General features: G+C 60.5%; 48 protein-coding genes (1 of these 48 running past the window's edge). 25 read left to right on the forward strand and 23 right to left on the reverse strand.

Annotated features, from left to right (window positions below; genetic code table 11):
- Positions 1-501 precede the first annotated feature (501 nt).
- Entirely contained in the window at positions 502-1,602 is a 1,101-nt protein-coding gene (gbcB, locus tag GIW48_RS11055; RefSeq protein ID WP_236460538.1) for a glycine-betaine demethylase subunit GbcB, read from the reverse strand.
- Positions 1,603-1,885: 283 nt separating this feature from the next.
- Here gbcB and gbcA point away from each other — a divergent pair, with 283 nt between their 5' ends.
- Positions 1,886-3,181 carry a glycine-betaine demethylase subunit GbcA gene (gene gbcA / locus GIW48_RS11060; protein WP_017139360.1) on the forward strand — a complete coding sequence of 432 codons (1,296 nt, stop codon included), beginning with the start codon at positions 1,886-1,888 and terminating at the stop codon, positions 3,179-3,181.
- 830 nt (positions 3,182-4,011) lie between these two features.
- On the opposite strand, the gene etfB is transcribed toward gbcA, so the two are convergent.
- From etfB to GIW48_RS11090, 6 genes are all read right to left on the reverse strand, one after another.
- The gene (gene etfB / locus GIW48_RS11065; RefSeq protein ID WP_017139361.1) at positions 4,012-4,782 is read right to left on the reverse strand and encodes an electron transfer flavoprotein subunit beta; all 771 of its coding nucleotides are present in this window, start codon (positions 4,780-4,782) and stop codon (positions 4,012-4,014) included.
- A gap of 10 nt (positions 4,783-4,792) precedes the next feature.
- Positions 4,793-6,013 (reverse strand): electron transfer flavoprotein subunit alpha, encoded by a 1,221-nt coding sequence (gene etfA / locus GIW48_RS11070; protein WP_236460537.1) that lies wholly within the window; start codon positions 6,011-6,013, stop codon positions 4,793-4,795.
- Entirely contained in the window at positions 6,013-7,956 is a 1,944-nt protein-coding gene (gene dgcB / locus GIW48_RS11075) for a dimethylglycine demethylation protein DgcB (protein WP_236460536.1), read from the reverse strand. Before dgcB ends, etfA begins: the two co-directional genes overlap by 1 nt.
- A gap of 167 nt (positions 7,957-8,123) precedes the next feature.
- Positions 8,124-10,184, reverse strand: a complete 2,061-nt coding sequence (gene dgcA / locus GIW48_RS11080; RefSeq protein ID WP_099550382.1) for a dimethylglycine demethylation protein DgcA — start codon at positions 10,182-10,184, stop codon at positions 8,124-8,126.
- A gap of 16 nt (positions 10,185-10,200) precedes the next feature.
- On the reverse strand, positions 10,201-10,731 hold the full coding sequence (locus GIW48_RS11085; protein WP_008033249.1) for a DUF5943 domain-containing protein: 531 nt from the start codon (positions 10,729-10,731) through the stop codon (positions 10,201-10,203).
- A gap of 69 nt (positions 10,732-10,800) precedes the next feature.
- Positions 10,801-11,778 carry a dipeptidase gene (locus GIW48_RS11090; protein WP_014720245.1) on the reverse strand — a complete coding sequence of 326 codons (978 nt, stop codon included), beginning with the start codon at positions 11,776-11,778 and terminating at the stop codon, positions 10,801-10,803.
- 219 nt (positions 11,779-11,997) lie between these two features.
- Between GIW48_RS11090 and GIW48_RS11095 the strand changes: the two genes are divergently transcribed.
- Positions 11,998-12,399: a lysozyme inhibitor LprI family protein gene (locus tag GIW48_RS11095; RefSeq protein ID WP_017139363.1), complete on the forward strand. Its 402-nt coding sequence runs from the start codon at positions 11,998-12,000 to the stop codon at positions 12,397-12,399.
- A 40-nt stretch (positions 12,400-12,439) separates the two neighbouring features.
- Positions 12,440-12,856 carry a DUF3010 family protein gene (locus GIW48_RS11100; protein WP_017139364.1) on the forward strand — a complete coding sequence of 139 codons (417 nt, stop codon included), beginning with the start codon at positions 12,440-12,442 and terminating at the stop codon, positions 12,854-12,856.
- Positions 12,857-12,968: 112 nt separating this feature from the next.
- Here the strand turns inward: GIW48_RS11100 and GIW48_RS11105 are convergent, their stop codons facing one another.
- The gene (locus GIW48_RS11105; protein WP_017139365.1) at positions 12,969-14,159 is read right to left on the reverse strand and encodes an AAA family ATPase; all 1,191 of its coding nucleotides are present in this window, start codon (positions 14,157-14,159) and stop codon (positions 12,969-12,971) included.
- A 68-nt stretch (positions 14,160-14,227) separates the two neighbouring features.
- On the reverse strand, positions 14,228-15,172 hold the full coding sequence (locus GIW48_RS11110; RefSeq protein WP_099550379.1) for a GlxA family transcriptional regulator: 945 nt from the start codon (positions 15,170-15,172) through the stop codon (positions 14,228-14,230).
- Positions 15,173-15,366: 194 nt separating this feature from the next.
- On the opposite strand from GIW48_RS11110, the gene GIW48_RS11115 reads away from it, so the two are divergent.
- The 6 genes from GIW48_RS11115 to GIW48_RS11140 all read left to right on the forward strand — a co-directional run bounded on the left by GIW48_RS11115 (position 15,367) and on the right by GIW48_RS11140 (position 20,725).
- Entirely contained in the window at positions 15,367-16,311 is a 945-nt protein-coding gene (locus tag GIW48_RS11115; RefSeq protein WP_017139367.1) for a choline ABC transporter substrate-binding protein, read from the forward strand.
- Between the two features lie 77 nt (positions 16,312-16,388).
- Positions 16,389-17,276 carry a 3-keto-5-aminohexanoate cleavage protein gene (locus GIW48_RS11120; RefSeq protein WP_236447459.1) on the forward strand — a complete coding sequence of 296 codons (888 nt, stop codon included), beginning with the start codon at positions 16,389-16,391 and terminating at the stop codon, positions 17,274-17,276.
- A gap of 155 nt (positions 17,277-17,431) precedes the next feature.
- On the forward strand, positions 17,432-18,397 hold the full coding sequence (locus GIW48_RS11125; protein WP_170036872.1) for an L-carnitine dehydrogenase: 966 nt from the start codon (positions 17,432-17,434) through the stop codon (positions 18,395-18,397).
- Between the two features lie 117 nt (positions 18,398-18,514).
- Positions 18,515-18,994, forward strand: coding sequence for a thioesterase family protein (locus GIW48_RS11130; protein ID WP_170036870.1), 480 nt, complete (start codon positions 18,515-18,517; stop codon positions 18,992-18,994).
- 9 nt (positions 18,995-19,003) lie between these two features.
- Positions 19,004-20,164, forward strand: a complete 1,161-nt coding sequence (locus GIW48_RS11135; RefSeq protein WP_236460535.1) for a gamma-butyrobetaine dioxygenase — start codon at positions 19,004-19,006, stop codon at positions 20,162-20,164.
- Between the two features lie 297 nt (positions 20,165-20,461).
- The gene (locus GIW48_RS11140) at positions 20,462-20,725 is read left to right on the forward strand and encodes a hypothetical protein (RefSeq protein ID WP_017139371.1); all 264 of its coding nucleotides are present in this window, start codon (positions 20,462-20,464) and stop codon (positions 20,723-20,725) included.
- A gap of 109 nt (positions 20,726-20,834) precedes the next feature.
- Here GIW48_RS11140 and GIW48_RS11145 read toward each other — a convergent pair whose 3' ends face one another.
- Together GIW48_RS11145 and GIW48_RS11150 are read right to left on the reverse strand one after the other, a co-directional pair.
- A complete protein-coding gene (locus GIW48_RS11145; RefSeq protein ID WP_005792167.1) occupies positions 20,835-21,938 on the reverse strand; it encodes a GlxA family transcriptional regulator in 1,104 nt (367 codons plus the stop codon).
- A 501-nt stretch (positions 21,939-22,439) separates the two neighbouring features.
- Positions 22,440-23,816, reverse strand: a complete 1,377-nt coding sequence (locus GIW48_RS11150) for an L-serine ammonia-lyase (protein WP_236460534.1) — start codon at positions 23,814-23,816, stop codon at positions 22,440-22,442.
- Positions 23,817-24,230: 414 nt separating this feature from the next.
- On the opposite strand from GIW48_RS11150, the gene GIW48_RS11155 reads away from it, so the two are divergent.
- From GIW48_RS11155 to choV, 3 genes are all read left to right on the forward strand, one after another.
- Complete coding sequence (locus tag GIW48_RS11155; RefSeq protein WP_099550374.1) at positions 24,231-25,178, forward strand: choline ABC transporter substrate-binding protein; 948 nt, start codon at positions 24,231-24,233, stop codon at positions 25,176-25,178.
- A gap of 66 nt (positions 25,179-25,244) precedes the next feature.
- The gene (gene choW / locus GIW48_RS11160; RefSeq protein ID WP_017139374.1) at positions 25,245-26,090 is read left to right on the forward strand and encodes a choline ABC transporter permease subunit; all 846 of its coding nucleotides are present in this window, start codon (positions 25,245-25,247) and stop codon (positions 26,088-26,090) included.
- Complete coding sequence (choV, locus tag GIW48_RS11165) at positions 26,087-27,265, forward strand: choline ABC transporter ATP-binding protein (RefSeq protein ID WP_017139375.1); 1,179 nt, start codon at positions 26,087-26,089, stop codon at positions 27,263-27,265. Before choW ends, choV begins: the two co-directional genes overlap by 4 nt.
- Positions 27,266-27,433: 168 nt before the next feature.
- Here choV and GIW48_RS11170 read toward each other — a convergent pair whose 3' ends face one another.
- Positions 27,434-29,368: a BCCT family transporter gene (locus tag GIW48_RS11170; RefSeq protein ID WP_236460539.1), complete on the reverse strand. Its 1,935-nt coding sequence runs from the start codon at positions 29,366-29,368 to the stop codon at positions 27,434-27,436.
- Between the two features lie 391 nt (positions 29,369-29,759).
- Between GIW48_RS11170 and betI the strand changes: the two genes are divergently transcribed.
- From betI to yccS, 10 genes are all read left to right on the forward strand, one after another.
- A complete protein-coding gene (gene betI, locus GIW48_RS11175; RefSeq protein ID WP_010207128.1) occupies positions 29,760-30,353 on the forward strand; it encodes a transcriptional regulator BetI in 594 nt (197 codons plus the stop codon).
- A gap of 109 nt (positions 30,354-30,462) precedes the next feature.
- Positions 30,463-31,935 carry a betaine-aldehyde dehydrogenase gene (gene betB, locus GIW48_RS11180; RefSeq protein ID WP_017139377.1) on the forward strand — a complete coding sequence of 491 codons (1,473 nt, stop codon included), beginning with the start codon at positions 30,463-30,465 and terminating at the stop codon, positions 31,933-31,935.
- A gap of 143 nt (positions 31,936-32,078) precedes the next feature.
- On the forward strand, positions 32,079-33,782 hold the full coding sequence (betA, locus tag GIW48_RS11185; RefSeq protein WP_017139378.1) for a choline dehydrogenase: 1,704 nt from the start codon (positions 32,079-32,081) through the stop codon (positions 33,780-33,782).
- A gap of 165 nt (positions 33,783-33,947) precedes the next feature.
- Positions 33,948-35,390 (forward strand): TldD/PmbA family protein, encoded by a 1,443-nt coding sequence (locus GIW48_RS11190; RefSeq protein WP_017139379.1) that lies wholly within the window; start codon positions 33,948-33,950, stop codon positions 35,388-35,390.
- On the forward strand, positions 35,390-36,706 hold the full coding sequence (locus GIW48_RS11195) for a TldD/PmbA family protein (protein WP_236460533.1): 1,317 nt from the start codon (positions 35,390-35,392) through the stop codon (positions 36,704-36,706). The genes GIW48_RS11190 and GIW48_RS11195 overlap by 1 nt, the downstream gene beginning before the upstream one ends.
- 330 nt (positions 36,707-37,036) lie before the next feature.
- The gene (locus GIW48_RS11200) at positions 37,037-37,927 is read left to right on the forward strand and encodes an alpha/beta fold hydrolase (RefSeq protein WP_236460532.1); all 891 of its coding nucleotides are present in this window, start codon (positions 37,037-37,039) and stop codon (positions 37,925-37,927) included.
- 35 nt (positions 37,928-37,962) lie between these two features.
- A complete protein-coding gene (gene mdtD, locus GIW48_RS11205; protein ID WP_017139382.1) occupies positions 37,963-39,390 on the forward strand; it encodes a multidrug transporter subunit MdtD in 1,428 nt (475 codons plus the stop codon).
- Between the two features lie 130 nt (positions 39,391-39,520).
- On the forward strand, positions 39,521-40,858 hold the full coding sequence (dbpA, locus tag GIW48_RS11210; RefSeq protein ID WP_232626477.1) for an ATP-dependent RNA helicase DbpA: 1,338 nt from the start codon (positions 39,521-39,523) through the stop codon (positions 40,856-40,858).
- Positions 40,859-40,994: 136 nt separating this feature from the next.
- Positions 40,995-42,173 (forward strand): NAD(P)/FAD-dependent oxidoreductase, encoded by a 1,179-nt coding sequence (locus tag GIW48_RS11215; RefSeq protein WP_236460531.1) that lies wholly within the window; start codon positions 40,995-40,997, stop codon positions 42,171-42,173.
- A gap of 232 nt (positions 42,174-42,405) precedes the next feature.
- On the forward strand, positions 42,406-44,589 hold the full coding sequence (gene yccS / locus GIW48_RS11220) for a YccS family putative transporter (protein ID WP_138451593.1): 2,184 nt from the start codon (positions 42,406-42,408) through the stop codon (positions 44,587-44,589).
- A 94-nt stretch (positions 44,590-44,683) separates the two neighbouring features.
- Here yccS and GIW48_RS11225 read toward each other — a convergent pair whose 3' ends face one another.
- Positions 44,684-45,421 carry a substrate-binding periplasmic protein gene (locus GIW48_RS11225; protein ID WP_017139386.1) on the reverse strand — a complete coding sequence of 246 codons (738 nt, stop codon included), beginning with the start codon at positions 45,419-45,421 and terminating at the stop codon, positions 44,684-44,686.
- Positions 45,422-45,619: 198 nt separating this feature from the next.
- Here GIW48_RS11225 and GIW48_RS11230 point away from each other — a divergent pair, with 198 nt between their 5' ends.
- Positions 45,620-46,072, forward strand: a complete 453-nt coding sequence (locus GIW48_RS11230) for a GNAT family N-acetyltransferase (protein WP_017139387.1) — start codon at positions 45,620-45,622, stop codon at positions 46,070-46,072.
- A gap of 103 nt (positions 46,073-46,175) precedes the next feature.
- Here the strand turns inward: GIW48_RS11230 and GIW48_RS11235 are convergent, their stop codons facing one another.
- From GIW48_RS11235 to GIW48_RS11245, 3 genes are read right to left on the reverse strand one after another with little or no spacing between them, the layout of a single operon-like run.
- On the reverse strand, positions 46,176-46,472 hold the full coding sequence (locus tag GIW48_RS11235; RefSeq protein WP_017139388.1) for a winged helix-turn-helix domain-containing protein: 297 nt from the start codon (positions 46,470-46,472) through the stop codon (positions 46,176-46,178).
- 18 nt (positions 46,473-46,490) lie between these two features.
- Positions 46,491-46,991: a M48 metallopeptidase family protein gene (locus GIW48_RS11240; protein ID WP_017139389.1), complete on the reverse strand. Its 501-nt coding sequence runs from the start codon at positions 46,989-46,991 to the stop codon at positions 46,491-46,493.
- 42 nt (positions 46,992-47,033) lie between these two features.
- Complete coding sequence (locus GIW48_RS11245; protein ID WP_017139390.1) at positions 47,034-49,139, reverse strand: putative bifunctional diguanylate cyclase/phosphodiesterase; 2,106 nt, start codon at positions 49,137-49,139, stop codon at positions 47,034-47,036.
- A gap of 310 nt (positions 49,140-49,449) precedes the next feature.
- Between GIW48_RS11245 and GIW48_RS11250 the strand changes: the two genes are divergently transcribed.
- Positions 49,450-50,115: a polysaccharide lyase family 7 protein gene (locus GIW48_RS11250; RefSeq protein ID WP_017139391.1), complete on the forward strand. Its 666-nt coding sequence runs from the start codon at positions 49,450-49,452 to the stop codon at positions 50,113-50,115.
- Positions 50,116-50,158: 43 nt separating this feature from the next.
- On the opposite strand, the gene GIW48_RS11255 is transcribed toward GIW48_RS11250, so the two are convergent.
- On the reverse strand, positions 50,159-50,560 hold the full coding sequence (locus GIW48_RS11255) for a hypothetical protein (RefSeq protein ID WP_017139392.1): 402 nt from the start codon (positions 50,558-50,560) through the stop codon (positions 50,159-50,161).
- Between the two features lie 597 nt (positions 50,561-51,157).
- Here GIW48_RS11255 and GIW48_RS11260 point away from each other — a divergent pair.
- The gene (locus tag GIW48_RS11260) at positions 51,158-51,445 is read left to right on the forward strand and encodes a fructose-bisphosphate aldolase (RefSeq protein ID WP_236460530.1); all 288 of its coding nucleotides are present in this window, start codon (positions 51,158-51,160) and stop codon (positions 51,443-51,445) included.
- Positions 51,446-51,505: 60 nt separating this feature from the next.
- On the opposite strand, the gene fba is transcribed toward GIW48_RS11260, so the two are convergent.
- The 6 genes from fba to tkt form a co-directional block, all read right to left on the reverse strand.
- Complete coding sequence (gene fba / locus GIW48_RS11265; protein ID WP_003177554.1) at positions 51,506-52,570, reverse strand: class II fructose-bisphosphate aldolase; 1,065 nt, start codon at positions 52,568-52,570, stop codon at positions 51,506-51,508.
- Between the two features lie 292 nt (positions 52,571-52,862).
- Positions 52,863-53,198 carry an MliC family protein gene (locus GIW48_RS11270; RefSeq protein WP_099550365.1) on the reverse strand — a complete coding sequence of 112 codons (336 nt, stop codon included), beginning with the start codon at positions 53,196-53,198 and terminating at the stop codon, positions 52,863-52,865.
- Between the two features lie 62 nt (positions 53,199-53,260).
- Positions 53,261-53,488, reverse strand: a complete 228-nt coding sequence (locus tag GIW48_RS11275; RefSeq protein ID WP_186617020.1) for a hypothetical protein — start codon at positions 53,486-53,488, stop codon at positions 53,261-53,263.
- Between the two features lie 29 nt (positions 53,489-53,517).
- Positions 53,518-54,681: a phosphoglycerate kinase gene (locus GIW48_RS11280; RefSeq protein WP_099550363.1), complete on the reverse strand. Its 1,164-nt coding sequence runs from the start codon at positions 54,679-54,681 to the stop codon at positions 53,518-53,520.
- A gap of 17 nt (positions 54,682-54,698) precedes the next feature.
- On the reverse strand, positions 54,699-55,754 hold the full coding sequence (gene epd / locus GIW48_RS11285) for an erythrose-4-phosphate dehydrogenase (protein WP_017139397.1): 1,056 nt from the start codon (positions 55,752-55,754) through the stop codon (positions 54,699-54,701).
- 138 nt (positions 55,755-55,892) lie between these two features.
- On the reverse strand, positions 55,893-57,671 hold the 3' portion of the coding sequence (gene tkt, locus GIW48_RS11290) for a transketolase (RefSeq protein ID WP_138453924.1). 219 nt of this gene lie beyond the right edge of the window; the window shows 1,779 of its 1,998 coding nt (coding positions 220-1,998); its start codon lies beyond the right edge, outside the window — the gene reads right to left on this strand; its stop codon occupies positions 55,893-55,895.

The following is a 57,671-nucleotide window of genomic DNA, read 5'->3' on the forward strand; positions in this document are numbered from 1 at the left end:
CACGCTCTGCGTGGGAATGCCTCCTGGGGCGCTCCGCGTCCCGCTCTATGCGCATGGCTTGAATACTGGGCACTTTGTGACGCGGAGCTTCACGGGCTGCATTCCCACGCGGAGCGTGGGAACGATCGGGGACACTCAAACAGCTCGTTCCCACGCTCTGCGTGGGAATGCCTCCTGGGGCGCTCCGCGTCCCGCTCTATGCGCATGGCTTGAATACTGGGCACTTTGTGACGCGGAGCTTCACGGGCTGCATTCCCACGCGGAGCGTGGGAACGATCCGGGACACTCAAACAGCTCGTTCCCACGCTCTGCGTGGGAATGCCTCCTGGGGCGCTCCGCGTCCCGCCCTATGTGCATGGCTTGAATACTGGGCACTTTGTGACGCGGAGCGTCACGGGCTGCATTCCCACGCGGAGCGTGGGAATGATCGGGGACACTCAACCAGCTCGTTCCCACGTTCTGCGTGGGAATGCCTCCAGGGACGCTCCGCGTCCCGCCCTATTAGAACTCGATGCGCACGTCGCCCTTCGGCACGCTGCAGCACGACAGGATGTAGCCTTCGGCTTCGTCTTCCTCGGTGATCCCGCCGTTGTGGTCCATCTCGACCTCCCCGCCCAGTTTCATCACCTTGCATGTTCCACAAATGCCCATGCCGCACGCTTTAGGGATCAGCAGGCCAAGCTTGGCCGCGGCTGCGTGCACGGTTTCGCCCGGTGCCACGCGGATGCTTTTGCCGGAGGCGATGAATTCCACTTGATGCAGGTCTGCCAGGTCGATCTCTGGCGCGTCCGCTGCTTGCTCGGCTTGCTCCACCGCATCGGCGCGGGCTTCCGGCGGCGTGGCGCCGAAGGACTCCTCGTGATAGCGCGTCATGTCGAAGCTGGCGGCCTCCAGCAGGCGTTTAACTGCGCTCATGTACGGCGTAGGGCCGCAGCAGAACACTTCGCGCTCAAGGAAGTCCGGCACCATCAATTCCAGCATCTTGTGGTTCAAGTAACCGCGATAACCCGCCCAAGGCTCGCCCAATCCGTGTTTTTCGCAGATCAGGTGCAGGCTGAAGTTGTCGATCCGCGACGCCATGTGCTCCAGCTCGCGGTGGTAAATGATGTCTTTGGGCGAGCGGGCGCTGTGGATAAATGTCATGTCGACATTCGCGTTGGTGTCGTAGAACCAGCGCGCCATGGACATCACCGGCGTGATGCCGACGCCGCCACTGAGGTACAGCACTTTGGGGCTTGGGAAGTCGATGGCATTAAACAGCCCGACCGGCCCGTGCACCGCCAGCTCTTGCCCTTCATGCAGGGTGTCGTGCAGCCAGTTGGAAACCCGCCCACCCGGCACGCGCTTGATGGTCACCGAGAAGCTGTACGGCACCGACGGCGAACTGGAAATGGTGTACGAGCGCATGATCGGCTGGCCTTCGATCTCAAGCTCCAGGGTCACAAACTGCCCCGGCTTGAAAAAGAACAGGATCGGCTGGTCGGCCATGAAGCAAAAGGTGCGCACGTCCCAGGTTTCCTGGATGACTTTGACGCAACGGACGATGTGCCGACCATTGGCCCAGGTCTGGGTGGTTACCGGGTTCAGGAAATTGTTGGACATGCTTGCTCTCCACTGCCGATGCTCGGCTTTATGGTGGCGATTCTGCGTAACGCCGGAACCGCCCATTTACCTATCTGCGACATTCACATACTTATCGCGACCAGCCCCCATACCACGGGGCTTGCGCGTCGGGATCAGAGTGGGCCATGTCGTTAATGGACAAGGTTCGGCGCATCGGCGGCCCCACACTCGCTGCCAACAACTACGCTTTCTTTACGCCTTGCTGCAAAACCTGATCAGCCACTTTCGCCGGCCACACAGAATGGCCATGAGGACACACACGATGGACGTCACCGCAACCTTAAGCTTGGGCGATCCGCTGGAACCCGCACGCAAGGCCACCGCGCAAATGCTGCAAGAGCGCGAGCGCACTTTTTCGCTGCCGCAGCCGTTCTACTCTGATGAGCGGTTGTTTGATATCGACATGCAGGAGATCTTCCAGAAAGAGTGGTTGATCGCCGGCATGACCTGCGAGATCCCCACCAAGGGCAACTACATCACCCTGCAAATCGGCAAGAACCCGATCATAGTGATCCGTGGTGCCGACGGCGTGGTGCATGCCTTCCATAACGTGTGCCGCCACCGGGGCTCGCGCCTGTGCACCAGCGACAAGGGCAAGGTCGCCAAGCTCGTTTGCCACTACCACCAGTGGACCTACGAACTGGACGGCCGCCTGTTGTTCGCCGGCACCGAGATGGGCGCCGACTTCGACATGAAGCAGTACGGCCTGAAGCCTGTGAACGTGAAAACGGCTGGCGGCTACATCTTCATCAGCCTGGCCGAAAACCCGCCGGCCATCGATGACTTCCTGTCGACGCTGAACCACTACATGGAACCCTACGACATGGAGAACACCAAGGTGGCGATTCAAACCACCTTGTTCGAAAAGGCCAACTGGAAGCTGGTGCTGGAAAACAACCGCGAGTGCTACCACTGCAACGCGTCGCACCCGGAACTGCTGAAAACCCTGCTGGAATGGGACGACGTCACCGACCCGCGTGCCGACCAGGCCTTCAAGGACCACGTTGCCGCCTCCGCCGCTGCGTGGGACGCCGAAAAGATCCCTTACGCCCACGCCAGCTTCGGCCTGCGCAACCGCATCGTACGCATGCCGTTGCTCAAAGGCACCGTGTCGATGACCCTGGACGGCAAGCAAGGCTGCGCCAAGCTCATGGGCCGCATCAAGAACCCGGACCTGGGCTCGATGCGCATCCTGCACCTGCCGCATTCGTGGAACCACTGCATGGGCGACCACATCATTGTGTTCACCGTGTGGCCGATCAGCGCCCAGGAAACCATGGTCACCACCAAGTGGATCGTGCACAAGGACGCCGTCGAAGGTGTGGACTACGACGTGGAGCGTATGCGCCAGGTCTGGGACGCCACCAATGACCAGGACCGCCGCCTCGCCGAAGAAAACCAGCGCGGGATCAATTCCACCGCGTACCAGCCAGGGCCGTACTCCAAGACCTATGAGTTTGGTGTGGTGAACTTTGTCGATTGGTACAGCGAGCGTTTGTTGAACAACCTGGGCGCGGCGCCAGCGCCTTACCTTAAGGGTGTAGCGGCGCACGAATAGCTGACACACCAAAGATCAAACTGTGGGAGCTGGCTTGCCTGCTCCCACATGTATATTGGTCACTGTTCAAATAATGATCACCCCCCTTACAGCCCTTTGCCGATCTACCCTCCAGCCTTCGCCCAACAACTTATCCACAAAGCCACCCACAGCAATTGTGGGCAAGTGTGCCCGGCCCTCTAAATTAACTGAAGAAAATCCGTGACTTATTCAAGTCGTGCGGTTTTAGCCACACCTGATCACTTATTGATCAACCCCTTGAAAGCCTCTTAATACGTGGCCTGCAGCAGTACGCGAACACCTTATCCACAGAAGCACCAACAGACTTTGGGGGCAACTTCGCCGGCGTTGTGGAAAACCGCGTCAAACCTTCACAAATCGGGGCATCCAGGGGTTTCAGCGAGCCAATAAGCCAAATTGATCATATTTTGACCACACCACTGAAAGCCTTTATTTATAAGGCTTACAGCCAGTGGCGAACATCTTATCCACAGAAGCGCCAACAGACTTTGGGGGCAAGTTTGTGCAGGGTTTCAAACTTATCCAGGAAAAAACCCAAGCAAAACCGTCAGTTAGCCTGGTTGTTTTTCGTACAGAGGGCTGCAGGGCTTGATTAGCCGGGGGTGTGGACAACCGCGAACAGGTTATCCACAGGCGGATCAACAGGGATTGTGGGTAATCCGGACGATGCACTGCAAAAACAGTGTGAGGGCGAGTTTTTCTGTGGGAGCTGGCTTGCCTGCGATACAGGCACCTCGGTCCATCAGTCAGACCGAGGTGATGCTATCGCAGGCAAGCCAGCTCCCACACAAGCCAGCTCCCACAGGTAATCAGCGCACCACGCCTTCTTCAATGAGTAGCTTCAGAATCGCTTCCGCGCCCGCCTCGGGGCTAAGACCTTTGAGCACTTGCCCACCGCCGCCGCTGGCCTTGGCGGTCGCCGCCTTCATCCGGTCCGCGCCGCTCTTGGCCTTAATCACCTTGAGGCGCTTGGGCCGGGGCTTGGCCGGTTGCAACACTGCGTCTGCGAGTAACTCGTCCGTCTCGATTTCGACCTCATGGGCCGCCAGTTCACCGCGTTGCGCCGGGCCATAGGCGCTTTGCCGTGGTTTGGGCGCGGCGTTATCCACAGTCGCCAGAAACGGCAGGCGCACCTTCAGGCGCCGCCGCTGCCCGCGCGGCAAGGCTTGCAGCACATGGGCAATGCCGCCATCGATAGATTCCACTTGCGCCAGCCCGACTATCAACGGCCAACCCAATTGCTCGGCCAAAAGAAACGGCAACATGCCTGAGCCTTCGCCGGTTTCCGCCTGGCTGCCGGTGAGCACTACGTGGGCGCCAGTCTCGCGCAGATAATCACTGAGCACCGGCAAGGCGTCGCTGCCCGCCGGTTGTTCCAGCACATGCAATTGCGGCAGGCCCATGCCCAGGTAGCTGCGCAACGTCGGCTCGTTAACGTCACCGGCATGCAACACTTGCAACTTATCCCCAGCCAGCTGCAGGCCCAGCTCGACGGCGCGCGCATCCTGCTCCGCACGGCGTGGGCGGCCGGAGGTCGGGTGGGCGCCGATTGACACCAGGCTGATTACATTCGTGGTCATGGTCATGTCCCTAGGCTGCGTCGCGCTTGGCGCCGTTGCGGTACACCTGCACCGCCTCGATCAAGGCTTGCAGAATCGCGGCGCTTTCGCCGATCACCGACAAGTCGGCACGCTTGATCATGTCGCAGCCAGGGTCGAGGTTGATCGCCACCACCTTGTCGCAGGCACCGATGCCTTGCAGGTGCTGGATCGCCCCGGAAATACCCACAGCCACATACACCCGTGCCGTCACCCAAGTACCGCTGGCACCGACCTGACGATCACGCGCCATAAAGCCATCATCCACTGCCACCCGTGACGCACCTTCGGTGGCGCCCAAGGCGGCGGCGGTCTGGTGGAACAGTGCCCAATCTTTTACGCCATTGCCGCCAGAGAAAATAAACTCCGCCTCGGCCATCGGAATCGCCCCTGGGTCCACCGCCACTGCGCCGAGATCCTCGATGCGCGGCAGGCTGCGCGCCAAGGCTGTGGATAACTCCACGGGCAAGACTTCGTGACGGGTTTCGCTGACCGGCTCGGCGCATTCCACCGCTGCCAGAATCAGGCGCGGCAGTGGCCGGGCCAAATCCTCCTGGCCCGCACCGGCGCGACCGATGCACTCCTCGCCCTTGATCTGCCAGACGCGTGTGGCCGGGCGCTCCTTGAGGCTCGCGGCAAAACGCCGGCCCAATTCACCGCCGCCACTGCGGCTGTCGGGCAGCAACCAATGGCGCGGGTTGAACTGGTTATCCACAGCCCGCAGGCCCTGGACGCGTTGCTCCGGTGAATAACCCTCGAATTCGTGGCCTTCCAGCACCAGCAGGCGATCGACGCCCGCCGTGGCAAAAGCACTTTCTTTGTGCTCGCCAAACACCACCGCCAGCACTGCACCGTCACTGCCGGCCAGTTGCCGGGCAAGGCCGAGCACGTCGCGGTCGTGGCTGCTCAGGCGACCACCAACCATGTCCGGCACCACGTTGATGTAGAACGCCGGCGCTGGCACCTGGTGCAACGGCAACTGCACTTGCACCGCCGCCGTGCGCTTGGCCGCGCCGCCCTGCTGGGCGCCGCTGCGGTCGATACGCTTGATGCCGTTGGGGCCGATAAAACCCACGCCATGTACATTTTTGCGGATGACGCCGTTCGGCCCCATCCAACTGTGTTGCAGCGGCTGCATGGCGGCGTGCAACGGGTGCAGGCGGTTGCGGGCGATCCATTCGGCCCGTGGGTCGCGGCGGATAATGTCGCTCATCAGTGCACCTCCGCAGGTTGACGCTTGATAGGTGCCTTGCCAGGTGCGGCGTCTTCAAGCAACGCGTCGGCGACCAGTTCAGCGATGTCCTTGATCAGGGGTCGTGGCTCGACCACGCCCTCAAGCATCGCCGTGCATTGTGGACAACCCACGGCCACCAGCTCGGCGCCGGTTTCACGGATGTCTTCCATGCGCATATCCGGGATCCGCTGCTTGCCGGGAATATCGGTGATCGGCGCGCCGCCACCGCCGCCGCAGCAGCGCGAACGGAAGCCCGAGCGTTGCATCTCCTTGACCTCAATGCCCAACGCCCGCAGGACTTGGCGCGGCGCCTCGTATTCGCCGTTGTAACGGCCCAGGTAACAAGGGTCGTGGTAGGTCACGCTGTTGCCCTTGTGCTGGCCCAGGTTCAGCGCGCCTTCACCGATCAGCTCGGCCATGAAGGTGCTGTGGTGCTGCACGACATAATTACCGTTGAAGGCGCCGTATTCGTTTTTCAGCACGTGAAAGCTGTGCGGGTCGCAGGTGACGATACGCTTGAAGCTGTACTTGGCCAGGGTCTGGATGTTGCGTGTGGCGAGCAATTGGAACGTGGCCTCATCACCCAGGCGGCGAGCGACGTCACCGCTGTCGCGCTCCTCCAGGCCCAGTACTGCAAAATCGACCTTGGCCGCTTTCAGCACTTTGACGAAGGCGCGCAAGGTGCGTTGGTTGCGCATGTCGAAAGCGCCGTCGCCGACCCAGAACAGCACGTCGCTGCTGCCTTTTTCGCTGAGCAACGGCAAGTTCAGGTCCGCTGCCCAATTGAGGCGACCGCCCGGTGCGAAGCCGCCGGGGTTGTCGGTGGCGATCAGGTTTTCCAGGACTTCGGCGCCCTTGTTCGGCGTGGCGCCTTTTTCCAGGGTGAGGTGGCGGCGCATGTCGACGATGGCGTCGACGTGCTCGATCATCATCGGGCACTCTTCCACGCAGGCGCGGCAGGTGGTGCACGACCACAGGGTTTCGGCATCAACCAGGCCGTTGACGATCGGCTGGTGCGGGTTGCCGCCGTGCTCGCCAATCGGTTTACCTGGATAAGGGCTGCCGGCGAACTTGGCATCGGTGCCACCGGCCAGGCCGACCACCATGTCCTGAATAAGTTTTTTCGGGTTCAGCGGCTGGCCGGCGGCGAACGCCGGGCACGCCGCTTCGCACTTGCCGCACTGCACGCAGGCGTCGAAGCCGAGCAGTTGGTTCCAGATGAAATCCTTGGGTTTTTCCACGCCCAATGGCGCGGTTTTATCGCTAAGGTCGAGCGGCTTCAAACCTGTAGAGCGGCCGCCACCAAAACGCTCGGCGCGGCGGTGCCAGGCCAAGTGCAGGGCACCGGCGAAGGCGTGCTTCATCGGCCCGCCCCAGGTCATGCCGAAGAACATTTCGCTTACGCCCCACAGCACGCCCAGGCTCAAGAGCGCGGCGAGCAGCCAGCCGCCGAAGTCGGCGGGCAGAATCCCGGCCACCGGCAAGGTCACCAGGAAGAAGCTGACCGAGAACGCCATCAGGCTTTTCGGCAGGCGCATCCACGGGCCTTTCGACAGGCGTGATGGCGGGTTGCGCCGACGTAAATAGACGAAGGTGGCGCCGACAAACATCAGCACCGAGGCCAGCAGCAAGGCATAGCCGAGGATACGGTTATGCAGGCCAAAACCGTGCACCAAAATGGCCAGCAACGCCGACAGCACAAAGCCCAGGGCTGTGGCGACGTGGGTGTTGGCGATGTATTTGTCGCGGGCGACCACGTGGTGCAGGTCGACCATGTAGCGCTTGGGCATGGCCAGCAGGCCGCCCAGCAAGTCAACCTTGGAAGCACGCCCACGGCGCCACATGTTCACCCGGCGCAGGGCGCCTAGGGCGGCGAGGCCGATGGCTGCAAACAAGAGAATAGGAAGCAAGGTGTTCAACATGGTGAAGCTCCCAAAGACCACACAGGTCTTGCATGGGAACCGGATAAAGGTGGGAGCTGGCTTGCCTGCGATGGCATCGCCTCGGTGTCACTCAAGACCGAGTCGCCTGCATCGCGGGCAAGCCCGGCTCCCACATTGACCGGTTCCCACAGTGGTTCGGTGGTTGCCTAGAAATCCTTGCACAAGCGCAGGGCGTCATAGATAGCGGCGTGGGTATTACGCTGCGCCACACAGTCACCAATGCGGAACAGCAAGTAGCCGTCACCCGCTTCGCTCAAGCACGGCTGCGGCTTGATCGCGAACAAGGCTTCGACGTCAATCTGGCCCTTGTTGCGCGAACCTTCCTTGAGCCCGTAGTAGATAGCTTCGTCCGGGCGCACGCCGTTCTCGACCACCACCTGGTCAACCACGCGTTCTTCCTTGGCGCCGGTGTATTCGTTCTCCAGCACCGCCACCAGCTTGTCGCCCTCGCGGTAAACCTTTTCCAGCATCATGTCGCCGGTCATGATCACTTCTTTGGGGTACATGCTGCGGTAGTAAGTCGGGAACGACGTACCGCCAATCGCCACGCCAGGCTTGATGTCGTCGGTGACGATTTCCACCTGGCTGCCTTTGTCGGCCAGGAAGTCCGCCACCGACATGCCGGTGAACTCGCAGATGGTGTCGTACACCAGCACGTTCTTGCCCGGCGCGACTTTGCCGTCGAGCACGTCCCAACTGCTGACTACCAGGCCTTCAGCGGCGCCCCAATGTTCGTTCTGCTCGATAAACGGATGCCCGCCGACGGCCAGCACCACGATGTCAGGCCGCAGGTCCAGGATGGTCTCGGCATCCGCCGCCACGCCCAGGCGCAGGTCGACTTTCAAGCGGGCCAACTCCAGCTGGAACCAGCGGGTGATACCGGCAATCTGGTCACGCTGCGGGGCTTTGGAGGCGGTGGTGATTTGCCCGCCGATAAACTCTTTCTTCTCCAACAGGGTTACGTCGTGGCCACGTTCGGCCGCGACCCGCGCCGCTTCCATGCCGGCCGGGCCGGCACCGACCACCACGACTTTGCGTTTGGCCCCGGTGGATTTCTCGATGATGTGCGGCACGCCCATGTATTCACGGGAGGTCGCGGCGTTCTGGATGCACAACACATCCAGGCCCTGGTATTGGCGGTCGATGCAGTAGTTGGCGCCGACGCATTGTTTGATCTGGTCGATCTGGCCCATCTTGATCTTGGCGATCAGGTGCGGGTCGGCGATGTGCGCACGGGTCATGCCGACCATGTCCACATAGCCGCCTTCCAGAATGCGCGTGGCCTGGTTCGGGTCCTTGATGTTCTGCGCGTGCAGCACCGGAACCTTGACCACTTCCTTGATACCGGCCGCCAGGTGCAGGAACGGCTCCGGCGGGTAGCTCATGTTGGGGATCACGTTGGCCAGGGTGTTGTGGGTGTCACAACCCGAGCCCACCACGCCGATAAAATCGAGCATGCCGGTGTCGTCGTAATACTTGGCGATCTGCTTCATGTCCTCGTGGGACAAGCCGTCCGGGTGGAACTCGTCGCCACACAGGCGCATGCCCACGCAGAAGTCATCACCGACCTCGGCGCGCACGGCCTTGAGCACTTCCAGGCCGAACTTCATGCGGCCCTCGAAGGTGCCGCCCCATTCGTCGGTACGCTTGTTGACCCGCGGGCTCCAGAACTGGTCGATCATGTGCTGGTGCACCGCGGACAGTTCCACACCGTCCAGGCCACCGGCCTTGGCGCGCTTGGCGGCGCTGGCGTAGTTGCCGATCACGCGCCAGATTTCTTCCGGCTCGATGGTCTTGCAGGTAGCACGGTGCACCGGCTCGCGCACGCCGGACGGCGACATCAGGGTTGGCCAGTTAAAGCCGTCCCAGCGCGAGCGACGGCCCATGTGGGTAATCTGGATCATGATCTTGGCGCCATGCTTGTGCATGGCGTCGGCCAGGTTCTGGAAGTGCGGGATGATGCGGTCGGTGGACAGGTTCACCGAACTCCACCATTCCTGCGGGCTGTCGATGGCCACCACCGAGGAGCCGCCACAGATCGCCAGGCCGATACCGCCCTTGGCTTTCTCTTCGTAGTACTTCACATAGCGGTCGGTGGTCATGCCGCCGTCGGTGGCATACACCTCGGCGTGGGCGGTACTGAGCACGCGGTTGCGGATGGTCAGTTTGCCGATCTGGATCGGCGCAAACATTGCTTCGAAAGCCATGGCACGGTTCCTCGACTTACAACGGCTTGACGGTGAACAGGCCGTCGTCATGGCCCTCTTCGGAGCCTCCGTAAACTTGCTCGGCTACGGTGCGAATCTTGCTGCCGCGCGCCTGCAGAATCTGGTCCATGGCACCGGCAAACCAACCGGTGAACATGTAGTCCACTTTGCGCCCGACCTTGCCGTACACGTAGACAAACGCCGAGTGTTCCAACTTGACGCTGGCGGTGCCTTTGTCGAGGTCGATGTCCTGGATCTTGAACAGGCCCCAGCCGCGTTGCGACAGGCGCTTCATGTAATGCTCGAACACTGCAACGCCTTCCAGGCCGTGGCATTCAGCTTCTTTTTCGCACCAGTGCCAGGCAGATTTGTAGCCGGCCTTGTAGAGGATTTCGGCGTAGGCGTCGGCGCCCAGCACTTCTTCAATGCCCATGTGGTTGTTGACGAAGAAATGCCGTGGCACATACAGCATTGGCAGGGCGTCGGAGGTCCAGACACCGGTTTCGCTGTCGACTTCGATAGGCAATTGCGGGGCGATTTTGGCCATGGAAACTTAACTCCAGAAAATTCTTAGGTGTGCCCCCGATGCGAACGGCCGGGGGAGAAATGCGGTGGCTTATTCGCCCCAGACGTCTTTCAAGACATTGACCCAGTTCTCGCCCATGATCTTGCGCACCACGCGCTCGCTGTGGCCGCGTTTGAGCAGGGTCTCGGTGAGGTTGGGGAACTCGCCCACGGTGCGGATGCCCAGCGGGTTGATGATCTTGCCGAAGCTGGTCAGACGGCGGGCGTAGCCTTTGTCATGGGTCAGCATTTCAAAGAAATCCTGGCCATGGCCCTGGGTGAAGTCGGTGCCAATGCCAATGGCGTCTTCACCGACGATGTTCATGGTGTATTCGATGGCTTCGGCGTAGTCGTCGATGGTCGAATCGATGCCCTTGGCCAGGAACGGCGCGAACATGGTCACGCCGACAAAACCGCCATGGTCGGCGATGAACTTGAGCTCTTCATCGGACTTGTTGCGCGGGTGCTCTTTAAGGCCCGACGGCAGGCAGTGGGAGTAGCACACCGGCTTTTTCGATTCGAGGATGACTTCTTCGCTGGTTTTGGAACCGACGTGGGACAGGTCGCACATGATGCCGACACGGTTCATCTCACCGACGATCTCACGACCAAAGCCCGACAGCCCGCCGTCACGCTCGTAGCAACCGGTGCCGACCAGGTTCTGGGTGTTGTAGCACATCTGCACCACACCCACGCCGAGCTGCTTGAAGATCTCGACGTAGCCGAGTTGGTCCTCAAACGCATGGGCGTTCTGGAAGCCGAAGATGATGCCGGTCTTGCCCTGCTCTTTTGCACGGCGAATGTCGGCGGTAGTTTTCACCGGGATCACCAGGTCGCTGTTTTCACGGATCAGGGTCTGGCTGGCAACGATGTTGTTGATCGTGGCCTGGAAGCCTTCCCACACCGACACCGTGCAATTAGCGGCGGTGAGGCCACCTTTGCGCATGTCTTCGAACAGGTCGCGGTTCCACTTGGCAATAATCAGACCGTCGATAACGATGCTGTCGGCGTGCAACTCGGCTGGGCTCATCAGGCGTCCCCTTATTGGCGATTCATGCGCCGAATCGTCTGCCGGCGCTTTGGGGCCAGCATATGCTCAGGGGCCGACGGAGCCGGGTGCAAAAACGACAGGGGAATTGCCGAAAGCGTCAATCAGCGACAAAGGCCTACATGACATAGCTGACAGGTGGCTGTTCTTTGTCCCACGCTTGAGCCAGAATTTGCTCATCACCTGATATGAGACGGCGCAATGAAATCGATTTTCCTGGCTTTGGCACTCATCGCAACCGGCGTACACGCCGCTGAAGACACCGACAGCACGCCCTGCGATGGCATCGAAAACGACAAACAAACCCTGGAATGCGCCACCTATAACAAAACCACCGCCGAGCAATTGCTCAAGGATAACTACCAGGGCTTGCTGGAACGCATGGGTTCGACCTATGGCAGCAACAAATCGCAACTGGCCGACATTACCGCTCGTCTGAAGGATGCCCAGCAGAAATGGGAAAAGCTGCGCGATGCCGATTGCGCGGTGGACACCTTCCCGGCGGTGAATGGCAGCAAGGACTACGCGATTCAACAGAATGACTGCCTGGCGCGAATGAGTGATGAGCGGTCGGAGTTTTTGGAGTCGATCGGGCAGGAATAAGCGACAATCCCGTCACTTTTTCTCTGAAACCAGGCTATCCATGACTATCTGCGGCATCGAAATCAAAGGCAGCGAAGCCATCATCGCCGTCGCCTCCCTGGACAACCAGGCGCTGACCCACGTGGCGCTGGCCATCAAGAAAATCGCCCTCGATGACGACGATGAGGCAGCCAACGTCAAAGCCTTCGCCGCCCAGGTGAAGGCCTTTGTGCAAGAAAACGCCATCACCCGCATCGCGATCAAGAAGCGCAGCAAGAAAGGCGAATTCGCCGGTGGCCCGACCACGTTCAAGATTGAAGGGGTGTTTCAGTTGCTCGACGGTGTTGAGGTGGCATTGCTGTCGCCGCAGACCATCAATGCGCAGAACAAAAAGCACGATTTTGCCCTGCCGGCCTCGCTGAACAAGTATCAGCATGAGGCCTTCAAGGCGGCGTGTTCGGCGCTGGTAAAAAAGTAAGCCACACCACCAATCCCTGTGGGAGCTGGCTTGCCTGCGATGGCGGTTTGTCAGATAACGCTGTACTGCCTGATCTACCGCTATCGCAGGCAAGCCAGCTCCCACATTTGATTTATGGTGTCTTTGAATTCGCTGTACGGCTTCTGTGCAGCAGCCAATCGCCAAAGGATTTGTCTTCCAGGGCATACCCGCCGCGACTCGACTTCCACACTAGCTCTTTGTCACGCAAGGCATCGATACAGGCCTGAATGGTCTGGGTGCCCGGCACCACGTCGCTGCCCATGTCCTCCAGTGCCTTGCTGACCGCCGTGAGTGTACTGTCGGTAAACGGCGCAAAAGGCTCGTTGTTCTGCGAACGCACCACCATCACCTCCAACACAGCACGCTGGGGAATGGTGAGGTTGTTCCACGCGCTTTCAAATTCGGTCCACACGCCGGCACGCAACAGTTCGGCGCGGCTGTGCAGCAGTTGGCCCAGGTTGCTCGCCTCGCCCAACTCCAGCGCCACTTCGCCGATGATGGTACGCAGCATCTCCGGGCGCCGGCCGACCAGTTCAAAGGCTTCGTCGATGTCCGCCGCGTTGAACTGATTGGTTTTGGCCAAATGCGCGTTGAGGTGCAGGGTGTAGGCCTGGGTAAACTCTTTGCCGAGCAAAGGGAACGGGGTAATGCTGGAGCCGAAGAATGGCTGGCTTTTACCGAGGACCAAATGCGCAAGCTTGTCGCGATTGGAGCCGGTGAACACCAGGCGCAAGCCACTGCCCTCCTCGTCACGGCCCTGGTTGAGCTGATCCCGGGCAGCTTTCAACGCGAACATCGCGTTGATACCAGGCTCGGTGGTCAGTGCGTGCTGCGCTTCATCAATCACCAGCACGACGGGCTTTTCGGCTGCGCTGTGGAGCAACTCCAAGGCTTGGGTCAGCGTCGCGCCAACCGGCAATTGAGGCTTGCTGAAGTCCCAGGACAAGGTACGCAGGAAGCTTAGTTTCTCGATTCCAATGTTCTTGGCCAGCTTGCGAATGCCCTTTTCATAGGGCACCAGCGCCGCAGCAATCGCGCTGGCAATCAACTCCGCGGGGTCTTTTTCTTTGTCAGCCCAGAGATCGACATACACCGTCAGCCAACCCCGCAACTGGCACTCCGGGATCAAGTCTTCGCGCAAAAAGGTGCTTTTGCCGGTGCGTCGAGGGGCTGCGAGGAACAGGCCTGAAGTGAAATCCTGAATCCCGGCGCCCACCAAGCCATCAGCAATGCTGCGAGCCAGCGTCGGGCGGCGAAACACAAAGCCGCTGTGCTTGGACATGGTTTTATACTCAATTATTTGAAGCACTATAAATTATAGTCGTGAGTATAATTGACTATAATTGCCGATCAAACCACCTCCCGTCGCCGATCCTCTCTCGGGCACTTGGCAAACCGCGCCCTGTAGCTGCGGGTGAAGTACGACGGCGACTCAAACCCGCACGCAATGCTCACTTCCAGCACGCTCATGTCGCTCTGGCGCAACAACTGCCGGGCTTTTTCCAGGCGCAGGCCGAGGTAGAAGTTACTTGGCGTGTCGTTCAGGTGCAGGCGGAATAGCCGTTCCAGCTGACGCCGGGTGACTTTAATTGCATCGGCCAACGCCAAGGTGCTCAGCGGCGGCTCGGTGTGTTGCTCCATTTCACCGATCACCTGCACCAACTTCTTGTTGTTGATGCCATAGCGCGTGGCGATCTGCATGCGCTGGTGGTCCTTGCGCGGGCGGATGCGCCCGAGTACGAATTGCTCGGACACCTGGATGGCCAGGTCCGGGCCGTGGGCCTGGGCGATCAGGTCGAGCATCAGGTCGATGGAGGCGGTGCCACCGGCGCAGGTGATGCGCCGGCGGTCAATCTCGAACAGTTCCTGGGTCACGGTGAGCTGTGGATAAGATTCCTTGAACGCGTCGATGGCTTCCCAGTGCAAGGTCAAGCGGTGGCCGTCGAGCAAGCCTGCTTCGGCGAGCACGCAGGCGCCGGTGTCGATGGCGCCGAGGGTGACGCCGTCGAGGTCGAGGCGGCGCAGCCAGTGTTCAAGTGCGGGCGTGGTGAACTTCAAGGGTTCGAAGCCTGCGACCACCATCAGCGTCGCGCCTTTTTTCAGCGGCTCCAATGCGGCGTCGGCGTTCACCGACATGCCATTGCTCGCCAACACCGCGCCGCCATCGGCACTCAACACGTGCCAACGGTACAACTCGCCGCGAAAGCGGTTGGCCACGCGCAGCGGTTCCAGCGCGGAGATAAAGCCGATGGCCGAGAAACCCGGCATCAGCAGAAAGTAGAAATCCTGGGACATGGTGGCGCTCTCGTAGGACGGGCAGCGTGCTCACTGTGATACGCCAGTTCAACCGGCCATTCAAGAGCACAGGTCGCTGCAGTGCAAGAGCTGGTCGCCGCCGTGCGCTTTGCCTCCCCTCAAGCTGCGTAACTTGATCCCACGGCGCACAAAGACGCCGGCACCCACAATAACGACCTGCCGAGGGATCCACCATGAACCGACTGATCAGCCGCTGCGTGCTTGCACTCAGCGCCAGCGCCATCTTAAGCACCAGCGTATTCGCGGCCGACGCAGAGTCTTGCCGGAACGTGCGCATGGGCGTGGTGAACTGGACCGACGTAATCGCCACCAGCGCCATGACCCAAGTGTTGCTCGACGGCCTCGGCTACAAGACCAAACAAACCAGCGCTTCCCAGCAAATCATCTTCGCCGGTATCCGCGACCAGCGCCTGGATATGTTCCTGGGCTACTGGAACCCGCTGATGACCCAGACCATCACGCCGTTTGTGGACGCCAAGCAAGTCAAAGTCCTCGACAAACCCAGCCTGGAAGATGCGCGCGCCACCCTCGCGGTGCCGACTTATCTGGCGGATAAAGGCCTGAAAACCTTCGCCGATATCGCCAAGTTTGAAAAAGAACTGGGCGGCAAGATCTACGGCATCGAGCCAGGCTCGGGCGCCAATACCCAGATCAAGGCGATGATCGCCAAGAACCAGTTCGGCCTCGGCAAGTTCCAGTTGGTGGAGTCCAGCGAAGCGGGGATGCTCGCCGCCGTCGACCGCGCCGTGCGCCGCAAGGAGGCCGTGGTGTTCTTCGGCTGGGCGCCGCACCCGATGAACGTCAACGTCGCCATGACTTACCTCACCGGCAGCGACGACGCCCTTGGCCCGAACGAAGGCATGGCCACGGTGTGGAGCGTCACTTCGCCGACCTACGCCGAGCAGTGCCCCAACGTGCACAAACTGCTGACCAACCTGACGTTCACCGCCGCCGACGAGAGCCGAATGATGCAGCCGTTGCTGGATCACAAAGATGCCCTCGAGTCGGCCAAGCAGTGGCTCAAGGACCACCCGCAAGACCAGCAGCGCTGGCTCGAAGGCGTGACCACCTTCGACGGCAAACCGGCTGCGGCCAACCTGCAACTGACCAGCAAATAACCTGATTCGCATCACCGTATCGCAGTCGCTGTTGGCTGCGAACGGCATCACTACGCCCGCCTGTAAGGAACCGCCTCATGAACCACGACGTCATCATCACCTGCGCACTCACCGGTGCTGGCGACACGACCAGCCGCAGCCCGCACGTGCCGGTCACTCCCAAACAAATCGCCGCAGCCGCAGTGGAAGCCGCCAAGGCCGGCGCCACCGTGGTGCACTGCCATGTGCGTGACCCGCAAACCGGCAAGTTCAGCCGCGACGTGGCGCTGTATCGCGAAGTGATGGAGCGCATCCGCGAGGCCGACATCGACATCATCGTCAACCTCACCGCCGGTATGGGTGGCGACCTGGAAATCGGCGGCGGCGAGAACCCGTTGGAGTTCGGCCCCAACACCGACCTGGTCGGCCCGCTGACGCGCCTGGCCCATGTTGAGGAGTTGCTGCCGGAGATCTGCACCCTGGACTGCGGCACGCTCAACTTCGGCGATGGCGACACCATTTACGTCTCTACCCCGGCGCAGCTGCGGGCAGGCGCCAAGCGCATTCAAGAGCTGGGCGTGAAGGCCGAGCTGGAAATTTTCGACACCGGCCACCTGTGGTTTGCCAAGCAGATGATCAAGGAAGGTTTGCTCGACAACCCGCTGTTCCAGCTGTGCCTGGGCATCCCATGGGGCGCACCGGCCGACACCACCACCATGAAAGCCATGGTCGACAACCTGCCTGCCGACGCCGTGTGGGCCGGTTTTGGTATCGGCCGCATGCAAATGCCCATGGCGGCGCAAGCGGTGCTGCTGGGCGGCAACGTGCGGGTCGGCCTGGAAGACAACCTGTGGCTGGACAAAGGCGTGCTCGCCACTAATGGCCAACTGGTGGAGCGCGCGAGTGAAATCCTCAGCCGCCTGGGCGCGCGGGTCATGACCCCGGCGGAGGGCCGAATCAAGATGGGCCTGACCAAGCGCGGCTAACTCAGACACCACAAAACCCTGTGGGAGCCGGGCTTGCCCGCGATAGCGGTACACCTGCACCGAATGCACCAACTGATACACCGATATCGCAGCGGTGCGACGATTCGACAAGCCAGCTCCCACATTGATCACCGAATTATTCAGGGATTGTCGACATGAGCTTTATCACCGAAATCAAAACCTTCGCCGCCCTCGGCAGCGGTGTTATCGGCAGCGGCTGGGTGTCCCGCGCCCTGGCCCACGGCCTGGATGTGGTGGCCTGGGACCCGGCGCCTGGCGCTGAAGCAGCGCTGCGCAAACGTGTTGCCAACGCCTGGGGCGCCTTGGAGAAACAAGGCCTGGCGCCGGGCGCCTCTCAGGATCGCCTGCGCTTTGTAACCACCATTGAGGAATGTGTAAAAGACGCCGACTTCATCCAGGAAAGCGCCCCGGAACGCCTGGAGCTGAAACTCGAACTGCACAGCAAGATCAGTGCAGCGGCCAAGCCGAATGCGCTGATTGGCTCGAGCACTTCAGGTCTGTTGCCGAGCGAGTTCTACGAAGGTTCCACCCACCCGGAACGCTGCGTGGTCGGCCACCCCTTCAACCCGGTTTACCTGTTGCCGCTGGTGGAAGTGGTGGGCGGAAAGAACACCGCGCCGGAGGCAATTCAGGCGGCGATCAAGGTGTATGAATCCCTCGGCATGCGCCCGCTGCATGTGCGTAAGGAAGTGCCGGGGTTTATCGCTGACCGCTTGCTCGAAGCGCTGTGGCGTGAGGCGTTGCACCTGGTCAATGATGGCGTGGCAACCACGGGCGAGATCGATGACGCGATTCGTTTTGGCGCCGGTTTGCGCTGGTCGTTCATGGGCACATTCCTGACTTACACCCTCGCGGGCGGTGATGCCGGAATGCGCCACTTCATGGCCCAGTTCGGCCCGGCGTTGCAGTTGCCGTGGACGTATTTGCCGGCGCCGGAGCTGACCGACAAGTTGATTGACGATGTGGTCGACGGCACCAGCGATCAGTTGGGTAAACACAGCATTTCGGCGCTGGAGCGCTATCGTGATGATTGCTTGCTGGCGGTATTGGAAGCGGTGAAAACCACCAAAGCCAAACACGGCATGAGCTTCGCTGAATAACCGCTGTTGATCTGTGTGGGAGCTGGCTTGCCTGCGATAGCGATGCAAAATTCACCATCGCCATCGCAGGCAAGCCAGCTCCCACATTTTGACTGCATACATTCTGGAATATATGTGATGCCTGCACTGACCACCTACACCACCCACATCCAGCCCGACTGGGTGGATTACAACGGCCACCTGCGTGATGCGTTTTACCTGCTGATCTTCAGCTACGCCACGGACGCGCTGATGGACACCCTCGGGCTGGACAGCGAAAACCGCGAAGCCAGCGGCCACTCGCTGTTCACCCTGGAACTGCACCTGAACTACCTGCACGAAGTAAAACTCGGCGCCGAGGTGGAGGTGCACACCCAACTGATCGCCCACGACGCCAAGCGGTTGCACCTCTATCACAGCCTGCACCTTGTGGGCGACGCGAAGGAGTTGGCCGGCAACGAGCAGATGCTGCTGCACGTCGATCTGGCGGGGCCGCATTCAGCGCCGTTTACCGAGGCCACGCTGGAGAAACTGGCAACCATCAGTGCCGAACAGGCCGATCTGCCGCGCCCTGCCTTGCTGGGCCGAGTGATCGGATTACCACCCAAAAAACAATAAGGAATCACCATGCAAACCGCCGCCGCTGTTGCCGATTTCCGTACTTACCCGAAGATCTGCGACCTTGCCGAGGCGCAGGTACTGGACAACCAGATTCGCGTGCAGTGGGCCGATGGGCGGGTCAGCCCGTTCCATCATCAGTGGCTGCGGGACAACTGCCCCTGTGCCCAATGCGTGTACAGCGTGACCCGCGAGCAGGTGCTGGAAATTGTCGATGTGGACGAGCATCTGCGCGCCCTAAGCGCGCGCATCGATCAAGGTTTTCTGTGCGTGGAATGGTACGGCGGCCATCGCAGCCAGTACGATCCAGGCTGGTTGCGCGCCCATGCCTATGACGATCAATCACGCGCCGAACGCCGCGCTGCCAAACCCCAGTCGCAACTGTGGGGCAGCACCTTCGAACTGCCCATATTTGAATACTCAGCGGTGATGGAAGACCCCAAAGCCCTGTTGCAATGGCTGCTGGCCTTGCGTGACGGCGGCCTTACGCAAATCCGTGGCGTGCCCACCGAACCAGGCTCGCTGGCACTGATCGCCAAGCGTATTTCGTTTATCCGCGAGAGCAACTTCGGCGTGCTGTTCAACGTGCAGTCCAGGGCCGATGCCGACAGTAACGCCTACACCGCTTTCAACCTGCCGCTGCACAGTGATTTGCCGACACGGGAGTTGCAGCCGGGGCTGCAGTTTCTGCATTGCCTGGTGAACGAAGCTACCGGCGGCGAGAGCATTTTTGTCGATGGGTTTGCCATCGCCCATGCGCTGCGCAGCGAAGACCCCGAGGCGTTTCGCGCCCTGTGTGAAATCCCGGTGGAGTTTCGCAATAAAGACCGGCACAGCGACTACCGCCGCCTGGCCCCGATCATTGCGCTGGATGCCTTGGGCGATGTAGCGGAGATCCGCATGGCCAACTTTTTGCGCGGGCCGTTTGAGGCACCGGTGGAGCAGATGCCGTTGTTGTATCGGGCGTATCGGCGCTTTATTGCGATGACGCGGGAAGACCGTTTTCGACTGGTCAAACGCCTGAATCCGGGTGAGTTGTGGTGCTTTGATAACCGCCGCACCTTGCATGCGCGCAATGCGTTTGACCCGGCTTCGGGAGCGCGGCATTTTCAGGGTTGTTACATTGATCGGGATGAGTTGTTGTCCCGGATATTGGTGTTGCAGAGGTAGACCGGGGTGCGGCCATCGCAGGCAAGCCAGCTCCCACAAACCCCGGCAAAAAAAAGCCCCGGGCCAGCCGTGACTGGATCGGGGCAGAGTGCTTGGTGTGAGCGTGACATCCCGAGGGTGACCAAACCTTCAAGGTGCGTGCCTGGCCTCCAGTGTGCCTATTGTTGCTATCGGTAAATGACCCGAAAACGACCTGTTCATAGCCATCTGAGCCATTCGCCGATTCTGCCCTTGCCGACCGGCCGAGGGCCTACCAGAATCCCATTCAATCCCGTTCCCTACACCAGGATAAACGTCATGATGCACGCGGACTTGATTGACCAGGATGACCTGCTGAGCCAGCTGCGCTCGCTGGGTTTTGAGGTATCCAGCGGCGCCAGCGCCGAGCAGGCTTGCGAGTGTGCGGTGCGCGGTTTGAGTGCCGCACGGGCCAAGGCACTCAAGGGCATGGTGGAGCAGATGTACACCGGCAGCGCGACGATTTTGCCGGCGGTGCGCCAGGCGATCGACAAGCAGTTGTTGCCGGCTTTGGTGCAGTTCAAACAAAGCTCGGGCGCCTGATAGACCGCTATCGCAGGCAAGCCAGCTCCCACATTTGACTGGGTTCACAATTCAAATGGGAGAGCTGGCTTGTCGGGTCGCCGCATCGCTGCGATAAAGCCACCTCGGTCTAAAGCCTTACACTGGCAAACGTCGACTCATTACGCGCCTGGCTCAACGCCGACATCGGCCCCGACAACGGTGACAACACCAGCGCCTGCGGAATCGGCATCATCGCCACTTGCTGGGTGGTGTTGGAACCTACGCGCTCGTCCCGTGGCGGAATGCCAAAGTATTCGCGGTAGCACTTGGAGAAGTGCGGCGTGGACACAAACCCGCACACCGACGCTACTTCGATGATCGACATCGGCGTTTGCTTGAGCAACTGCCGCGCACGGATCAGGCGCAATTTGAGGTAGTAGCGCGATGGCGAGCAGTGCAGGTATTTCTGGAACAACCGCTCCAGTTGGCGGCGCGACACGGCGACGTACACCGCCAGTTCGTCCAGGTCGATCGGCTCTTCAAGGTTGGCTTCCATCAGCGCGACGATTTCCTGCAGTTTCGGCTGGTTGGTGCCGAGCATGTGCTTGAGCGGCACGCGCTGGTGATCCTGTTCATTGCGGATGCGCTCGTACACAAACATCTCGGAGATGGCGGCCGACAATTCACGGCCGTGGTCGCGGCTGATCAGGTGCAGCATCATGTCCAGCGGCGCGGTGCCGCCCGAGCTGGTAAAGCGGTTACGGTCGAGGGTGAACAGGCGCGTGCTCATGGCCACGCGCGGGAAGGCTTCCTGCATCGACGCCAGGCATTCCCAGTGCACGCTGCAATCGAAACCGTCGAGCAAACCGGCGCAGGCCAGGGCCCAACTGCCTGTGCACACGGCGCCGAGGCGACGCGACTGGCGCGCCTGGCTTTGCAGCCACGACACGTGCTCACGGGTAACGGTACGCTGGATTCCCACGCCACCGCACACAATCACAGTGTCCAGGGCCGGGGCTTTGTGCATGGAGGCATCGGGGGTGATTTGCAGACCGTCGCTGGCCCACACTTGGTTGCCGTCGACACTCAGGGTTGTCCAGCGATACAGCTCGCGGCCGGACAGCTGGTTGGCCATGCGCAGCGGTTCCACTGCCGAAGCCAGGGAAATCAGCGTGAAATTGTCCAGCAGCAAAAAGCCGATGGATTGAGGCGCACGGTTCTGGGGTTGGGCCCCGGAGTTGAACGACGTCATCGCGGTATCTCCTCACACAAAGCGGGTGATGGCCTCAGGCGAGGCTCTTGTTATTGCGTTCGTCTCCAGCAAGGAGCGAGGCTTTGAATGGGTAGAGCAAATGCCATGCCTAAAATTGAATGGCCATCCAATAACTCCTAAAAACGACCTGATGACGCGTCTATATAAGCCCGCGCGGGGAGTGCGGAATATGGCCAGAAATGGACGTCAGACCGGCCCTGCTCTGGGGTGTGAGCAGATCGGTAGCACTTGTGGGAAGGCGCTTTGCGGGCGTGGGAAAAGTCTGTCACCGCACGCACGGGTGACGAGTGGTGAGGCACGGAATCGTTCGCAAGCTACTTATCTATTTGCGACGCGCTAAAAGGTGGCGCTTTTGGGTTCGGGTGTTCACTTTATGAGCAGTGGTGCTGCAACTACCGCTATCGCAGGCAAGCCAGCTCCCACAGGGGAATGCATTCCAAATGTGGGAGCTGGCTTGCCTGCGATGGCGGCATTAGTGAATCAACACTCTACTGCGCTGACGGCCAAACCACCCCGCGAAGTCTCTTTGTACTTGTCATGCATATCCGCGCCGGTATCGCGCATGGTGCGGATCACCCGGTCAAGGGAAATAAAGTGCTGACCATCACCGCGCAGGGCCATCTGCGCGGCGTTGATCGCCTTCACCGCCGCAATCGCGTTGCGCTCGATGCACGGCACTTGCACCAGCCCGCCGACCGGGTCGCAGGTCAGGCCGAGGTTATGTTCCAGGCCAATTTCGGCGGCGTTGCACAGTTGCTCCGGCGTGGCGCCGAGGATCTCGGCAAGTCCCGCAGCGGCCATGGCACAGGCTGAACCGACTTCACCCTGGCAGCCGACTTCGGCGCCGGAAATCGAGGCGTTTTTCTTGCACAGAATCCCGACGGCCGCAGCGCTCAGCAAATAGTCGACCACGTTGGCTTCGGTGACTTCTTCGCTGAACTTCATAAAGTAGTGCAGCACCGCAGGAATAATCCCCGCCGCGCCATTGGTGGGGGCGGTGACCATGCGCCCACCGGCGGCGTTTTCTTCATTGACCGCCAGGGCGAAGAGGTTGACCCACTCCATGGCGCTCAAGGTCGAGCCAATCACGTTCGGTTTGCCCAGCTCCTGCAAACTGCGGTGCAACTTGGCGGCGCGGCGACGCACATTCAGGCCACCGGGCAGGATGCCTTCGTGCCTGAGGCCCTGCTCCACGCAGTCTTGCATGGCGCGCCAGAGCTTCATCAGGCCACTACGGATTTCGTCTTCGCTGCGCCAGGTTTTTTCGTTGGCCAACATTAGTTCGGCGACGCGCAGGTTGTGGGTCTTGCACAACTGCAACAGCTCCACAGCACTGGAAAAATCATACGGCAGTTCGGTACGGTCCATATCGGCCACGCCGCTCTGCGCCTGGGCCTCGTCCACCACAAAACCACCACCGACTGAATAGTAGGTGCCGCGGTGCAACTCGCCGTCATCATCGAACACCACCAGGGTCATGGCGTTGGGGTGGAACGGCAGGTTTTCGTCGAGCAGGCGCATGTCGCGTGCCCAGACGAAGGGCACCGGCAGGCGGCCGTCGAGCAAGAGCGTGTCGGTCTCGCGCAGGGTGTGAATACGCAGGCCGATTTGCGCCGGGTCGATTGCGTCCGGCCACTCGCCCATCAGGCCCATGATGGTCGCCGTGTCGCTGCCATGGCCGATGCCGGTGGCCGACAACGAGCCATATAGCTGAACTTCAACGCGACGTACTTGTTCCAACACTCCACGTTCACGCAAGTGCTGAACGAACAACGCTGCGGCGCGCATGGGGCCGACGGTGTGAGAACTAGAAGGCCCGATGCCGATCTTGAACAGGTCGAAAACACTGATAGCCATTGCGGTAGAACTCCTCGATAAGCACGGCCAGGCTTGAACGAGGTGCTACGCTCAGATCGCCCAGATGGCGGCATCATCAAGCTTTTGCTTGCCTTCACGGCGTCTCACACCGACGTAACCATGCTCAACAACGCCGCTCTCGTGCGATCGGGCATTTTGGCCGTTTTTAGCGGTTCAGATCGGTAAAAACTGCGGTTTTGCCATTGGAAAAATCTGTAAGCGACGTCACCGACACTGGATACGACCATCCCTGTACTGGATACGACGCCCCCTGTAGGCGTCAGATTTTCACTGGTACATGATCAGTCTCGACTCGTTTGCAAGGCACCGTGCCGTCGCCTCGATGCACGCCCCAACCGCAACACTTATAAAGCGCGGCGAATGCCGCCAGAAAAGACACAGGAGTCTACCCCGATGAAAGGTTCACCCTCGTTGTTGTTGGCCGCCATGCTGAGTCTGCCAGTCCTGGCACACGCTGCAGAACCGGAACAGTGCAAGACCGTTAACTTCTCCGATGTCGGCTGGACCGACATCACTGTCACCACCGCGACCACCAGCGAAGTCCTCAAGGGCCTTGGCTATAAACCGCGCACCACGATGATTTCGGTACCGGTGACCTACAAGTCCCTGGCCGACGGCAAGAACATGGACATCTTCCTCGGCAACTGGATGCCGACCATGGAAAACGACATCAAGCAATACCGTGATGCCGGCACCGTGGAAACCGTGCGCGCCAACCTGGAAAACGCCAAGTACACCCTGGCGGTCCCGGAGGCGCTGTACAACAAGGGCCTCAAAGACTTCGCCGACATCGCCAAATTCAAGGATGAGCTGGGCGGCAAGATCTACGGCATCGAGCCGGGTAACGACGGCAACCGCACTATCCAGACCCTCATCGACAAAGACGCCTTCGGCCTGAAAACCGCGGGTTTCAAAGTGGTTGAGTCCAGCGAAGCCGGGATGCTCTCGCAGGTGGAACGCGCCTCCAAGCGTGACCAGGCCATCGTGTTCCTGGGCTGGGAACCGCACCCGATGAACACCCGCTTCAAGATGAAGTACCTGACCGGCGGAGACGACTCGTTCGGCCCCAACTACGGCCAGGCCACCATCTACACCAACGTTCGCAAGGGCTACACCCAGGAATGCAGCAACGTCGGCCAGTTGCTGAAAAACCTGTCGTTCACCTTGAACATGGAAAGCACCCTGATGGGTAACGTCCTCGACGACAAGATGAAGCCCGACGCCGCAGCCAAAGCCTGGCTGAAGAAGAACCCGCAAGTGCTCGACACCTGGCTCGCCGGTGTGACCACGGTTGATGGCAAACCCGGTCTGGAGGCCGTCAAGGAATACCTCGCCAAGTAAGTGCTGACCCCGGGGCGGTGCGCTGCCCCGGGATGTTTTCCCCTTCGCATGTGGACATTCACTACCATGCTGACTGAACAGAAAATCCCACTAGGCCAGTACATCGCTGCCTTCGTCGAATGGTTGACCAAACATGGTGCCAACTACTTCGACGCCATCGCATCGACCCTGGAAACGATGATCCACGGCGTGACGTTCGCGCTGACCTGGTTCAATCCGCTGGCATTGATCGGTCTGATTGCGCTGCTGGCTCACTTTATTCAACGTAAATGGGGCCTGACCGTTTTTGTCATCGCCTCCTTCCTGCTGATCCTCAACCTGGGGTACTGGCAGGAAACCATGGAAACCCTCGCGCAGGTGTTGTTCGCCACCCTGGTCTGCGTGGTCATCGGTGTGCCGCTGGGCATTGTTGCCGCACACAAACCGCTGTTCTACACCATGATGCGGCCGGTGCTCGATCTGATGCAGACCGTACCGACCTTCGTCTACCTCATCCCTACCCTGACCCTCTTCGGGCTGGGTGTGGTGCCTGGCTTGATCTCCACGGTGGTGTTCGCGATTGCCGCGCCTATCCGCCTGACCTACCTGGGTATCCGCGATGTACCGCAAGAGTTGATGGACGCCGGCAAGGCCTTTGGCTGCTCGCGCCGTCAGTTGCTCTCACGCATTGAACTGCCCCACGCCATGCCGAGCATTGCCGCCGGCATTACCCAATGCATCATGCTGTCGTTGTCGATGGTGGTGATCGCGGCCCTGGTGGGCGCCGACGGCCTCGGCAAGCCGGTGGTCAACGCACTCAACACCGCCGACATTGCCCTGGGCTTTGAAGCCGGCCTGGCAATCGTATTGCTGGCCATCATGCTCGACCGCATCTGCAAACAACCCGACGCTAAAGTAGGGGGTGATGCATGAGCATTATCCGATTCGACAATGTCGACGTGATCTTCTCCAAAGACCCACGCGAAGCGCTCAAGCTGCTGGACCAGGGCATGAGCCGTAACGAGATCCTGAAAAAGACCGGGCAGATCGTCGGCGTTGAAAAAGCCAGCCTGGACATTGAGAAGGGCGAGATCTGCGTGCTGATGGGCCTGTCCGGCTCCGGCAAGTCGAGCCTGCTGCGCTGCATCAACGGCCTCAACACCGTAAGCCGCGGCCAGCTGTTTGTGGAGCACGAAGGCCGCCAGATCGACATTGCGTCCTGCACGCCCGCCGAGCTGAAAATGATGCGCACCAAGCGCATCGCCATGGTGTTCCAGAAGTTCGCGCTGATGCCGTGGCTGACGGTGCGCGAGAACATCAGCTTTGGCCTCGAGATGCAGGGCCGCCCGGAGAAAGAACGCCGCGCGCTGGTGGATGAAAAACTCGAACTGGTAGGCCTGGCCCAATGGCGTAACAAGAAGCCCGACGAGCTCTCCGGCGGCATGCAGCAGCGCGTCGGCCTGGCCCGCGCGTTGGCGATGGACGCCGATATCCTGCTGATGGACGAACCCTTCTCGGCCCTCGACCCGCTGATCCGCCAAGGCCTGCAAGATGAGCTGCTGGAGCTGCAACGCAAGCTGAGCAAGACCATCGTGTTCGTGAGCCACGACCTCGATGAGGCGCTGAAACTCGGCAGCCGCATCGCGATCATGAAAGACGGCAAGATCATCCAGTACAGCGTGCCGGAAGAGATTGTGCTGAACCCGGCGGACGACTATGTGCGCACCTTCGTCGCCCATACCAACCCGCTGAACGTGCTGTGCGGGCGCAGCCTGATGCGTACCGTAGAGAACTGCACCCACGTCAACGGCTCCATCAGCCTGGACCCGGGCGGCGATTCGTGGCTGGACCTGGCCGAAGGCAATGTGATCAAGGGCGCACGCCAGAACGGCACGCCGTTGAACCTGCAGAACTGGGCGCCGGGGCAACCGGTGGAAGGTTTGGGCCGGGTACCGACGCTGGTGGATTCCAATATCGGCATGCGCGATGCGTTGCAGATCCGGTATCACACGGGGAACAAGCTGGTGTTGCATAACAACAACCAGGTGGTGGGGATTCTGGGGGATAGCGAGCTGTACCATGCCCTGCTGGGCAAGAACCTGGGCTAGTCGGTACCGCAAAACCAACTGAAGAAACTGGGTCAATGTGGGAGCTGGCTTGCCTGCGATAGCTTTAGTGAATTCACCACCGCTATCGCAGGCAAGCCAGCTCCCACATTTGACCTCATTCCAAGCCTGGAACAGCGGCGCCAGTGACGGCGCCGCTCGGCTCAACTATCAGCTATAGACACGGCCAAGGAGCTGCCGATGGCTTTCAAACTGATCGAGCACGTCCCGGGTGATCTGTTCCTGGGCGAAGCCCATCAGGTCATATTCCTGAGGTCCGTTGTGCAGGTAGACCTCGGCCCGGTAGTAACGGGTGCGCTCTTCTTCGGGCAGGTCGCTCGGTGTCGAGGAGTAAGCATCCAGGCTCACTTCATAGACAAACGGGTTGCCCTCTTCCATCTCGATGCGCACACCGATGCAGCGCTTGGATTTACCCAGCAGCGTCTGCACTTCCAGCCCTTGGTCACGCAGCACACTCGCCGCTTCTTCCAACGCAGGCGTAACGTGTTTGTCCATAAAGCGCTGTACCGTGCCCTGGCTCGGTTGCAGGTCCAAGGCGGTCAAACGCTCGCTGAAACCACGACGACCACGTTCGGCCAATTGCGCCTGCTCCTGTTCGATGGCCACATCCTGGCGCATCGCCTTGTGCAAACCGAACATAAACAGAATCAGCACCACCGAGAACGGCAGCCCCGCCAGCACCACCATGGTTTGCATGGCTTCGAAGTTACCCGCGAACAGCAGGCCGATGGTCACCAGGGTGATCACCGCCGACCAGAAGATCCGCAGCCAGTGCGGCGCATCTTCATCGACATTGCCGCCCTTGCACGAAAGGTTGGCCATCATCACCGCGCCGGAATCCGCCGGGGTCAGGAACAGCACAAAGCCCACGAAGATCGACACGCCGATCACGATTTTCGACGCCGGGTAATGCTCAAGCAGTTGGTAGATGGCCATCGACGGTTGCTCCAGCGCCGTCTTGCCCAACTCCACCGCACCGTGGTTCAACACCAGGTCCAGCGCCGAGTTACCGAAGATCGACAACCACGCCAGGGTGAAGCCCAGCGGGATCAGCAGCACGCCGGCCACCAGCTCACGCACCGTGCGACCACGGGAGATACGCGCGATGAACATGCCTACAAATGGCGCCCAGGAAATCCACCAGGCCCAGTAGAACAAGGTCCACAGGCCCATCCAGCGTTCAGTCTTGTCGGCGTCGCCTTCGTACACATACAGGTCGAAGGTTTTCAGCACGATACCGTTGAGGTAGTCACCGGTGTTCTGCACCAGGCCATTGAGCAGGTGCAAGGTCGGGCCAAACAACAGCACAAAGATCAGCAAGCCGCTGAACAGCACAATGTTGAGGTTGGACAGGCGGCGAATGCCGTTTTCCACACCCGACACGGCAGCGATGGTCGCCACGGTGCTCATCACGATGATCACGATCAGCAGGTTAGTGTTGCTGTGCTGCATGCCGAACAGGTTTTCAAGCCCCGACGACACTTGCATCGAACCAATCCCCAGGTTCGTCACCAGGCCCAGCAGGGTCACGAACATGCCGAAGCCGTCCACCGCGTGGCCGGCCGCGCCTTTGACCCAACGCTCGCCCACCAGCGGGTACAGCGCCGAACGCAAGGCCAACGGCTGGTTATGACGGTACGCGAAGTACGCCACGGCCAGGCCGACCAGCGCATAAATCGCCCAGCCGTGCAGGCCCCAGTGCAGGAACGTCAACTGCAACGCCTGGCGGGCTGCGCCATTGCTGGCGGCGGCGCCTTCGGGCGGGTTGAAGTAGTGATCCAAAGGCTCGGAAGCCCCGAAATACAGCAGCGAGATGCCGATGCCCGACGAGAACAACATGCCGGCCCAGGCGCCGTAGCTGAAGTCCGGGGTGTCGTCCTTGCTGCCCAGTTTCAATTTACCGTAGGACGAAAACGCCAGGCCGACCACAAACACCAGGTAGGCAGCGATGACCACCATGTAATACCAGCCGAAGCTTTTCGACAGCCACGCCTGGGCTACGCCGAGCATGCGCCCGGCCTCCTGCGGGGCGATGATCAAAATGGCGGTCAACAACAGAATGAGCGCGGTGGAGGTGTAAAACACCCAACCGTTGACCCTGACCTTTTCCGGCGGGGTCTTTATAAGAGAGGCAGAACTCATGGCGCAGATGCTCCGGGCAGTGCGAGAGAGAAACACAAGGCAACGGTTATCCCGGGACATCGATTTTTCGGCAGTCGACGGACGGGTGTTATAAAGACACCCCGAAAATTCTTGAGCCGCGCCTAGGCAGTGGCCAGGCCCTGATACGGCCTGTTTCAAGGGTTTTTGCAGGTGTCAGAGGACGTTGCTCACAGGTAGGAAAAATCTGTAGGCAGCGACCATTTGTCGCAGATCTTATTCTTTGTTGATTGAACGTTCAATCAAAACAAAATAGACTGGCCATCAAGCCGACGGACGTTTAACGCCCAACGGCAGGCCTAAGGAGAGGTGCTACATGCCCAAGGTCGGTATGCAACCCATACGCCGCCAGCAGTTGATCGAAGCAACCTTGACGGCCATCGATCAGGTTGGAATGGGAGATGCCAGCATTGCGCTGATCGCCCGTTTGGCCGGCGTCTCGAACGGCATCATCAGTCACTACTTTCAGGACAAGAACGGCCTGATCGCCGCAACGATGCGGTACTTGATGAATGTGCTGATCGAGAACGTCCACGAACGCAGGCTTGCGCTGAAGGACGACAGCCCACGGGCGCACCTTCGGGTGATCATCGAGGGCAACTTCGACGCCAGCCAGGTCAACGGACCGGCAATGAAAACCTGGCTGGCCTTCTGGGCCACCAGCATGCACCACCCGTCATTGCACAGGTTGCAGCGGATCAACGATCAACGTCTGTATTCCAACCTGTGCTGCCAGTTCCGCCGAGTGCTACCGCTGCCGCACGCACGCAAAGCAGCCAGAGGCCTGGCGGCCCTGATCGACGGTTTGTGGTTGCGCGGCGCCCTGTCGGGAGACGCTTTCGACACGGAGCAGGCGCAACGGATCGCTTACGAATACATGGATTTCCAATTGGCCAAGCAGGTGAGTTAGAGCACACATAAACGCTCAACCCCTGAACGTTTGCCGCTCAGTGTTGCCACAACCCCATGGCCCACTTTCGGCGGGTAACGCCAACCACTTATGCACTTGCGAGGACTTTATGGCCCGTTTCGAACTGCAAAAACTCTACATTGACGGCGGCTACAGCGACGCTGGCAGCGATGCCACCTTCGAAGCCATCAACCCGGCTAACGGTGAAGTTCTCGCCCAAGTGCAACGCGCCACCAAGGAAGACGTGGAACGTGCCGTGGTCAGCGCTGAAAAAGGCCAGAAAATCTGGGCCGCCATGACCGCCATGGAGCGTTCGCGCATCCTGCGCCGTGCCGTCGACATCCTGCGCGAGCGCAACGATGAGCTGGCCGCCCTGGAAACCCTGGACACCGGTAAAGCCTTCTCCGAAACCCAATACGTCGACATCGTCACCGGTGCAGACGTGCTGGAATACTACGCAGGCCTGGTGCCAGCCATCGAAGGCGAGCAGATCCCGTTGCGCGACACTTCGTTCGTCTACACCCGCCGCGAGCCGCTGGGCGTAGTAGCCGGTATCGGCGCGTGGAACTACCCGATCCAGATCGCCCTGTGGAAATCCGCACCGGCCCTGGCGGCGGGTAACGCGATGATCTTCAAGCCAAGCGAAGTCACTTCGCTGACCACCCTGAAACTGGCCGAGATCTACACCGAAGCTGGCGTTCCAGCCGGTGTGTTCAACGTGCTGACCGGCAGCGGCCGTGAAGTCGGCACTTGGCTGACCGAGCACCCGCGCATCGAGAAAGTCTCGTTCACCGGCGGCACCGACACCGGCAAAAAAGTTATGGCCAGCGCTTCGAGCTCCTCGCTCAAAGAAGTGACCATGGAACTGGGCGGCAAGTCGCCGCTGATCGTGTTCGAAGATGCCGACCTGGATCGCGCCGCCGACATCGCCATGATGGCCAACTTCTACAGCTCCGGCCAGGTCTGCACCAACGGCACTCGCGTGTTCGTGCCGAAACACCTGCAAGCGGCGTTCGAAGCCAAGATCGTTGAGCGTGTTGCGCGCATTCGTGTTGGCAACCCACAAGACGAAAACACCAACTTCGGCCCGCTGGTCAGCTTCGCCCACATGGAAAGCGTGCTCGGCTACATCGCCAAAGGCAAGGAAGAAGGCGCCCGCGTACTGTGCGGCGGCGACCGCCTGACCGACGGCGAATTCGCCAAAGGCGCCTATGTGGCCCCGACTGTGTTCACCGACTGCACCGACGAAATGACCATCGTCCGTGAAGAAATCTTCGGCCCAGTGATGAGCATCCTCACTTACGAGACCGAAGAAGAAGTGATCCGCCGCGCCAACGACACCGACTTCGGCCTGGCCGCAGGTTTGGTGACCAAGGACCTGAACCGCGCCCACCGCGTGATTCATCAGCTGGAAGCGGGTATCTGCTGGATCAACGCCTGGGGCGAATCCGACGCCAAGATGCCGGTTGGCGGCTACAAGCAGTCGGGCGTTGGCCGTGAGAACGGTATCAGCTCGCTGAACAACTTCACCCGCATCAAATCGGTACAGGTTGAGCTGGGCGACTACGCCTCGGTGTTCTAAATCCGAGCGCTGTACTGCCCGCGAGGCCGCCATCGCGGGCAAGCCCGGCTCCCACATTTTGTGCTGTGTTAACCCAATAAAATGTGGGAGCTGGCTTGCCTGCGATGAGGCCCGACCTGACCATCTCAAAAGAGGGTGCATTTATGTCCCAAGAATACGATTACATCATTGTGGGTGCCGGCTCCGCCGGTAACACCCTGGCGACCCGTCTGACCGAAGACGAAGGCGTCACCGTCCTGCTGCTGGAAGCCGGCGGCCCGGACTACCGTTTTGACTTCCGTACCCAAATGCCTGCCGCGCTGGCGTTCCCGCTTCAAGGCCGTCGCTACAACTGGGCCTACGAAACCGACCCTGAGCCACACATGGACGGCCGCCGGATGGAATGCGGTCGCGGCAAGGGCCTGGGCGGTTCTTCGCTGATCAACGGCATGTGCTACATCCGTGGCAACGCCATGGACTACGACAACTGGGCAAAACTGCCAGGTCTGGAAAACTGGACCTACCTCGACTGCCTGCCGTACTTCCGTAAAGCCGAAACCCGCGACATCGGCCCCAACGACTACCACGGTGGCGACGGCCCGGTCAGCGTGACCACGCCTAAAGCCGGCAACAACCCGCTGTTCCACGCGATGGTTGAAGCCGGCGTACAGGCCGGTTACCCGCGTACCGACGACCTGAACGGCTACCAGCAAGAAGGCTTCGGCCCGATGGACCGTACCGTCACGCCTAAAGGCCGTCGCGCCAGCACCGCACGCGGTTACCTGGACACGGCCAAGAAGCGCTCGACGCTGACCATCGTCACCCACGCCCTCACCGACAAAGTATTGTTTGAAGGCAAGCGTGCCGTAGGCGTGCGTTACCTGATCGGCGCGGCTGAAGAACGTGTTGAAGCCCGTGCGCGTAAAGAAGTACTGGTGTGCAGCGGTGCAATCGCTTCGCCGCAACTGCTGCAACGCTCCGGTGTGGGCCCGGCCAAACTGCTGGAAAGCCTCGACATCCCGGTGGTCCACGACCTGCCCGGCGTCGGCGAAAACCTGCAGGACCACCTTGAGCTGTACCTGCAATACGCCTGCACTCAGCCAGTGTCGCTGTACCCATCGCTGCTCTGGTACAACCAGCCGGCCATTGGTGCCGAATGGCTGTTCAACGGCACCGGTATCGGCGCCAGCAACCAGTTCGAAGCGGGCGGTTTTATCCGCACCCGTGAAGACTTCGATTGGCCGAACATCCAGTACCACTTCCTGCCGGTCGCGATTAACTACAACGGCAGCAACGGTGTGAAAGAACACGGTTTCCAGGCGCACATGGGTTCCATGCGTTCGCCGAGCCGTGGCCGCGTGCAATTGAAGTCGAAGAACCCTCGGGACTACCCGAGCATCCTCTTCAACTACATGGCCACCGAGCAGGACTGGCAGGAATTCCGTGACGGCATCCGCCTGACCCGCGAAATCATGCAGCAGCCGGCGCTGGATCAATACCGTGGCCGTGAAATCAGCCCGGGCATTGATGTGCAAACCGATGAGCAGTTGGACAAGTTCATCCGCGAGCACGCCGAAACTGCGTTCCACCCGTCCTGCTCGTGCAAAATGGGCACCGACGAGATGGCTGTAGTGGATGCCGAAGGCCGCGTGCATGGCATGCAGGGGCTGCGTGTTGTGGATGCGTCGATCATGCCGATCATCACCACCGGCAACCTCAACGCGCCGACGATCATGATCGCCGAGAAAATCGCCGACAAGATCCGTGGCCGCAAGCCACTGCCGCGCAGCACTGCCGACTACTACGTCGCAGGCGATGCGCCGGTGCGTGGCAAGCCGATGCGTGAAGTCGGCCCTACTGCGCAGTAACCCGTTGATCGTTCCCACGCTCTGCGTGGGAATGCATCCTGTGACGCTCTGCGTCACGACCTTCAAAAGCGGACGCAGAGCGTCCAAGGCGGCATTCCCACGCAGAGCGTGGGAACGATCACCTATGCTAGCCTCTGGGACTGCGCTGCCCTCAAGGAGGTCCCGATGTTCGACGCCCACCCCACCCTCAAACAACACTTCAGTGCCCTGCGCACCCGCGCCGAATTCTTCTCGTTGCGTTATGTGCGCGAATCCGGCCAGTACCTGTCGGTACGCAAGAACGTCGCCGAGCCGCCACACCTTAGCCACGACGAGGGCGCCATGCTCACCGTGCGCCTCAACGGCGTGGAAGCTTATGCAGCAACCAACGACATTTCCCTCGCCGGCCTGCAAGCAGCCCTTGAGCGCGCCGAACAGCAAGCCCGGCAGATTTCGCCCCATGCCCTGCTCGACTTGCACACACAACAGGTCTCCAGTGACGTGGCCGACTACCTGTCGCCCGACCTCGACCAGCCCTTCCCATCCCTGAGCGACTGCTACCAACTGCTCGGCGATGAATCCGCCAGCGTGCCCAAGGATGAGCGCCTGGTCAGTTGGGAAGTCAGCCTGGGCACCACGCGGGTTGAACAGATCTACCTCAACAGCGCCGGTGCCGAGCTGCGCCAGGCTCAGCGTTTCGTCTTTCCGGGCCTGAGCGTCACCGCCTTCGACGGCAACGACAGCCAGACCCGCACCCTGGGCGGCACCAACTTCGGCCAGCAAGGCAGTGCGAACGTGATTCGCCGCTTCGGCCTGGCCGGCGCCGCCCGCACAGTCGCCGATGAAGCCCTGCAACTGCTGCTCGCGCCGAACACGCCCCACGGCCCGCGTGACCTGCTGCTGATGCCCGACCAGATGATCCTGCAGATCCACGAGTCCATCGGCCACCCGCTGGAACTGGACCGCATCCTGGGCGATGAGCGTAACTACGCCGGCACCAGTTTTGTGAAGGCCAGCGACTTCGGCCACCTGCAATACGGCTCGCCCTTGCTCAACGTGACCTTCGACCCGGACATCCCCGAACAGCTCGCCAGCTATGGGCATGACGACGACGGCACGGCCGCCAGCAAGCAGTTCCTGATACGCGATGGCCTGCTGCTCAAGCCCTTGGGTGGCGCGCTGTCGCAATTTCGCGCGAACCTGCCAGGCGTGGCCAACAGCCGCGCGTGCGGCTGGAATCGGCCGCCCATCGACCGCATGGCCAACCTCAATATCGAGGCCGGCGACAAGACCCAGGCTGAGCTGGTCAGCGGCATCGAGCACGGCATTCTGATGAGCACCAACCGCTCCTGGTCCATCGATGACGCACGCAATAAATTCCAGTTCGGTTGCGAGTGGGGCCAGCTGATCGAAAACGGCGAACTCAAGGGCGTGGTCAAAAACCCCAACTACCGCGCCATCTCCGCGCAGTTCTGGCGCAACCTCAGCGCCGTCGGCGACGCCAGCACCTTCCAGGTGTTGGGCACGCCCAACTGCGGCAAAGGCGAACCCAACCAGGTGATCCGCGTGGGCCACGCTTCACCGGCGTGTGTGTTCAGTGATATCGACGTGTTCGGGGGAGATGCCTGATGAATAACTTCAAGGCACTGGTGGGTTGGCTCAAGCAAGCCGTCACCGACAAGGAACAGTTTCACCTGGGCTACGCTGACGAGTCGTCCGAGTTCGTGCGCTTCAACCACGCCAAGGTGCGTCAAGCGGGCCAGGTGCAACAGGCCAGCCTCAACCTCAAGCTGATCAACGATGGCCGTCACGCCGACCTCGGTATCACCCTTGCCGGTGAGCCGGCGCTGGATCGCCAGCGCCTGGCCGACGGCCTGCAACAACTGCGCGAAACCTTGCCATTGTTGCCGCAGGATCCGTACCTGCTGCTGAACCACAACGCCTGGCAAAACCACAACGAACAACTGCGACCGCTGCCGGAACTGGCCCAGGTGCTGGCAGATATCAGCCAGGCCGCCGAAGGTGTGGACCTGGTGGGCTTCTACGCTGCCGGCCCCATCAGCCGTGGCTTTGCCAGTTCCGACGGCGCGTTCGGCTGGCATCAGGCCAATAGCTTCAACTTCGATTTCAGCCTGTTCCACGCCAACGGCGAAGCGGTGAAAGCCAGCTACGCCGGGCACACCTGGGACAGCGCCGAGTTCACTGAGCGTTTCCAGCGGGCGCGTGAGCAGTTGGAGTTCCTCGGCCGCCCGTTGCACAAGCTGCCTCCCGGCCAGTACCGCGCCTACCTGGCCCCGGCGGCGCTGGAAGAAATCTTCAGCATTGTCACGTGGGGCGGGTTTTCCGCCCAGGCCATCGCCAGCAAAGGCAGTTGCTTGCAAAAGCTCTACACAGGCGAACAGTCGTTAAGCCCGTTGGTGAAGGTCGATGAAAAGATCAGCGGCTCGTTGAGCCAAGCGTTTTCCACCGAAGGTTACCCACGCGGCGACGTCACGCTGATCAACGCCGGTAAAGCCGAGGGCCAGTTGATCAACTCGCGCAGTGCTGCCGAATATGGCCTGAGCACCAACGGCGCCAGCAGCGACGAGTCGCCCAGCGCCTTGCAGATGGCCGCAGGTAACCTGCCCCAGGCCGATATCCTCAAGCAATTGGGCACTGGCTTGTACATCAGCAACCTGTGGTATCTGAACTACTCGGACTTGCCGGCGGCACGCCTGACCGGCATGACGCGCTTTGCCACGTTCTGGGTCGAAGACGGTGAGATCAAGGCGCCGGTGAGCACCATGCGGTTTGATGACAGTGTCTACAGCCTGCTCGGTTCGCAGCTTGAAGCGCTGACCTCGGAACGGGAACTGCTGCTGTCGGCGAGTACGTACAGCCAGCGCAATACCTCGTCCAACCTGCTGCCGGGGGCGCTGGTCAAGCGCCTGACGCTAACGCTGTAAATACAACGCCCCTGTGGGAGCTGGCTTGTGTGGGAGCTGGCTTGCCTGCGATGCAGTCACCTCGGTGTGTCAGTCACACCGCAGTGATGCCATCGCAGGCAAGCCAGCTCCCACATAGGCCAGCTACCAGACAAGCCAGCTCCCACATAGGCTTGTATTGATTTCAGACACCTCGTTTCATCCCTTCCTACCGCAAAATCCCATCTAACACTTCTCCCCGTGCGGCCTGTTGTCGCCCGCAAAAAACCTCGTTATAACGGTTAGTGGCATCCCGCCACCCACCCCACGAGAGCATGACCTTGCCCGGGAAGGGCAAGCTGGAGCGTTGACATGAACCATGGAAGTTTTGTCATAGAGAAGCTGTTCAAGCACTACAACGTTCATGTTGAGCAGCTAGGAAACGATTCGGAAAAAAAGACGGTCTTGATGGTCAACGGCGCGCTGTCCACCACACGCTCTTTCGCGCGAACCAGCAAATGCCTGGCGGAGCATTTCAATGTGCTGCTGTTCGACCTGCCGTTCTCCGGCTATTCGCGCGAGCACAACACCGACCTCGAGCTTGTGACCAAGGACGACGAGGTGCAAATCCTGCGCGCGCTGGTGGAGCGCTTCGAGGTCAACCATCTGGTGTCGGCCTCCTGGGGCGGTATCTCCACCTTGCTGACCCTGGCCCACAACCCGCCCTCCATCGAAAGCTCGGTGGTGATGGCCCTGGCGCCCAACCTCAACCAGGCGATGCTCGACTACGTGGAGCGCGTGCGCGTGTTGATCGAAGCCGATGACAAATCCGCCGTCGGCCACTTGCTCAATGAGACCGTCGGCAAATACCTGTCGCCGCGCCTCAAGCGCAACAACCATCGGCACCTGTCGAGCATGGCCACCACCGAGTACCGCCAGGCGCGTTTCCATATCCATCAGGTGCTGGCCTTGGGCGATGGTAATTACCTGCCGGCGCTGACCCGGATCGAAACCCCGGTGCACTTCCTCAACGGCGCACTGGATGAATACACGCCGGCGGCCGAGGCCCGGTTGTTCAAGCGCTATGTCGGCCGCAGCAGCTTTGCGGTCGCCGAACACACCGGCCATCTGCTCGACCTGGAGTCGCGCGAAGCGGCCATGTCGGTGCACCGTGCGCTGTTGGATTTCCTGGTGGGAGAGCACGCAACGCTGTCGGAATTAGACGAACCGCCAGTGGGAAAAGGGGCGACGGATGGCGCATAATCGCCAACACATAGCCTGCTAATAAAAGGGTTCACATGCCGAATCGCGCCCCTCTCGATGCCAAGACCGCCCGCTGGCTACCCTGGGTGGTAGCGATTGCCTTCTTCATGCAGTCGCTGGACGGGACGATTCTCAACACCGCCCTGCCGGCCATGGCGCGGGACTTGGCGGAAAACCCGCTGCGCATGCAAGGGGTGGTGATCGCCTACATGCTCACCGTCGCCTTGCTGATCCCGGCTTCGGGCTGGGTGGCCGACCGCTTCGGTACCAAAAAAATCTTCTTCGGCGCGATCATGCTGTTCAGCATTGGCTCCTTGCTGTGCGCCTTGTCGAGCACCTTGACCATGCTGGTGGGCGCGCGGGTCATCCAGGGTTTGGGCGGCGCGCTGATGCTGCCGGTCGGGCGGCTGGTGGTCTTGCGTGCTTATCCACGCTCCGAACTCGTACGCATCATGGGCTTCATCACCATTCCCGGCCTGCTCGGCCCCTTGCTCGGCCCGACCATGGGCGGCTGGATGGTGCAATACCTGACCTGGCACTGGATCTTCCTGATCAACCTGCCTGTGGGCATGGTCGGTTGCTACGCCGTGTGGAAACTCATCCCCGACTTGCGCGGCAGCGAACGCACGCGCTTTGACAGTGTAGGGTTTGTGCTGTTTGGCGCGGCGATGGTGCTGATTACCATCGCCATGGAAGGCCTGGGCGAACTGCACCTGCCGCACCTGCGGGTGATGTTGCTGCTGTTCGGCGGGCTCGCCTGCCTGGCCGCGTACTGGCTGCGTGCCGGGCATATCGATAACCCACTGTTCTCGCCGGTACTGTTCAAGACCCGCACCTTTGCCGTGGGCATCCTCGGCAACCTGTTCGCCCGGCTGGGCAGCGGCGCACTGCCGTTTCTGGTGCCGTTGCTGCTGCAGGTGGCACTGGGTTATTCGCCCTCCGAAGCCGGGATGAGCATGCTGCCCCTGGCGGCGGCGGCGATGTTTGCCAAGTCCATCGCCCGGCCACTGATCGAGCGGCTGGGCTATCGCATTGTGCTCACCGGAAACACGCTGGCGCTGGGCATCATGCTGGCCAGCATGGGCCTGGTCAGCGAACACACGCCCTACCCGCTGCTGCTGTGCATGCTGGCGGTGCTGGGCGCGATCAACTCGCTGCAATTTACCGCGATGAACACCGTCACCCTGATCGACCTCGACGACGCCCAGGCCAGCAGCGGCAACAGTTTGCTCTCGGTGGTGGCGCAATTGTCCTTGAGCCTGGGCGTAGCCTGTGCCGGTGCCCTGCTCGGCGGCTTTACTGCCGAAGCTGGCAATGACGGCGTGGAAAGCGTGCTGGGCGCGTTCCAACTGACCTTCCTCACCGTGGGCATCATGGCCATGCTGGCGGCGGCGATCTTCCTGCAACTGTCGCCAAAAGACGGCAAACGGGTGGTCAGCCGCGAGCACGACCTTGAGCATTAACAGGCTTCTCGTCTAGAACTTGCAGGGAAAATCCCACAGGGCTGGTACACTGCGCGACATTTTGTTTTGCAGAGCCAGTCCCGTGACTACCATCGCCACCGCTTTTAATACTTTGCCCCTGTCCGCCGCCATGCTGGCTAACCTCGACTCGCTGGGTTACGTCGAGATGACGCAGATCCAGGCGCAAAGCTTGCCGGTGATCCTCAAGGGGCTGGACCTGATCGCCCAAGCCAAGACCGGCAGCGGCAAGACCGCCGCCTTCGGCATCGGCCTGTTGAACCCGATCAACCCGCGTTACTTCGGCTGCCAGGCACTGGTGATGTGCCCGACGCGTGAGCTGGCCGACCAGGTCGCCAAGGAAATCCGTCGCCTGGCGCGTGCCGAAGACAACATCAAGGTACTGACCCTGTGCGGCGGCGTGTCCCTCGGCCCGCAGATCGCCTCGCTGGAACACGGCGCCCACGTCATCGTCGGCACGCCAGGCCGTATCCAGCAGCACCTGCGCAAAGGTTCGCTGGTGCTGGACGGCTTGAACACGCTGATCCTCGACGAAGCCGACCGCATGCTCGACATGGGCTTCTACGACGCCATCGAAGACATCATCAGCAAGACCCCGCCACGCCGCCAAACCCTGCTGTTCTCGGCCACCTACCCGGTGAGCATCAAGCAGTTGGCCTCCAAATTCATGCGTGCGCCGCAGCAGGTGAAGGCCGAAGCCTTCCACTCCGACGACCAGATCGAGCAGCGTTTCTACGAGATTTCGCCGGAAGAGCGCATGGACGCGGTGACCAAGGTACTGGCGCACTTCCGCCCGGCGTCTTGCGTGGCGTTCTGCTTTACCAAGCAGCAAGTGCAGGAAACTGTGGATCACCTGACCGCCAAAGGCATCTCCGCCGTCGGCCTGCATGGCGACCTGGAGCAGCGCGACCGTGACCAGGTACTGGCGATGTTCGCCAACCGCAGCACTTCGGTGCTGGTGGCGACCGACGTCGCCGCCCGTGGCCTGGACATTGACTCCCTGGACATGGTGATCAACGTCGAACTGGCCCGCGACTCGGAAATCCACATCCACCGCGTAGGCCGTACCGGTCGCGCCGGTGAGACCGGTATTGCGATCAGCCTGGTGGCGCCGTCCGAAGCCCACCGTGCCCAGGCCATCGAGCAACTGCAAAAGTCGCCGCTGAACTGGGACCAACTGGACAACCTCAAGCCGCAAAGCGGTGGCCCGTTGCTGCCACAGATGAGCACGTTGTGCATCGCCGCCGGCCGTAAAGACAAGGTGCGCCCAGGCGACATCCTTGGCGCACTGACCGGTGACGCCGGGATTCCGGGAGCCCAGGTCGGCAAGATCGCGATCTTTGATTTCCAGGCGTTCGTGGCTGTTGAGCGCGGGATCGCCAAGCAGGCGTTGCAGCGTTTGAATGACGGCAAGATCAAAGGCCGCTCGTTGCGCGTGCGGATCCTCTGACCTGATCGTTCCCACGCTCCGCGTGGGAATGCCGCCATGGACGCTCTGCGTCCGCTTTGTGACGCAGAGCGTCACGGGATGCGTTCCCACGCAGAGCGTGGGAACGATCTGATCTGATGAACATGAGGAAACTGTTTTGCGCTCGACCGAAGTTGTGATCATTGGCGCCGGCGCCGCAGGCTTGATGTGCGCGCTGACCGCCGCCGGGCGTGGGCGCAAGGTGATGCTGATCGACCACGCCAACAAGGCCGGCAAAAAGATCCTGATGTCCGGCGGTGGCCGCTGCAATTTCACCAACATGTACACCGAGCCGGCCAACTTCCTCTCGCACAACGCGCATTTCTGCAAGTCGGCCCTGGCCCGCTACACCCAGTGGGATTTCATCGGGCTGGTGGCCAAGCACGGCGTGCCGTACCACGAGAAAAAACTCGGCCAGCTGTTCTGCGATAACAAGTCCAGCGACATCCTCGGCATGCTGCTCGATGAGTGCATCCAGACCGGCGTGAGCCTGCACCTGGACACCTCCATCGAGGAAATTGCCAAAGTCGACGGCGGCTATCAACTGCAAACCACCTTGGGCGAACTGCGCTGCGAATCCCTGGTGATCGCCACCGGCGGCCTGTCGATTCCGACCCTGGGCGCCACCGGTTTTGGTTACCAGGTGGCCAAGCAGTTTGGCCACGAACTGCTGCCGACCCGCGCAGGCTTGGTGCCGTTCACCATCACCGACCAGCTCAAGGAGTTGTGCGGCGAGTTGTCCGGTACGTCCGTGGATTGCCTGGTGAGCTGCAACGACCAGAGCTTTCGCGAGAACATCTTGTTTACCCACCGTGGCCTCAGTGGCCCGGCGATTTTGCAGATCTCTTCCTACTGGGAGACCGGTGACACGGTTGAAATCAACCTGCTGCCCGACCACGACGCGCACTCCTGGCTGCAACAGCAACAGGTCGAGCACCCCAACAGCGAGCTGAAAACCCTGCTGGGTGAGATCTTCACCAAGAAGATGGCCAACCTGTTGGCGCAGATCTGGTTTGTGTCCAAGCCGATGAAGCAATACACCCACGCCGAAGTGGCCGACATCGCGCAAAAGCTGTCGAGCTGGCAGTTGGTACCGGCGGGCACCGAAGGCTATCGCACGGCCGAGGTGACGCTGGGTGGCGTGGACACGCGGGAAGTGTCGTCCAAGACCATGGAGTCGCTGAAAAGCCCGGGCTTGTACTTTATCGGTGAAGTGCTGGATGTGACCGGTCACCTGGGTGGGTTCAACTTCCAGTGGGCATGGGCTTCCGGTTACGCAGCCGCCCAATACGCCTGAAGGTTGTACGCGGTCAACAGGTGGGAGCTGGCTCGTCGAATCGTCGCACCGCTGCGATAGCGGCGGTGAATCCAACGTCGCTATCGCAGGCAAGCCAGCTCCCACAATGGTTCCGTGGTGTCCTTGAGCAATTGGCTGGAATAAATTTTGCTGTTACATGTGATCGCCACGCTTGCCGTGGCGTCATTACTGGCTCAATTTAGCGGCATCGTCCCGGAAGACTCCAGACTTCATGTCATCGACCTCGTTCAAGCAGTCCATGCGGCGCCTGTGGGCGCTGGATAAATTCAGTTACAGCGTTCGGGTATTCATCGCCCTCACCGGCAGCATGGCGCTGTGCTGGTATCAAAACGAAATGACCCTGCTGATCCCGCTGTTCCTGGGGATTATCGCCAGCGCCCTGGCCGAGACCGATGACAGTTGGCAGGGCCGCCTGAATGCGTTGGCGGTAACGCTGGTGTGTTTCAGTGTTGCCGCGCTGTCGGTTGAACTGCTGTTCCCTTATCCGTGGATCTTCGCCATCGCCCTGGCCCTGGCCAGCTTCTGCCTGACCATGCTCGGCGCGTTGGGCGAACGGTATGGCGCGATTGCTTCAGCGACGTTGATTCTGTCGGTGTACACCATGATCGGTGTGGACCAGCGCGGTGGCGCCGTCACCGACTTCTGGCACGAGCCGTTGCTGCTGGTGGCCGGCGCCGCGTGGTATGGCGCGCTGTCGGTGCTGTGGCAGGCGCTGTTTTCCAACCAGCCGGTGCAGCAAAGCCTGGCGCGGTTGTTTCGGGAGCTGGGGCGTTACCTCAAGCTTAAATCGTCGCTGTTCGAGCCGATCCGCCAACTGGATGTGGAAGCGCGCCGCCTGGAACTGGCCCAGCAAAACGGCCGGGTGGTGGCGGCGCTGAATGCCGCGAAAGAAATCATCCTGCACCGCGTAGGCAATGGCCGCCCCGGCTCAAAAGTCAGCCGTTACCTGAAGCTGTACTTTCTGGCCCAGGATATACACGAACGCGCCAGCTCGTCCCACTACCCTTACAACGCCCTGGCTGAAGCCTTCTTCCACAGCGACGTGCTGTTCCGCTGCCAGCGCCTGTTGCGCCAGCAAGGCAAGGCCTGCCAGGCCCTGGCCGAATCGATCCAGCTGCGCCAGCCGTTCATTTATGACGACAGCTTCGCTGAAGCCCTGGGCGACCTGAACGCCTCCCTGGAACACCTGCGCATCCAGAGCAACCCGGCCTGGCGTGGCCTGTTGCGTTCGTTGCGTGCGTTGGCCGCCAACCTGTCCACCCTCGACCGCCTGCTCGGCGATGCCAGCAACCCCGACTCCCTGGCCGACGCCACCGACAGTAGCCTGCTGGACCGTGCCCCGCGCAACCTCAAGGAAATGTGGACGCGCCTGCGCACGCAACTGACGCCGACGTCACTGCTGTTCCGTCACGCCCTGCGCCTGCCGCTGGCACTGAGTATCGGCTATTGGATGGTGCACTTGATCCACCCGTCCCAAGGCTACTGGATCATCCTCACCACCCTGTTCGTGTGCCAACCCAACTACGGCGCCACGCGGCGCAAGCTGGGCCAGCGGATCATCGGCACCGCCATCGGCCTGACCGTGGCCTGGGCGCTGTTCGACCTGTTCCCAAACCCTTTGGTGCAGTCGATGTTCGCCATCGCCGCAGGCCTGGTGTTCTTTATCAACCGCACCACCCGCTACACGTTGGCCACGGCGGCGATCACCCTGATGGTGCTGTTCTGCTTCAACCAGGTGGGCGACGGTTACGGGCTGTTCCTGCCACGCCTGTTCGATACCTTGCTGGGTAGCTTGATTGCAGGCCTGGCGGTCTTCCTGTTCCTGCCGGACTGGCAAGGCCGGCGCCTGAACAAAGTGCTGGCCAACACCCTGACCTGCAACAGCATTTACCTGCGCCAGATCATGCAGCAATACGCCGCCGGCAAGCGCGACGACCTGGCCTACCGGCTGGCGCGGCGCAATGCGCACAACGCCGATGCGGCGCTGTCGACCACGCTGGCGAATATGCTCATGGAACCTGGGCATTTCCGTAAGGAAGCCGATGTGGGCTTCCGCTTTCTGGTGCTGTCGCACACCTTGCTCAGTTACCTTTCCGGGCTGGGTGCGCATCGGGAGACTCAATTACCGGCCGACGTGCGTGAACATCTGATCGACGGCGCCGGTAACAGCCTGGCGGCGAGTATCGACGAAATCGCCACGGGGCTGGCCAACAAGCAGCCCATCGCGATTCAGAGTGATGCCGAGGAAGCGTTGGCGGCGGACCTGGAGCAGATGCCCGATGAGATCGATGAAGGGCAGCGGCTGGTGCAGACGCAACTGGCGTTGATTTGCCGGCAGTTGGGGCCGTTGCGCACGTTGGCGGCGCATTTGATCAAAGATACCAGCGCAGCGTAGACCGCCATCGCAGGCAAGCCGGCTCCCACCTTTGAAGGTGTTCGCCATTCAAAATGTGGGAGCTGGCTTGCCTGCGATGGGGCCAGCAGAAACACTACATCCCATGCTCCTTCATCAACCGCGCATAACTGCCATCTGCCTTCATCCGCGCAATCTCCCGATCAAAGCTGGCCACGATCTGTTCATGCTCCGGGTTCTTCAGGCTCACCAGAATATGCAGGCTGTTCTCGCTCAACGGCTTGGGTAAAAACTCCACCGCGTTGCGCACCCGTGGCGACTCCCGCGCCAGGTAATAGCGGGCCACAAACTCATCTTCCAGCGTCAGCTTGACGCGTTTGGCCGCGAGCATACGCACCGCCATGGCGAAGTTATGCACCGGCACTTTCTGCAACTGCGCATCCTGGTCGAACGCCGCCGAATAGGCGTAGCCGCGCACCACGGCGATGGGATCGTCGTGCAGTTGCTCCAGGTTCTGATAATCGATGGGGTCGTCGCGGCGCTTGATAAACCGCACGCGATTCATCAGGTATTCGCCGGAAAACTGGCCCAGCTTGGTGCGGGCATCGTCGTACCAGGCGTTGATCAACACGTCATAACGGCCATCGCCCACGCCCATCAGCGCCCGCGCCCATGGCACTTGTTCGAAATCACTGGCATAGCCTGCTCGGGCCAGCGCCGTACTGACAATATCAGTGGCCAGGCCGCCGTTGATCAAGGTCGAATCGGTAAACGGTGGCCATACATCCGCTACCAGTCGCAGGCGCTGCGCCACCGCCGGCTGAGCCAGCAGCAACACTCCTATTAAAGCAACGGCACGAGAAAATCGCGGCATGCTCAAAGTCCTTGGCGGGCAGGCATTGGCCTGATAACAGTAGCTCATCAATGAGCCTGTATTGCAGATTACACAAAGAAGCCCGTGGCGATCGGACTGAATGATGGCAAATTGACGCCATTCACAAAAATGCTCAATTTAGACAGGACGGGCGGCGGCGCTTACTATCGGCCACAGACATTAATAAGGGAAAACGCCATGACGGTTGAATGGGTCTGCAAACATCACGAAGACCTCGGCAAAGAGCAGCTGTACACCATTATGCGTCTGCGCAATGAGGTGTTTGTCGTCGAGCAAAAATGCGTTTATCAAGACCTCGACGGGCAGGATCTTTCGGGCGATACCCACCACTTGATGGCCTGGCAAGATGACGTGCTGGTGGCCTACCTGCGCCTGCTGGACCCGGAATCCCAGGGCGGTGATGTGGTGATTGGCCGGGTGATCGTCGCGCCGGTGGCACGCGGTACCGGGCTGGGGCACCAGATGATGGAAGAAGCCCTCAAGCGCATTGAAGACATCTGGCCGCAGACGCCGATCTATCTGTCAGCCCAGGCGCATTTGCAAGGGTATTACGGCAAGTATGGATTTGAAGTGGCGGGTGAGGAATACCTGGAGGATGACATTCCCCATATTGGTATGCGGCGCCAGTAAGGACGCCATCGCAGGCAAGCCAGCTCCCACACGTTGAATTGCGAATACTTCAAGTGTGGGAGCTGGCTTGTCTGCGATGAGGCCAGAGCTGCAAGCACCCGGTTCAGGGATAACCCAACACCTGCTTGACCGCCGCAAGGTTCGCCTCGATCCAGCGCCGATCAATCGCGCCCCAGCTACGAATCCGATAACGCCCGGCATGATTGCGCGCGCCATCCTCCTGCTCAAACTCACACACAATATCCAGATCAGCCAACGCCGCAATCGTGTCCTGCGCCGTGCGCCGTGGCATCCCGGTGGCGTCGGTGAGTGCCGGCACGCTGCTGGCCTGGCCGCTGTCGATCAGGTAGGCCACATACAGGCGGCGGTAGAAACTGCTTTTGGTCTTGCTCACATCCATGCTCGACGCCTTTTGAAGTTAGGGCTTGCCCTGCAAGTCGCGATACGTGAGGTACACCCGCAGGTCGAACTCCACCTGATGGTAGCCCGGCATCATGTACTCACAGAGTTTATAAAACGCCTTGTTGTGGTCCGATTCCTTGAAGTGCGCCAGCTCGTGCACCACGATCATGCGCAGAAACTCCGGTGCGGCTTCCTTGAACAGCGCCGCAATGCGGATTTCTTTCTTGGCTTTGAGGTTGCCGCCCTGCACCCGTGAAATCGTGGTGTGCAGGCCCAGGGCGCGGTGGGTGAGGTCCAGGCGGTTGTCGAACAGCACTTTGTCGATGGCCGGCGCGTTGCGCAAGTGTTCCTGCTTCAACGCCAGGGCATAGCTGTATAACGCCTTGTCGCTCTGCACGCCGTGGCGCTCGGGGTAGCGTTGCTCCAGGTAGGCGCCCAATTGGTCCTTGGCGATCAATTGGCGCACTTGCTCCTGGAGCGCTGCGGGGTAGGCCTGGAGGTATTTCAGCGCGGTCATGGGGTTCTGCAACAGGGTTTGAAGGCCGCCAGTGTAGCGAATTCACAGCAGACGAGGGTGGGACCAGGCAGCCACTTCCTCCGCCACCAACGGTTGGGCAGCCAACGGCCCCTGAATAAATGCGCAGCCATTGGCCTTGAGCCACGTTGACTGCTCGAGGGTTTCCACACCCTCGGCGATCACCAACACCTCAAAATGTGCGCATAACTGGATGATACTGCGCGCCATTGCCGCGTCCCTTACCGAGCCTGGCAGGCGCGCCACCAGTTGCGGGTCGAGCTTGAGCGTATCGAACTCCAGGTCCCGCAGGTGGGCCAGGGAGCATTGGCCCAGGCCGAAGTCATCCAAGGCAATGCGCACGCCGATCTGGCGCAATAACTTAAGCTGCTTATGGGTCTCTTCCAGGTTACTCATCAGGCTGTCTTCGCTGATTTCCACCTCCAGCTGGCGCCCCTGTAAGCCATGCCGCTCGAGTACCTGCTGCAGTTGGCTGGCGAGGTTGGGCATATTGAACTGGCTGGCACTCAAGCTCACGCTCAGCACCAACTCTTGATCGAAGGTGGCTTGCCAGGCTTGGCGCTGGGCAGCGACTTGCTGGTAGATCCAGGCGCTCAACTGGCTGATCAGCCGCGCCTCTTCAAGCAGCGGCAAGAATAAGCCCGGCGGCACATCGCCGACGCTGGGGTGCTGCCAGCGCAGCAGCGCCTCGACACCGCGCAAGCGCCCGTCTTCCAACGAGACCTGGGGCTGGTAGACCAGGGTGAAGTCCTTGTTTTGAATCGCGGTGCGCACGCTGTCTTCCAGCATCAACCGCGAACGGGCGCGGCCGTTCATTTCCTGATCGTAATAGCGATATTGCTGACGGCCCGCGCGCTTGGCTTCGTACATGGCGATATCCGCCGCACGCAACAGGCCGCTCAGGTCGGAGCCGCAGTCCGGGAACGTCGCGATGCCGATGCTGACGCCAAGCATCACCTCCAAACCGTCCACTTGCTGGCACACAGACACTCTTTCGATCAGTTTTTCCGAAATCTTGGCGGCCTGCTCCGGGCACTCCAACTCCAGCAATGCGGTGAATTCATCCCCGCCCATACGCCCGAGAATGTCGCAGGAGCGCAAGCAGGCCTGCATCTGCTCCGAGACCCAGCGCAGCACGCGGTCACCCGCGTCGTGGCCCAACGAGTCATTGACCCGTTTGAAACCGTCCAGGTCCAGATACAGCAACACCAGCGACTGCTCGTTACGCTCACTGCGCAGCAAGATGTTCTCCACCGCCTGGTGAAAGCCGCGCCGGTTCAATAGCCCCGTCAACGGATCGGTCACGGCCTGGAACTCCAACTGCTGGTGCAGATGGCGTACCTCGGACATGTCCAGCACGGTCACCACCATGGCCTTCTGCTCGGCGGGCAGCGGTGCACAGGACAACGCCACGGGCACCTGCTGACCACGGCCGGTGCGCAAAATCGCGTCGTGCTGACGCCACGTTTCACCCCGGCGGTATGCCTCGTACATCGGGAAACTCAACCACGCGGGCACATGGGGCTTTTGCAGGAAACTCAAGAAGCTCTCGCCCTGCAACTCGGCCATGGTGGCGTTCAGCAAGCGTGAAATAGCCGGGTTGGCGTACTCGATCACACTGCCCTCGCCCACCACCAACAGGCCTTCGGCGGCGTTGTCGAGCACCGAGGCGTTGAAGGCACGCGCCAACTCCAGGTCGTGGCTCAGGCGCTGCAAGGCACGGCGGTTGCGCTGCTGCTCCAGCAGGGCCTGGACCTTGGGCTTGAGCACCTGCGGGTCAAAGGGTTTGAACAGATAGTCGATTGCGCCGCTGGCATAGCCTTCCTGCACAGCGGCGGACGATTGGGCGTGGGCCGTGAGAAAGATAATCGGCGTCATGCGTGTGCGCTGGCTGCCACGCATCAGGCGTGCGACTTCAAAGCCATCCATGCCGGGCATGCGTACATCCAGCAAGACCAGGTCGACCTCGTGGGCAAGCAGCAACTCCAAGGCTTCCAGCCCGGAAGCGGCCGTGATCACGTGCCAGTCTTCACGCTGCAAAAGCGCACGCATGCTGATGAGGTTTTCCGGGTAGTCATCGACGACCAAAAGAACCGAACTGCCATCGCCGGGGTGTGGAGCGCAATCCATGCTACGTCTCTTCCTTGAGGGGCTGCACCGGTCACTTCTGCTACAAAAACCGGACAAACACTGAGGGCTCACTCTAGCCCCGCTTTAAAAAAAGCAGAAGTGACGTGGATGCCATCATTGCGCCAAAGCTCAGGAAGCCGACTAACGGTCAAGCCCTACAGCCCACGGCCTGTGGGAAACATGGCTTTTTGGCATTTAGCTGACGCCAATAATTTGCCACAAACTGTTTAACAACCGGACAACCACCGCCTATAAAGAACCTGTACAGCCCTCGGGCTAAAGCCTTCACCCTCTGTAAAAGGCCAACACCATGATCGACCTTTCCACCTGGAACCTCAGCATCCCGGTCGGCTCCCCGCCCACGACCATCGACACCCCCAAGCTGCTGAGCGGCTTCAAGGACCAGTACTTCCAGGCCGAAGGCAGCAACGTGCAATTCTGGACACCCGTGACCGGCACCCGCACCGAAAACGCCATCTACCCACGCAGCGAGTTACGCGAAACCTACGCCGATGGGCGCCTGCGCAACTGGACTTACAACGAAGCCAACAACTTCCTGCGCGCCACCGTGGCCGTCAACCAGGTGCCCTCCAGCGGCAAAGTGGTCATCGGCCAGATCCACGCGTATGACAGCCAGAAACCGCTGATCAAACTGGAGTATCAATTCAAGGAAAAAACCCAGACCGGCAACATCGTCGCCAAGGTGCGCATGCGCCCGGATGATGGTGAGGGGCGCGTGGTCACCGTCGCCTCCAATGTGCCACTCAACAAAAGCTTTACCTACGTGATCAACCTCAATAAAGCCGGGCTGCTCAATGTGTATGCCGCAGATGGCGAATGGAACGAGCGCATAGGCGCCGCGTGGGGTGCGAAACCGCTGTACTTCAAGGCAGGGGTGTATGTGCAGGACAACAGCGGCGACAGCAAGGAAGGCGCACGGGTGACGTTTGCCAAGTTAGATATTGATCACGAGTAGAGCGTGAAAGAAGCCCCGTTAGTAACGGGGCCTCTTAGTGGGTTTAATCAACGCACATCAGCATAAAGCCCATTGAAGAATCGCCGGCGGGTTTGTTATCACCCACCATGAGTGTCAATACATTAATGTAATTGATCGCCGGCAGCCCACCCAACTTGGCGTGACCATAGAAGATACGTTCATTAGAGTACACATCCGTCACCGACACCGTACAGAAGCTCGGCACCTCTTTAAAAACACCGGGCACGAATCTAACTTTATACTCTGAAAAGTAGTCAGGTTGCGCAGTCAATTTTACTTCTTTAATCCACGTGGGCGATTGCGCATAGACCGTTCCCTTATCGTCAACAGACGCTGTATATACCCTGCCTTTCCCATAGACCGACGCAGCAGAGCCCACTGCCATCAACGCTATGAAAATGCCAGCAACTTTAATAAAGTTCATTATCACTTCTCTCTCATCGAATACATTTCAAAGCCCAACCTTAAATGATTCGAAGGCGATAAAAGCGCACTTTCAATGGTGTACAAATAAAACAGAAAAACCATCAAGACACTGTGCGTTCTACTGACCGGCTTTAGGATGCTTCCGATCGTAAACAACTGTTGAGTCGCCACTATTCGTAGGCAAACTCCGACAAACACCAAGACTATTCCCTGATTACTCCGACCTCTTAAACACACCACCGAACCCTGTGGGAGCCGGGCTTGCCCGGCTCCCACATTGGATCTCCATCGGTTCGGGGATCGAGGTTGGTCCTACACGACCGTTGCGGGCGGACAGATCGCCGCTTATAGTTCGCCCCGTCGCTGAGGACAGCGATAGGGTTTCGCAGCCCTAACGATACGTGTGTAACCGAGCATCATGAATGCAACGAGGAGCGCTTCTGCGCCCGACGTTTACTTTATGGTGGCTGTGTGTGGGAGACCTTCGGGTCTGCCGGGTTCCTCGTATCCTCGGTCTGCGAACCCGCACACAGCTACCACCCATTCGTTTCGCAGCGATCGGCGGTAGTCCTTCTAGATACGAGGAATATTCACCATGACCGACCCATTACCGCCCCGCCGCTTCTACCCCTGCACCGAATCCGCCACCGATTCACCGGTGCTCTTGATCGACAGCGCCGCCCCACTGCCCGACCTCCACGCCTGCCTGCGCGAACGCCTCAACGCCGCCCTCGAACACCTCAACCTGATGGCCTGCTCCAGCCTCCCGGACTTCGCCGAGCGCGACCTGAATAACGTGGCCAATACCGCACGTATTCTGGTGCAGGACGTGAGCGACGTGTTCCGCGTCATTGAGCACCGAGGTTTCGATATCGCTGCCTGATCAAATCCCGGCCACAAAAAAGCCCGCATCGCTGCGGGCTTCTTTTTAAACGCTTAAGGCTCAGTTCACCTTGGCGTTCAACTCACCTTTCAGGTAACGCTGGTACATCGCTTCCAACGAGATCGGCTTGATCTTCGAAGCATTACCGGCAGTACCAAACGCTTCGTAGCGAGCGATACACACATCACGCATCGCGGTCACGGTAGCGCCGAAGAATTTACGCGGGTCAAATTCGCTCGGGTTGGTAGCCATCAGGCGACGCATTGCGCCGGTGGACGCCAGGCGCAGGTCGGTGTCGATGTTGACCTTGCGCACGCCGTACTTGATGCCTTCGACGATTTCTTCAACCGGCACGCCGTAGGTTTCTTTGATGTCGCCGCCGTACTGGTTGATGATCGCCAACCATTCTTGCGGGACCGAGGAAGAGCCGTGCATCACCAGGTGGGTGTTAGGGATGCGTTTGTGGATTTCCTTGATGCGGTCGATAGCCAGCACGTCACCTGTAGGCGGCTTGGTGAACTTGTAGGCGCCGTGGCTGGTGCCGATGGCGATGGCCAGGGCGTCCACTTGGGTCTTTTTCACGAAGTCAGCGGCTTCTTCCGGGTCGGTCAGCATCTGGCTGTGATCCAGCACGCCTTCGGCGCCGATGCCGTCTTCTTCGCCGGCCATACCGGTTTCCAGGGAACCCAGGCAGCCCAGCTCGCCTTCAACCGAAACCCCACAGGCGTGAGCCATGGCCACGGTTTGCTGGGTTACGCGCACGTTGTACTCGTAGTCGGTTGGGGTCTTGCCGTCTTCGCCCAGGGAGCCGTCCATCATTACCGAGCTGAAACCCAGTTGGATGGAGCGCTGGCACACGTCAGGGCTGGTGCCGTGGTCCTGGTGCATGCACACCGGGATGTGCGGGAATTCTTCGATAGCGGCGAGGATCAGGTGACGCAGGAACGGGGCGCCGGCGTATTTGCGCGCACCGGCCGAAGCCTGGACGATCACGGGGGAGTCGGTCTTGTCAGCGGCTTCCATGATGGCGCGCATCTGCTCAAGGTTGTTGACGTTAAAGGCTGGGACGCCGTAGCCGAACTCGGCTGCGTGGTCCAGCATTTGACGCATGCTGATAAGTGCCATTGTGTTGTCTCTCCCGGTCGAGGGTCGTTAATCGTGCAAGCCTGCCGTAGCGGCGGCTGCTATTCAAGTTATTGCAGATCAAGGGGTTAAGCTTGAGCTGCTGAATCGTTATTGCAGTGTCCGGTTTACACATAAGTGACTTTGGAACCGGATCAATGTGGGAGCTGGCTTGATGTGGCGAGGGAGCTTGCTCCCGCTGGGCTGCGCAGCGGCCCCAAGTTTTCAGGAGCGCTTCGCACTCCAGCGGGAGCAAGCTCCCTCGCCACACAATCTGCTCTCCCATTCGATCTTCTTACTGGGCCTTACAGCCACGCCCAATCAAATCATCGGTGGCGACCCAGTAAACCAGGCCTTCCTCACCTTTTGTGTGAAACGCCAGCTGGCCGTCGCTGTACAGCACGCCCGAGGCGGCAACCTCTTGTTTAAGGCGATAAACCTGGTCCGAACCACCGAGGCGTACATCCACTTCGGAACGTGCCGCATTGGTAAAGCGCCAGTTGACCTCGGCCTTGCTGTCGCAGGTCCAGGTGGTCCATTTGTCTGCCGGTTCTGCGGCCTTGTTGAACATGTTCATGCTGCTGCAACCGGCCAACAAGGCCAGGGCTGCGAGGGCGAAAACGCCTTTCATTGCCACTCCTCGAACGACGACCCCAAGGGCCGCCACTGCTGTCGGTTAGTTGATCAGACCCGTCATGGGCAACCCTGTTCCTGACCGTTGGGCGCGGCGTCGTATTGTTCCAGCCGTTCATTGCCGATGCGCTTGTTGATCACCGGCATGGTTTCGGCCTGCCAGTCGGCCTGGTAGCAGCTTTTTTTCGGCGCAGCCCCAGGCTTTTCAGCCTCGGGCACAGCGCTTGGCGTGCTGCCGCAGCCGGCCAACAGGCCCGCTGCGATCACCAGTGCCAACGACTTGATCATGGGAATGCTCCTTTTCCGGATCACGAGCCTTAACCTTTGGCTCGGGTTTCCAGCACTTCAACGGCCGGCAACACTTTGCCTTCGACGAACTCGAGGAATGCGCCGCCACCGGTAGAAATGTAGGAGATCTGGTCAGCAACGCCATATTTATCGATGGCTGCCAGGGTGTCACCACCACCGGCGATGGAGAATGCCGAGCTTTCGGCAATCGCCTTGGCCAGCACTTTGGTGCCGTTGCCGAACTGGTCGAACTCAAACACACCGACCGGGCCGTTCCACAGAATGGTCTGGGAGGCTTTCAGCAGTTGCGCAAAGTTAGCCGCCGTTTGTGGGCCGATATCCAGGATCATGTCGTCAGCCGCCACGTCAGCAATCAGCTTGACGGTGGCTTCGGCGCTTTCCGCGAATTCCTTGGCAACCACCACGTCCACCGGCAGCGGCACGCTGACTTTGGCGGCGATGGCGCGGGCAGTGTCGAGCAGGTCTGGCTCATACAGCGATTTTCCCACCGGGTGCCCGGCTGCGGCCAAGAAGGTGTTGGCGATGCCGCCGCCGACGATCAGCTGGTTGCAGATCTGGCTGAGGCTGTTGAGCACGTCCAGCTTGGTCGACACTTTGGAGCCGGCCACGATGGCAGCCATCGGTTGTGCCGGAGCACCCAGCGCCTTGCCCAATGCATCCAGCTCAGCAGCCAGCAATGGGCCAGCCGCTGCAACTTTAGCGAACTTGGCCACGCCATGGGTCGAGCCTTCGGCGCGGTGCGCGGTACCGAAAGCGTCCATCACGAACACGTCGCACAGGGCCGCGTATTGCTGGGCCAGTTCGTCGCTGTTCTTTTTCTCGCCTTTGTTAAAGCGCACGTTTTCGAACAGCACGATATCGCCAGGCGCAACAGAAACGCCGCCCAGGTAGTCGGCTACCAGCGGCACGTCGCGGCCCAGGGCCTTGCTCAGGTAGTCGGCTACAGGCTTGAGGCTGTTTTCGGCGCTGAACTCACCTTCGGTCGGGCGACCCAGGTGGGAGCAGACCATCACGGCCGCGCCTTTTTCCAGGGCCAGCTTGATGGTCGGCAGCGAGGCCAGGATTCGCGCATCGCTGGTGACAACACCGTCCTTGACTGGGACGTTGAGGTCTTCGCGAATCAGTACGCGCTTACCTTGCAGATCGAGGTCGGTCATCTTCAACACGGTCATGGGTCGCAGTTCCTGAATTACTGTTGAGGTTGTTTAGAAGCGATGTGCAGATAGTGCTCTGCCACATCCAGCATGCGGTTGGCAAAACCCCATTCGTTGTCGAACCACGCCAGGATGTTCACCAGCCTGGGGCCGGAAACACGGGTCTGGCTGGCATCGACAATCGCCGAATGCGGGTCATGGTTGAAATCACAACTGGCGTGCGGCAACTCGGTGTAGGCCAGCAGGCCTTTGAGCGGGCCGCTGGTGGCGGCGTCGCGCAAGATCCGGTTGACCTCCGTCGCGTCAGTGTCGCTGACGGTTTGCATGGTGATGTCCAGACAGGACACATTCACCGTCGGCACCCGTACGGCTTTGGCCTGGATTCGCCCGGCAAGTTCCGGCAACAGTCGCTCGATGCCACGGGCCAGGCCGGTAGACACCGGAATCACCGACTGGAACGCCGAGCGCGTGCGGCGCAGGTCTTCATGATGATAGGCGTCGATCACCGGCTGGTCGTTCATCGCCGAGTGAATCGTGGTGATCGACACATAATCGATACCGATCGCCTGATCCAGCAGGCGCAACAGCGGCACGCTGCAGTTGGTGGTGCAGGAGGCGTTGGACACCAGCAGTTCATCGCCGGTCAGGCAATCCTGGTTGATACCGTAGACGATGGTGGCGTCCACATCCGCCTCGCTGGCCATCGGCTGGGAAAACAGCACACGCGGTGCGCCGGCGTCGAGAAAACGCTGGCCATCGGCACGGGTGTGGTAGACACCGGAACATTCCAGCACCAGGTCAACGCCCAGTGCTTTCCAGTCGATGCCTTCTGGGGTGGCACTGCGCAAGACCTTCACGCAGGTGCCATTAATATGCAGACAATCGCCCTCGACCCGAACTTCGCCGGGGAAGCGGCCGTGGGTGGAGTCAAAGCGTGTCAGGTATTCGATGCTGGCCATGTCAGCCAAATCGTTGATCGCCACAATTTCAAACCCGGCCGCCGCCCCTCGCTCGAACAGAGCACGCAAGACGCAACGACCAATGCGGCCGTAGCCGTTGAGTGCAACTTTGTAGGGACGCGGTTGAGGCATGGGGTTCTCGATCAAGGTGAGTTCGGTGTCGAATGTTCTGACGCCATCGCGGGCAAGCCCGCTCCCACATTAGACCGTAATCCAAATGTGGGAGCGGGCTTGCCCGCGATGGCGCCAGTACAGACAACGCAGACTGACTTAGTCTTCCAGCAGCTCTTCAGCCTGACCCAGGATGTTTTCCAGGGTGAAACCGAATTCTTCGAACAACGCTGGCGCCGGCGCCGACTCACCGTAGGTGGTCATGCCGATCACGCGGCCTTCCAGGCCCACGTACTTGTACCAGTAGTCGGCGTGCGCCGCTTCGATGGCGATACGCGCGCTGACCTGCAACGGCAATACCGATTGCTTGTAGTCGGCATCCTGGGCTTCGAACAGGCTGGTGCACGGCATGGACACAACGCGAACATTGCGGCCCTGGGCGGTCAGCTTGTCGTAGGCCTGAACAGTCAGGCCGACTTCGGAGCCTGTGGAGATCAGGATCAGTTCCGGCTCGCCGATGCAGTCTTTGAGCACATAACCGCCACGGCTGATGTTGGCGATCTGCGCGTCGGTACGCACTTGGTGTTGCAGGTTCTGACGCGAGAAGATCAGCGCCGAAGGGCCGTCCTTACGCTCGATCGCGTGCTTCCAGGCCACGGCCGATTCCACGGCGTCGGCTGGGCGCCAGCAATCCAGGTTCGGCGTGGTACGCAGGCTGGTCAGTTGCTCGACCGGCTGGTGCGTCGGGCCGTCTTCGCCCAGGCCGATGGAGTCGTGGGTGTACACATGGATCACCCGCTTCTTCATCAGCGCGGCCATACGTACCGCATTACGCGCGTATTCCATGAACATCAGGAAGGTCGCGCCGTAAGGCACCAGGCCGCCGTGCAGGGACACGCCGTTCATGATGGCGCTCATGCCGAACTCGCGCACGCCGTAGTACATGTAGTTGCCGCTGGCGTCTTCGGCCGAGACACCTTTGCAACCTTTCCACAGGGTCAGGTTGGAACCGGCCAGGTCAGCCGAACCGCCGAGGATCTCAGGCAGCAATGGGCCAAAGGCGTTCAGGGTGTTCTGGCTGGCTTTACGGCTGGCGATGGTCTCGCCCTTGGCCGCGACTTCGGCGATGTAGGCCGAGGCTTTTTCCGAGAAGTCGGCAGGCAGGTCACCGGCCAGGCGGCGCACCAGCTCGTTGGCCAATTCCGGGAATTCGGCGGAGTAGGCAGCAAAACGCTGGTCCCACTCGGCTTCGGCGGCCAGGCCTTTTTCCTTGGCGCTCCACTCGGCGTAGATGTCAGCCGGGATTTCGAACGGGCCATGGTTCCACTTCAGCGCTTCACGAGCCAAGGCGATTTCCGCGTCACCCAGTGGGGCGCCGTGGCAGTCTTCTTTACCTTGCTTGTTCGGCGAGCCGAAACCGATGATGGTCTTGCAGCAGATCAGGGTCGGCTGCTCGCTCTTGCGCGCGGTGTCGATGGCGGTCTTGATCTCTTCCGGATCGTGACCGTCAACGTTGCGGATCACCTGCCAGTTGTAGGCTTCGAAACGCTTTGGCGTGTCGTCGGTGAACCAGCCTTCGACTTCGCCGTCGATGGAGATGCCGTTGTCATCGTAGAAGGCAATCAGCTTGCCCAGGCCCAGGGTGCCGGCCAGGGAAGCGACTTCGTGGGAAATACCTTCCATCATGCAGCCATCACCCAGGAACACGTAGGTGTGGTGGTCGACAATGTTGTGGCCAGGGCGGTTGAACTGCGCGCCCAATACTTTTTCCGCCAGCGCAAAACCCACGGCGTTGGCCAGGCCCTGGCCCAGCGGGCCAGTGGTGGTCTCGACGCCTGGGGTGTAGCCGAATTCCGGGTGGCCCGGGGTGCGGCTGTGCAGCTGGCGGAAGCTCTTGAGGTCATCGATGGTGACGTCGTAGCCGGTCAGGTGCAGCAG

Source organism: Pseudomonas sp. PA-6-3C (assembly GCF_021605825.1).
Taxonomy (GTDB): Bacteria; Pseudomonadota; Gammaproteobacteria; order Pseudomonadales; family Pseudomonadaceae; genus Aquipseudomonas; species Aquipseudomonas edaphica.

Bases quoted from the DNA above. Each gene is read 5' to 3' on its own strand.
- GIW48_RS11190 (WP_017139379.1), top strand. From the start codon at position 33,948: ATGTTCGACGCCCACCCCACCCTCAAACAACACTTCAGTGCCCTGCGC.
- yccS (WP_138451593.1), top strand. From the start codon at position 42,406: ATGTCATCGACCTCGTTCAAGCAGTCCATGCGGCGCCTGTGGGCGCTG.
- epd (WP_017139397.1), bottom strand. From the start codon at position 55,754: ATGCCTCAACCGCGTCCCTACAAAGTTGCACTCAACGGCTACGGCCGC.
- betB (WP_017139377.1), top strand. From the start codon at position 30,463: ATGGCCCGTTTCGAACTGCAAAAACTCTACATTGACGGCGGCTACAGC.
- GIW48_RS11150 (WP_236460534.1), bottom strand. From the start codon at position 23,816: ATGGCTATCAGTGTTTTCGACCTGTTCAAGATCGGCATCGGGCCTTCT.
- GIW48_RS11235 (WP_017139388.1), bottom strand. From the start codon at position 46,472: ATGGATGTGAGCAAGACCAAAAGCAGTTTCTACCGCCGCCTGTATGTG.
- GIW48_RS11090 (WP_014720245.1), bottom strand. From the start codon at position 11,778: ATGAGCCCAGCCGAGTTGCACGCCGACAGCATCGTTATCGACGGTCTG.
- GIW48_RS11140 (WP_017139371.1), top strand. From the start codon at position 20,462: ATGATGCACGCGGACTTGATTGACCAGGATGACCTGCTGAGCCAGCTG.
- GIW48_RS11270 (WP_099550365.1), bottom strand. From the start codon at position 53,198: ATGAAAGGCGTTTTCGCCCTCGCAGCCCTGGCCTTGTTGGCCGGTTGC.
- GIW48_RS11120 (WP_236447459.1), top strand. From the start codon at position 16,389: ATGAACCACGACGTCATCATCACCTGCGCACTCACCGGTGCTGGCGAC.
- GIW48_RS11110 (WP_099550379.1), bottom strand. From the start codon at position 15,172: ATGTCCCAGGATTTCTACTTTCTGCTGATGCCGGGTTTCTCGGCCATC.
- mdtD (WP_017139382.1), top strand. From the start codon at position 37,963: ATGCCGAATCGCGCCCCTCTCGATGCCAAGACCGCCCGCTGGCTACCC.
- dbpA (WP_232626477.1), top strand. From the start codon at position 39,521: ATGCTGGCTAACCTCGACTCGCTGGGTTACGTCGAGATGACGCAGATC.
- GIW48_RS11200 (WP_236460532.1), top strand. From the start codon at position 37,037: ATGAACCATGGAAGTTTTGTCATAGAGAAGCTGTTCAAGCACTACAAC.
- betA (WP_017139378.1), top strand. From the start codon at position 32,079: ATGTCCCAAGAATACGATTACATCATTGTGGGTGCCGGCTCCGCCGGT.
- dgcA (WP_099550382.1), bottom strand. From the start codon at position 10,184: ATGGCTTTCGAAGCAATGTTTGCGCCGATCCAGATCGGCAAACTGACC.
- betI (WP_010207128.1), top strand. From the start codon at position 29,760: ATGCCCAAGGTCGGTATGCAACCCATACGCCGCCAGCAGTTGATCGAA.
- GIW48_RS11250 (WP_017139391.1), top strand. From the start codon at position 49,450: ATGATCGACCTTTCCACCTGGAACCTCAGCATCCCGGTCGGCTCCCCG.
- GIW48_RS11100 (WP_017139364.1), top strand. From the start codon at position 12,440: ATGACTATCTGCGGCATCGAAATCAAAGGCAGCGAAGCCATCATCGCC.
- GIW48_RS11275 (WP_186617020.1), bottom strand. From the start codon at position 53,488: ATGATCAAGTCGTTGGCACTGGTGATCGCAGCGGGCCTGTTGGCCGGC.
- choW (WP_017139374.1), top strand. From the start codon at position 25,245: ATGCTGACTGAACAGAAAATCCCACTAGGCCAGTACATCGCTGCCTTC.
- etfA (WP_236460537.1), bottom strand. From the start codon at position 6,013: ATGAGCGACATTATCCGCCGCGACCCACGGGCCGAATGGATCGCCCGC.
- GIW48_RS11255 (WP_017139392.1), bottom strand. From the start codon at position 50,560: ATGAACTTTATTAAAGTTGCTGGCATTTTCATAGCGTTGATGGCAGTG.
- gbcB (WP_236460538.1), bottom strand. From the start codon at position 1,602: ATGTCCAACAATTTCCTGAACCCGGTAACCACCCAGACCTGGGCCAAT.
- dgcB (WP_236460536.1), bottom strand. From the start codon at position 7,956: ATGTTGAACACCTTGCTTCCTATTCTCTTGTTTGCAGCCATCGGCCTC.
- GIW48_RS11130 (WP_170036870.1), top strand. From the start codon at position 18,515: ATGCCTGCACTGACCACCTACACCACCCACATCCAGCCCGACTGGGTG.
- GIW48_RS11125 (WP_170036872.1), top strand. From the start codon at position 17,432: ATGAGCTTTATCACCGAAATCAAAACCTTCGCCGCCCTCGGCAGCGGT.
- GIW48_RS11260 (WP_236460530.1), top strand. From the start codon at position 51,158: ATGACCGACCCATTACCGCCCCGCCGCTTCTACCCCTGCACCGAATCC.
- GIW48_RS11155 (WP_099550374.1), top strand. From the start codon at position 24,231: ATGAAAGGTTCACCCTCGTTGTTGTTGGCCGCCATGCTGAGTCTGCCA.
- fba (WP_003177554.1), bottom strand. From the start codon at position 52,570: ATGGCACTTATCAGCATGCGTCAAATGCTGGACCACGCAGCCGAGTTC.
- GIW48_RS11145 (WP_005792167.1), bottom strand. From the start codon at position 21,938: ATGACGTCGTTCAACTCCGGGGCCCAACCCCAGAACCGTGCGCCTCAA.
- GIW48_RS11240 (WP_017139389.1), bottom strand. From the start codon at position 46,991: ATGACCGCGCTGAAATACCTCCAGGCCTACCCCGCAGCGCTCCAGGAG.
- choV (WP_017139375.1), top strand. From the start codon at position 26,087: ATGAGCATTATCCGATTCGACAATGTCGACGTGATCTTCTCCAAAGAC.
- GIW48_RS11095 (WP_017139363.1), top strand. From the start codon at position 11,998: ATGAAATCGATTTTCCTGGCTTTGGCACTCATCGCAACCGGCGTACAC.
- GIW48_RS11135 (WP_236460535.1), top strand. From the start codon at position 19,004: ATGCAAACCGCCGCCGCTGTTGCCGATTTCCGTACTTACCCGAAGATC.
- GIW48_RS11105 (WP_017139365.1), bottom strand. From the start codon at position 14,159: ATGTCCAAGCACAGCGGCTTTGTGTTTCGCCGCCCGACGCTGGCTCGC.
- GIW48_RS11115 (WP_017139367.1), top strand. From the start codon at position 15,367: ATGAACCGACTGATCAGCCGCTGCGTGCTTGCACTCAGCGCCAGCGCC.
- gbcA (WP_017139360.1), top strand. From the start codon at position 1,886: ATGGACGTCACCGCAACCTTAAGCTTGGGCGATCCGCTGGAACCCGCA.
- GIW48_RS11085 (WP_008033249.1), bottom strand. From the start codon at position 10,731: ATGGCCAAAATCGCCCCGCAATTGCCTATCGAAGTCGACAGCGAAACC.
- GIW48_RS11245 (WP_017139390.1), bottom strand. From the start codon at position 49,139: ATGGATTGCGCTCCACACCCCGGCGATGGCAGTTCGGTTCTTTTGGTC.
- GIW48_RS11230 (WP_017139387.1), top strand. From the start codon at position 45,620: ATGACGGTTGAATGGGTCTGCAAACATCACGAAGACCTCGGCAAAGAG.
- etfB (WP_017139361.1), bottom strand. From the start codon at position 4,782: ATGACCACGAATGTAATCAGCCTGGTGTCAATCGGCGCCCACCCGACC.
- GIW48_RS11225 (WP_017139386.1), bottom strand. From the start codon at position 45,421: ATGCCGCGATTTTCTCGTGCCGTTGCTTTAATAGGAGTGTTGCTGCTG.
- GIW48_RS11280 (WP_099550363.1), bottom strand. From the start codon at position 54,681: ATGACCGTGTTGAAGATGACCGACCTCGATCTGCAAGGTAAGCGCGTA.
- GIW48_RS11195 (WP_236460533.1), top strand. From the start codon at position 35,390: ATGAATAACTTCAAGGCACTGGTGGGTTGGCTCAAGCAAGCCGTCACC.